Annotated in this window: 57 protein-coding genes and 1 riboswitch (2 of these 58 running past the window's edge); of the genes, 27 read left to right on the plus strand and 30 right to left on the minus strand. The window is 71.5% G+C overall.

The features are described from left to right. On the minus strand, positions 1–267 hold the 5' portion of the coding sequence (locus ABZ193_RS05075) for a lipid droplet-associated protein (RefSeq protein ID WP_020421451.1). The gene continues 342 nt to the left of window position 1, outside the view; 267 of the gene's 609 nt are visible here — the first part of the coding sequence; the start codon lies at positions 265–267; its stop codon lies beyond the left edge, outside the window. 135 nt (positions 268–402) lie between these two features. Here ABZ193_RS05075 and ABZ193_RS05080 point away from each other — a divergent pair, with 135 nt between their 5' ends. After that, positions 403–1,356 carry a 4-hydroxy-3-methylbut-2-enyl diphosphate reductase gene (locus ABZ193_RS05080; RefSeq protein WP_354708979.1) on the plus strand — a complete coding sequence of 318 codons (954 nt, stop codon included), beginning with the start codon at positions 403–405 and terminating at the stop codon, positions 1,354–1,356. 623 nt (positions 1,357–1,979) lie between these two features. Here ABZ193_RS05080 and ABZ193_RS05085 read toward each other — a convergent pair. Continuing rightward, the gene (locus tag ABZ193_RS05085) at positions 1,980–3,020 is read right to left on the minus strand and encodes a DUF6542 domain-containing protein (RefSeq protein WP_354708981.1); all 1,041 of its coding nucleotides are present in this window, start codon (positions 3,018–3,020) and stop codon (positions 1,980–1,982) included. A gap of 156 nt (positions 3,021–3,176) precedes the next feature. Beyond that, the gene (rmuC, locus tag ABZ193_RS05090) at positions 3,177–4,094 is read right to left on the minus strand and encodes a DNA recombination protein RmuC (RefSeq protein WP_020422321.1); all 918 of its coding nucleotides are present in this window, start codon (positions 4,092–4,094) and stop codon (positions 3,177–3,179) included. Positions 4,095–4,258: 164 nt separating this feature from the next. Between rmuC and ABZ193_RS05095 the strand changes: the two genes are divergently transcribed. After that, positions 4,259–5,410 (plus strand): exonuclease SbcCD subunit D, encoded by a 1,152-nt coding sequence (locus ABZ193_RS05095; protein ID WP_020422320.1) that lies wholly within the window; start codon positions 4,259–4,261, stop codon positions 5,408–5,410. Beyond that, on the plus strand, positions 5,407–8,370 hold the full coding sequence (locus ABZ193_RS05100) for an SMC family ATPase (RefSeq protein ID WP_354708982.1): 2,964 nt from the start codon (positions 5,407–5,409) through the stop codon (positions 8,368–8,370). Before ABZ193_RS05095 ends, ABZ193_RS05100 begins: the two co-directional genes overlap by 4 nt. 3 nt (positions 8,371–8,373) lie before the next feature. On the opposite strand, the gene ABZ193_RS05105 is transcribed toward ABZ193_RS05100, so the two are convergent. Together ABZ193_RS05105 and ABZ193_RS05110 are read right to left on the minus strand one after the other, a co-directional pair. Continuing rightward, positions 8,374–8,883, minus strand: a complete 510-nt coding sequence (locus tag ABZ193_RS05105; protein WP_354708983.1) for a methylated-DNA--[protein]-cysteine S-methyltransferase — start codon at positions 8,881–8,883, stop codon at positions 8,374–8,376. A 21-nt stretch (positions 8,884–8,904) separates the two neighbouring features. Beyond that, complete coding sequence (locus tag ABZ193_RS05110; protein WP_354708984.1) at positions 8,905–10,407, minus strand: AlkA N-terminal domain-containing protein; 1,503 nt, start codon at positions 10,405–10,407, stop codon at positions 8,905–8,907. 106 nt (positions 10,408–10,513) lie between these two features. Here ABZ193_RS05110 and ychF point away from each other — a divergent pair, with 106 nt between their 5' ends. The 8 genes from ychF (at position 10,514) to ABZ193_RS05150 (ending at position 17,525) form a co-directional block, all read left to right on the plus strand. Then, on the plus strand, positions 10,514–11,608 hold the full coding sequence (gene ychF / locus ABZ193_RS05115; protein ID WP_354708985.1) for a redox-regulated ATPase YchF: 1,095 nt from the start codon (positions 10,514–10,516) through the stop codon (positions 11,606–11,608). Positions 11,609–11,733: 125 nt separating this feature from the next. After that, positions 11,734–12,360 carry a helix-turn-helix domain-containing protein gene (locus ABZ193_RS05120; RefSeq protein ID WP_354708986.1) on the plus strand — a complete coding sequence of 209 codons (627 nt, stop codon included), beginning with the start codon at positions 11,734–11,736 and terminating at the stop codon, positions 12,358–12,360. Beyond that, on the plus strand, positions 12,357–13,103 hold the full coding sequence (locus ABZ193_RS05125; RefSeq protein ID WP_354708987.1) for a DUF2637 domain-containing protein: 747 nt from the start codon (positions 12,357–12,359) through the stop codon (positions 13,101–13,103). The genes ABZ193_RS05120 and ABZ193_RS05125 overlap by 4 nt, the downstream gene beginning before the upstream one ends. Then, on the plus strand, positions 13,100–15,208 hold the full coding sequence (locus ABZ193_RS05130) for a cell division protein FtsK (RefSeq protein ID WP_354708989.1): 2,109 nt from the start codon (positions 13,100–13,102) through the stop codon (positions 15,206–15,208). The genes ABZ193_RS05125 and ABZ193_RS05130 overlap by 4 nt, the downstream gene beginning before the upstream one ends. A gap of 222 nt (positions 15,209–15,430) precedes the next feature. Further along, complete coding sequence (locus tag ABZ193_RS05135; protein ID WP_354708990.1) at positions 15,431–15,586, plus strand: hypothetical protein; 156 nt, start codon at positions 15,431–15,433, stop codon at positions 15,584–15,586. 43 nt (positions 15,587–15,629) lie between these two features. Next, complete coding sequence (locus ABZ193_RS05140; protein ID WP_237337660.1) at positions 15,630–16,805, plus strand: helix-turn-helix transcriptional regulator; 1,176 nt, start codon at positions 15,630–15,632, stop codon at positions 16,803–16,805. Positions 16,806–16,899: 94 nt separating this feature from the next. After that, the gene (locus ABZ193_RS05145) at positions 16,900–17,199 is read left to right on the plus strand and encodes a hypothetical protein (RefSeq protein ID WP_237337659.1); all 300 of its coding nucleotides are present in this window, start codon (positions 16,900–16,902) and stop codon (positions 17,197–17,199) included. 17 nt (positions 17,200–17,216) lie between these two features. After that, positions 17,217–17,525, plus strand: coding sequence for a hypothetical protein (locus tag ABZ193_RS05150; RefSeq protein WP_237337658.1), 309 nt, complete (start codon positions 17,217–17,219; stop codon positions 17,523–17,525). A 2-nt stretch (positions 17,526–17,527) separates the two neighbouring features. Here ABZ193_RS05150 and ABZ193_RS05155 read toward each other — a convergent pair whose 3' ends face one another. The 8 genes from ABZ193_RS05155 to ABZ193_RS05190 all read right to left on the minus strand — a co-directional run bounded on the left by ABZ193_RS05155 (position 17,528) and on the right by ABZ193_RS05190 (position 21,549). Further along, complete coding sequence (locus ABZ193_RS05155; protein WP_237337657.1) at positions 17,528–18,280, minus strand: recombinase family protein; 753 nt, start codon at positions 18,278–18,280, stop codon at positions 17,528–17,530. A gap of 209 nt (positions 18,281–18,489) precedes the next feature. Continuing rightward, complete coding sequence (locus ABZ193_RS05160) at positions 18,490–18,681, minus strand: hypothetical protein (RefSeq protein ID WP_237337656.1); 192 nt, start codon at positions 18,679–18,681, stop codon at positions 18,490–18,492. Next, positions 18,678–19,523, minus strand: coding sequence for a hypothetical protein (locus ABZ193_RS05165; RefSeq protein WP_237337655.1), 846 nt, complete (start codon positions 19,521–19,523; stop codon positions 18,678–18,680). The genes ABZ193_RS05160 and ABZ193_RS05165 overlap by 4 nt, the downstream gene beginning before the upstream one ends. After that, entirely contained in the window at positions 19,516–19,713 is a 198-nt protein-coding gene (locus ABZ193_RS05170; RefSeq protein ID WP_237337654.1) for a hypothetical protein, read from the minus strand. The genes ABZ193_RS05165 and ABZ193_RS05170 overlap by 8 nt, the downstream gene beginning before the upstream one ends. Then, positions 19,710–19,991 (minus strand): hypothetical protein, encoded by a 282-nt coding sequence (locus ABZ193_RS05175; RefSeq protein WP_237337653.1) that lies wholly within the window; start codon positions 19,989–19,991, stop codon positions 19,710–19,712. The genes ABZ193_RS05170 and ABZ193_RS05175 overlap by 4 nt, the downstream gene beginning before the upstream one ends. Continuing rightward, on the minus strand, positions 19,972–20,136 hold the full coding sequence (locus ABZ193_RS05180; RefSeq protein WP_237337652.1) for a hypothetical protein: 165 nt from the start codon (positions 20,134–20,136) through the stop codon (positions 19,972–19,974). The genes ABZ193_RS05175 and ABZ193_RS05180 overlap by 20 nt, the downstream gene beginning before the upstream one ends. Continuing rightward, positions 20,133–21,221 (minus strand): helix-turn-helix domain-containing protein, encoded by a 1,089-nt coding sequence (locus tag ABZ193_RS05185; protein WP_237337651.1) that lies wholly within the window; start codon positions 21,219–21,221, stop codon positions 20,133–20,135. Before ABZ193_RS05185 ends, ABZ193_RS05180 begins: the two co-directional genes overlap by 4 nt. Before the next feature lie 100 nt (positions 21,222–21,321). Beyond that, complete coding sequence (locus ABZ193_RS05190; protein ID WP_237337650.1) at positions 21,322–21,549, minus strand: hypothetical protein; 228 nt, start codon at positions 21,547–21,549, stop codon at positions 21,322–21,324. A gap of 415 nt (positions 21,550–21,964) precedes the next feature. On the opposite strand from ABZ193_RS05190, the gene ABZ193_RS05195 reads away from it, so the two are divergent. After that, entirely contained in the window at positions 21,965–23,368 is a 1,404-nt protein-coding gene (locus tag ABZ193_RS05195; RefSeq protein WP_354708991.1) for a major capsid protein, read from the plus strand. A 51-nt stretch (positions 23,369–23,419) separates the two neighbouring features. Here ABZ193_RS05195 and ABZ193_RS05200 read toward each other — a convergent pair whose 3' ends face one another. The 3 genes from ABZ193_RS05200 to ABZ193_RS05210 form a co-directional block, all read right to left on the minus strand. After that, positions 23,420–24,811 (minus strand): recombinase family protein, encoded by a 1,392-nt coding sequence (locus tag ABZ193_RS05200; protein WP_354708992.1) that lies wholly within the window; start codon positions 24,809–24,811, stop codon positions 23,420–23,422. A gap of 60 nt (positions 24,812–24,871) precedes the next feature. Beyond that, positions 24,872–25,138: a Pr6Pr family membrane protein gene (locus ABZ193_RS05205; protein WP_354708993.1), complete on the minus strand. Its 267-nt coding sequence runs from the start codon at positions 25,136–25,138 to the stop codon at positions 24,872–24,874. A gap of 1,058 nt (positions 25,139–26,196) precedes the next feature. Beyond that, positions 26,197–26,517: a hypothetical protein gene (locus ABZ193_RS05210; RefSeq protein WP_308191146.1), complete on the minus strand. Its 321-nt coding sequence runs from the start codon at positions 26,515–26,517 to the stop codon at positions 26,197–26,199. On the opposite strand from ABZ193_RS05210, the gene ABZ193_RS05215 reads away from it, so the two are divergent. Beyond that, positions 26,495–27,001 carry a hypothetical protein gene (locus ABZ193_RS05215; protein ID WP_345072982.1) on the plus strand — a complete coding sequence of 169 codons (507 nt, stop codon included), beginning with the start codon at positions 26,495–26,497 and terminating at the stop codon, positions 26,999–27,001. The two genes, ABZ193_RS05210 and ABZ193_RS05215, sit on opposite strands and share 23 nt — an antisense overlap. Positions 27,002–27,242: 241 nt before the next feature. Here ABZ193_RS05215 and ABZ193_RS05220 read toward each other — a convergent pair whose 3' ends face one another. Both ABZ193_RS05220 and ABZ193_RS05225 read right to left on the minus strand, forming a co-directional pair. Then, positions 27,243–27,461, minus strand: coding sequence for a hypothetical protein (locus tag ABZ193_RS05220; RefSeq protein ID WP_020422310.1), 219 nt, complete (start codon positions 27,459–27,461; stop codon positions 27,243–27,245). A 64-nt stretch (positions 27,462–27,525) separates the two neighbouring features. Further along, entirely contained in the window at positions 27,526–27,816 is a 291-nt protein-coding gene (locus ABZ193_RS05225) for a 4a-hydroxytetrahydrobiopterin dehydratase (protein WP_020422309.1), read from the minus strand. A 33-nt stretch (positions 27,817–27,849) separates the two neighbouring features. Further along, positions 27,850–27,960: riboswitch (TPP riboswitch) on the plus strand. 22 nt (positions 27,961–27,982) lie between these two features. Here ABZ193_RS05225 and ABZ193_RS05230 point away from each other — a divergent pair. Genes ABZ193_RS05230 through ABZ193_RS05240 form a run of 3 tightly spaced genes read left to right on the plus strand, consistent with a single transcriptional unit; the run spans position 27,983 to position 31,631 of the window. Beyond that, positions 27,983–29,023 carry a thiamine ABC transporter substrate-binding protein gene (locus tag ABZ193_RS05230; protein WP_354708994.1) on the plus strand — a complete coding sequence of 347 codons (1,041 nt, stop codon included), beginning with the start codon at positions 27,983–27,985 and terminating at the stop codon, positions 29,021–29,023. Further along, complete coding sequence (locus ABZ193_RS05235; protein ID WP_237336068.1) at positions 29,020–30,621, plus strand: iron ABC transporter permease; 1,602 nt, start codon at positions 29,020–29,022, stop codon at positions 30,619–30,621. Before ABZ193_RS05230 ends, ABZ193_RS05235 begins: the two co-directional genes overlap by 4 nt. 2 nt (positions 30,622–30,623) lie before the next feature. Continuing rightward, positions 30,624–31,631 carry an ABC transporter ATP-binding protein gene (locus ABZ193_RS05240; RefSeq protein WP_354708995.1) on the plus strand — a complete coding sequence of 336 codons (1,008 nt, stop codon included), beginning with the start codon at positions 30,624–30,626 and terminating at the stop codon, positions 31,629–31,631. On the opposite strand, the gene ABZ193_RS05245 is transcribed toward ABZ193_RS05240, so the two are convergent. Genes ABZ193_RS05245 through ABZ193_RS05255 form a run of 3 tightly spaced genes read right to left on the minus strand, consistent with a single transcriptional unit; the run spans position 31,628 to position 34,550 of the window. Further along, the gene (locus tag ABZ193_RS05245; protein ID WP_354708997.1) at positions 31,628–32,494 is read right to left on the minus strand and encodes an ABC transporter permease subunit; all 867 of its coding nucleotides are present in this window, start codon (positions 32,492–32,494) and stop codon (positions 31,628–31,630) included. The genes ABZ193_RS05240 and ABZ193_RS05245 overlap by 4 nt on opposite strands. Next, complete coding sequence (locus ABZ193_RS05250; protein ID WP_354708999.1) at positions 32,491–33,495, minus strand: ABC transporter ATP-binding protein; 1,005 nt, start codon at positions 33,493–33,495, stop codon at positions 32,491–32,493. The genes ABZ193_RS05245 and ABZ193_RS05250 overlap by 4 nt, the downstream gene beginning before the upstream one ends. After that, positions 33,492–34,550, minus strand: a complete 1,059-nt coding sequence (locus ABZ193_RS05255) for a sigma-E factor regulatory protein RseB domain-containing protein (RefSeq protein ID WP_237336066.1) — start codon at positions 34,548–34,550, stop codon at positions 33,492–33,494. Before ABZ193_RS05255 ends, ABZ193_RS05250 begins: the two co-directional genes overlap by 4 nt. Positions 34,551–34,694: 144 nt before the next feature. Here ABZ193_RS05255 and ABZ193_RS05260 point away from each other — a divergent pair, with 144 nt between their 5' ends. The 3 genes from ABZ193_RS05260 to ABZ193_RS05270 are packed head-to-tail and all read left to right on the plus strand — an operon-like array spanning position 34,695 to position 37,110. Then, positions 34,695–35,399: a response regulator transcription factor gene (locus ABZ193_RS05260; RefSeq protein WP_020422302.1), complete on the plus strand. Its 705-nt coding sequence runs from the start codon at positions 34,695–34,697 to the stop codon at positions 35,397–35,399. A gap of 32 nt (positions 35,400–35,431) precedes the next feature. Next, complete coding sequence (locus ABZ193_RS05265) at positions 35,432–36,727, plus strand: ATP-binding protein (RefSeq protein WP_354709028.1); 1,296 nt, start codon at positions 35,432–35,434, stop codon at positions 36,725–36,727. Continuing rightward, positions 36,724–37,110, plus strand: a complete 387-nt coding sequence (locus ABZ193_RS05270; RefSeq protein ID WP_020422300.1) for an NUDIX domain-containing protein — start codon at positions 36,724–36,726, stop codon at positions 37,108–37,110. The genes ABZ193_RS05265 and ABZ193_RS05270 overlap by 4 nt, the downstream gene beginning before the upstream one ends. A gap of 1 nt (position 37,111) precedes the next feature. Here ABZ193_RS05270 and ABZ193_RS05275 read toward each other — a convergent pair whose 3' ends face one another. Together ABZ193_RS05275 and trpS are read right to left on the minus strand one after the other, a co-directional pair. Further along, positions 37,112–37,606 (minus strand): DinB family protein, encoded by a 495-nt coding sequence (locus ABZ193_RS05275; protein ID WP_354709000.1) that lies wholly within the window; start codon positions 37,604–37,606, stop codon positions 37,112–37,114. Positions 37,607–37,671: 65 nt separating this feature from the next. Further along, the gene (gene trpS, locus ABZ193_RS05280; RefSeq protein ID WP_354709002.1) at positions 37,672–38,637 is read right to left on the minus strand and encodes a tryptophan--tRNA ligase; all 966 of its coding nucleotides are present in this window, start codon (positions 38,635–38,637) and stop codon (positions 37,672–37,674) included. A 293-nt stretch (positions 38,638–38,930) separates the two neighbouring features. On the opposite strand from trpS, the gene ABZ193_RS05285 reads away from it, so the two are divergent. Beyond that, positions 38,931–39,230, plus strand: a complete 300-nt coding sequence (locus ABZ193_RS05285; RefSeq protein ID WP_020422297.1) for a YciI family protein — start codon at positions 38,931–38,933, stop codon at positions 39,228–39,230. On the opposite strand, the gene ABZ193_RS05290 is transcribed toward ABZ193_RS05285, so the two are convergent. After that, positions 39,227–39,388: a hypothetical protein gene (locus ABZ193_RS05290; RefSeq protein WP_157358800.1), complete on the minus strand. Its 162-nt coding sequence runs from the start codon at positions 39,386–39,388 to the stop codon at positions 39,227–39,229. The genes ABZ193_RS05285 and ABZ193_RS05290 overlap by 4 nt on opposite strands. 137 nt (positions 39,389–39,525) lie before the next feature. Between ABZ193_RS05290 and typA the strand changes: the two genes are divergently transcribed. Both typA and ABZ193_RS05300 read left to right on the plus strand, forming a co-directional pair. Further along, on the plus strand, positions 39,526–41,439 hold the full coding sequence (gene typA / locus ABZ193_RS05295) for a translational GTPase TypA (protein WP_085929378.1): 1,914 nt from the start codon (positions 39,526–39,528) through the stop codon (positions 41,437–41,439). Between the two features lie 231 nt (positions 41,440–41,670). Then, positions 41,671–43,362, plus strand: coding sequence for an ABC transporter family substrate-binding protein (locus ABZ193_RS05300; protein ID WP_237336154.1), 1,692 nt, complete (start codon positions 41,671–41,673; stop codon positions 43,360–43,362). Between the two features lie 271 nt (positions 43,363–43,633). Here the strand turns inward: ABZ193_RS05300 and ABZ193_RS05305 are convergent, their stop codons facing one another. From ABZ193_RS05305 to ABZ193_RS05325, 5 genes are all read right to left on the minus strand, one after another. Then, complete coding sequence (locus ABZ193_RS05305; protein WP_020422294.1) at positions 43,634–44,686, minus strand: oligopeptide/dipeptide ABC transporter ATP-binding protein; 1,053 nt, start codon at positions 44,684–44,686, stop codon at positions 43,634–43,636. Further along, on the minus strand, positions 44,683–45,768 hold the full coding sequence (locus ABZ193_RS05310) for an ABC transporter ATP-binding protein (RefSeq protein ID WP_020422293.1): 1,086 nt from the start codon (positions 45,766–45,768) through the stop codon (positions 44,683–44,685). The genes ABZ193_RS05305 and ABZ193_RS05310 overlap by 4 nt, the downstream gene beginning before the upstream one ends. Next, a complete protein-coding gene (locus tag ABZ193_RS05315) occupies positions 45,765–46,703 on the minus strand; it encodes an ABC transporter permease (protein ID WP_354709004.1) in 939 nt (312 codons plus the stop codon). The genes ABZ193_RS05310 and ABZ193_RS05315 overlap by 4 nt, the downstream gene beginning before the upstream one ends. Next, positions 46,696–47,676: an ABC transporter permease gene (locus tag ABZ193_RS05320; RefSeq protein WP_020422291.1), complete on the minus strand. Its 981-nt coding sequence runs from the start codon at positions 47,674–47,676 to the stop codon at positions 46,696–46,698. The genes ABZ193_RS05315 and ABZ193_RS05320 overlap by 8 nt, the downstream gene beginning before the upstream one ends. A 167-nt stretch (positions 47,677–47,843) precedes the next feature. Then, positions 47,844–49,595, minus strand: coding sequence for an ABC transporter family substrate-binding protein (locus ABZ193_RS05325; protein WP_020422290.1), 1,752 nt, complete (start codon positions 49,593–49,595; stop codon positions 47,844–47,846). A gap of 384 nt (positions 49,596–49,979) precedes the next feature. On the opposite strand from ABZ193_RS05325, the gene mshB reads away from it, so the two are divergent. The 3 genes from mshB to ABZ193_RS05340 are packed head-to-tail and all read left to right on the plus strand — an operon-like array spanning position 49,980 to position 51,885. Continuing rightward, positions 49,980–50,810, plus strand: coding sequence for an N-acetyl-1-D-myo-inositol-2-amino-2-deoxy-alpha-D-glucopyranoside deacetylase (gene mshB / locus ABZ193_RS05330; RefSeq protein WP_354709006.1), 831 nt, complete (start codon positions 49,980–49,982; stop codon positions 50,808–50,810). Further along, a complete protein-coding gene (locus ABZ193_RS05335; protein ID WP_020422288.1) occupies positions 50,811–51,182 on the plus strand; it encodes a hypothetical protein in 372 nt (123 codons plus the stop codon). Then, positions 51,175–51,885, plus strand: a complete 711-nt coding sequence (locus tag ABZ193_RS05340; protein WP_237336063.1) for a hypothetical protein — start codon at positions 51,175–51,177, stop codon at positions 51,883–51,885. Before ABZ193_RS05335 ends, ABZ193_RS05340 begins: the two co-directional genes overlap by 8 nt. A 3-nt stretch (positions 51,886–51,888) precedes the next feature. Here ABZ193_RS05340 and ABZ193_RS05345 read toward each other — a convergent pair whose 3' ends face one another. Further along, positions 51,889–52,668, minus strand: a complete 780-nt coding sequence (locus ABZ193_RS05345; RefSeq protein WP_027936494.1) for a site-2 protease family protein — start codon at positions 52,666–52,668, stop codon at positions 51,889–51,891. Between the two features lie 213 nt (positions 52,669–52,881). On the opposite strand from ABZ193_RS05345, the gene ABZ193_RS05350 reads away from it, so the two are divergent. Next, the gene (locus ABZ193_RS05350) at positions 52,882–53,205 is read left to right on the plus strand and encodes a WhiB family transcriptional regulator (RefSeq protein WP_026153473.1); all 324 of its coding nucleotides are present in this window, start codon (positions 52,882–52,884) and stop codon (positions 53,203–53,205) included. A gap of 135 nt (positions 53,206–53,340) precedes the next feature. Then, positions 53,341–55,188: the 5' portion of a hypothetical protein gene (locus tag ABZ193_RS05355; protein WP_354709009.1), read on the plus strand. It continues 90 nt past the right edge of the window; only the first 1,848 of its 1,938 coding nucleotides appear in the window; its start codon is at positions 53,341–53,343; its stop codon lies beyond the right edge, outside the window.

Genomic DNA, 55,188 nt, shown 5'->3' on the forward strand with positions numbered 1-55,188 from the left:
CTGTTCGGTCGGCTGGTCGGCGGGCAGGTCCTCGTCGAAGGTGGCCCAGCTCGGGGCGTCCTCGACGGGGCGCAGCGAGGCGAGGGCGTCGTCGCCGCGGATGGCCAGCTCGGTGACGTGCTGCTGCATCCGCATGGAGAACTGGAGCACGCCGGAGATCACCGTGACGGGCAGGCCGAGCAGGGTCTTCGGCAGGTCGCGGGCGCGTTCGGCGGCGGTGACGGCCAGGCCCGCCGCGACGCGGAGGGGAAGCGGGAGTGGCTTCATGGGTACAGCGTGCCGCACCTTGACGGTTCAGCCCAACCGGCGCGGCGTGGCGACGTGACGGGATGCACACAATTCGGGCGAGGGGTGCCCGGTGGGGGCGGGGTTCGCCTGCCGGGCGGCCCGTACCCTGGACGTATGACTGCTGTCTCCGAGCCCGTCAAGCGTGTGTTGCTGGCCAAGCCGCGTGGCTACTGCGCCGGCGTCGACCGCGCCGTGGTCGCCGTGGAGAAGGCCCTGGAGCTGTACGGGCCGCCGGTGTACGTGCGCAAGGAGATCGTGCACAACCGGCACGTGGTCGAGTCGCTGCGGGAGCGCGGGGTCATCTTCGTCGAGGAGACGTCGGAGGTGCCCGAGGGCGAGCTCGTCGTGTTCTCGGCGCACGGGGTGTCGCCGGCCGTGCGCGCGGAGGCGGAGGAGCGCAACCTGCGCACCATCGACGCGACGTGCCCGCTGGTGACGAAGGTGCACAAAGAGGTCAACCGGTTCGCGCGTGAGGACTACGACATCCTGCTGATCGGCCACGAGGGCCACGAGGAGGTCGAGGGCACCGTCGGCGAGGCGCCGACGCACGTGCAGCTGGTGGACACGGCCGAGGACGCGGCGAAGGTCGAGGTGCGGGACCCGTCGAAGGTCGTGTGGCTGTCGCAGACCACGCTGAGCGTCGACGAGACGATGGAGCGCGTCGACCAGCTGAAGGGCCGCTTCCCGAACCTGGCGGACCCGCCCAGCGACGACATTTGTTATGCGACGTCCAACCGGCAGACCGCGGTGAAGGCGATGGCGGCGGAGTGCGACCTCGTGCTGGTGGTCGGGTCGAAGAACTCGTCGAACTCCCAGCGGCTCGTGGAGGTCGCGAAGCAGGCCGGCGCCAGGGACGCGCACCTGATCGACTTCGCCCGCGAGGTCGACGAGAAGTGGCTGGAAGGCGTGACGACGGTCGGCGTGACGAGTGGCGCGTCGGTGCCGGACGTGCTGGTGATGGACCTGCTGGCGTGGCTGTCCGAGCGCGGCTGGGGCGAGGTGCAGGAAGTGACGACCGCGAACGAGAAGATCGCCTTCGCGCTCCCCCGAGAGCTGCGAAGCGTCTGACCACGCCGGCCGGTGGTGTCGGTCGGATTCGGCGGGCGGCGGTTGGTCGGTTCCGGGACAAGCCCTGTCCTGGAACTGCCTCTTGCCCCGCGCCCGCAACCCTGAACCGCCGAGGTTGTTGAAGGCGGCTAGGTCCCTGCCCAGCTCGGCGCGCTGCGTCTGGCCGAACTCTGCGCACCGGTTGCTCCGGACTGACTTCACAGCGCTGCGGCACCGGTTTCACAGCCCCGACGCCAATCCCGCTGAAGTCCGCGCTAGTCCCGCTGCAGCCCACGCTTGTCCCCGCTGCAGCCTCGACGTCCGTCGGCTCCACGGCCCAGGCGCTCGTCCTACCGGAGCCCGGCGCGGTCGCCTCAACGTCAGCACGCCGTGATCTGGCGCTTCGCAGGAGCCCGGCCCCCTGGGTCAGTCGGCCGATTGCGGTCTCGGGTCTGGAGCCCGGCGCGCTGCCGCAGCCGCCAGCCGCGCGCTCCGATTTCAGGTGCCGTCTCCGTAGCCCGGTTCCTTGCTTTAGCCCGCGCGCTCCGGTTTCACGAGTGGTCGTGTCTTGAGCCCGGCCCGCTGCCTCAGCAGACAGACCGCATTCTCCGGCGTCGTCGTTCCTGAGCCGGCAGACCGCCCGCTCAGGCGTCGTCGTTCCAGGGGCGGCGGCGTGGGGGGTTTCCGCGGCGGCCTTCGGAGGCTCGGCGCGGGTCCAGACGTGGGTCGCCGCCTCGTGGCGGGACCCGGCGGGGGCGGTCGGCAGCCGGGCCGCCGGTGCGTGGTTCGCCGCCGCGGCGGTCGGCTTCCTCCGGCGGCACACCGCGCTGCCGCGGGCGCCGTCCCGGAGGCGGCGTCTTGCCGCCGCGGGCCTCACGGCGCGGGTCGTCCCGGAGGCCGGGGTCCCGGCGCGGGTCGTCCTCCGCCGGACGTCGCGCGCCACCGTCCGCACCGCGCCGACCGCGCCGAGGCGCGTCGTCCGCGGCGCGACGCGGGTCGTCGTCGACCGGGCGGCGCCCGGGACGTCGCCCCGCCACACCACGCCCGGCCGCGACCGCACCCGCGGCAGCGCCGTCACCGCCCGGACGGTCCTCCGAGCCGGCACGGTCCTCCGCCGGACGACGCCGACGCGGCGCGTCACCCCGCGGCGCACCGCCACGAGCCTCCCCGCCGGGACGCTTCGGGTCCGTGGGCCGCTTGCCGTCGCCGGCTTTCGGCTTCGCGTTCGGGTCGCGCTCGCGGTAGATCCGGACGATGCCCAGCACCAGGGTGCAGCCGGTCGTGATCGCCATCGTCGGGAAACCGTTGATCAGCGGCGTGCCGACCGCCAGCACCTTCGTCAGCATGTCGCTGTTGTCCGGCAACCCGGAGACCAGCAGCACGACCCCGGGCACGGTGATCCCCAGAATCAGCGGGGGCTGCACCATCGGCCCGAACAGACTGCGCCGTTGGACACCGCACACCGCGCCCACCGCGCCGACGAAGTACGCGCCCTGGAACAGCCAGCCGAGCTTGTTCTGCGTCTGCATGTCGATGACCGCGCCGATCACCGCCAGCCCGAAGGCGAGGAGCACGGCACCCCACCACGGCATGCCCCGGCGTTCACCGACGATGGGACGCTGATCCCACGGCACGGGGATGTCGTCGGCGTCGGAATCGCTCCGGCGATCGGGAATGGCGGTCACGAGGCAACACCGTAACCTGTAGCCGGCCCCACTGGCTCCCCATCCCGGCGAGGATGCGGTTCAGACCACTGGCGCGCCCCCGCGGGAACCCGTCGTGATCAGGGGTTTCGGCTCGTCCGGCCGTGTTGGCAACGTGCCGGTAACGCGAATTTTTCGCTAGCTCGCGGCTATCTCGTCCCCCCTTCGGATGGGCGCCACCTCGGTCGGGCTCGCGGCCGCGTCCGACAGTGGCGCCACGGCTGCCCGGAACCCTTCGAGCGCCTCCATCTCCCGCCGGCGCGCCGACAGGAACCGCTGCAGGTGGGTGCTGCTGAGGTTGAGAGCCTCGACCGCGTTGCCCGCCGCCCGGTGCGCCGCGGCCGCGCCGGCCCGGACCCGCTCGATGTCGTCCACCACGGCCCGGTCGCTCGCGGCGAACAGCGCGGCCGACGCCACCACCGCGAACCCGGTCGGTCCGCACAGGAACACCCGCCGGTCGAGCATCCAGCGCAGCAGTTCGGGATCGGTGTCCAGCGCCGCCACCACAGCCGCGTCGGACGGCACGAACATCACCGTGCCGTAGATCGCGTCGGCCCAGCGCTGGTACCCCTTGCCCGCGAGCTCTGCGGCCCGGGAGCGGAGGTTGCGGACGTGGACCCGCAACGCGTCCATCCGCTCGTCCGGATCGTCGGTCTCGACCGCTTCCGCCCAGCAGGCCAGGCTCGCCTTCGCGTCGACCGGCACGGCCCGGTCGCCACCGACCCGCAGCACCATGTCCGGTTTGGCCGATCCGCCGCCACCCAGGTCCGTCTGCAGTGTGTAGTGCAGCCCCTCGCGCAACCCCAGCGCCCGCGCGGTCTCCGCCAGTACCTGCTCGCCCAGCTCGCCCCTGCCGGTGATCGAGGCGAAGGCCACTTCGTACCTGCGCAGCGCGGCCTGCTGCTGATCCACGCGTGACCGCTCGGCTTCGACCTGGCGGGCCGCCGCGTCCGCGCGGCGCATGCTGTCGCCGTAGAGCCGCCACAGCAGGGCGACCGCCACGACCAGGACCAAAGCGATCGCGACGGCTGCCGTGCTGATCACGGTGGAGGCCACTGCCGCCCTCCTTTCTTGATCGTCGAGAACGTGACCGCATCATGACGGAGGGCACCGACAAAAACGGGGCCCGGCCGCGCGGATCCACTCCGAACACACGTTCGGGTGAAGCATCGCGGTGTGTCTGCGGGATTCTGTCGGACCCCCCTCCTAACTTGGGCCACGTGAGACTCCTGCACACCTCCGACTGGCACGTCGGACGCACCTTCCACGGGCTGGACCTGCTCGCCGAGCAGGACGCCGTGCTCGCGCACCTCGCGGACGTGGTGGCCGCCGAGGGGGTGGACGTCGTCCTCGTGTCGGGCGACATCTACGACCGCGCCGTGCCGTCCGCCGAGGCGGTGCAGGTCGCCAACCGCGCCCTGAGCCGCCTGCGGCACGCCGGCGCGCACATCGTCCTGACCTCCGGCAACCACGACTCGGCCCCGCGGCTGGGCGCGTTCGGCGAGTTCGCCGCCGCGGGCGGTCTGCACCTGCGGACCACGATCGACCGGATCGCCGACCCGGTCCTGCTCGACGACGAGCACGGGCCGGTCGCGCTCTACGGCATCCCTTACCTGGAGCCGGAACCGGCGCGGCACGCGCTCGGCGTTACGGGCGCTCGCGGGCACACGGGCGTGCTCACCGAAGCGATGCGCCGCATCCGCGCCGATCTCGCGGATCGCGCGCCGGGAACCCGCTCGGTCGTGCTCGCGCACGCGTTCGTGACCGGCGGCGCGCCGACCGAATCGGAGCGGTCCATCGCGATCGGCGGTGTGGAACAGGTTCCCGGCGCGGTCTTCGACGGCGCTGACTACGTCGCGTTGGGACACTTGCACGGCCCGCAGACGCTCGCCGAGCACCTGCGGTACTCGGGCAGCCCGGTCGCCTACTCGTTCTCCGAGGCGCAGCAACGGAAATCTGTGTGGATCGTGGACCTCGACGCGTCCGGCCTCGCCGGCGTGCGGCGGCACGAGCTGCCGGTTCCGCGCCGGCTCGCGAAGATCACCGGCAGGCTCGCGGACCTGCTCGCCGACCCGGCGCACGACGAGCTGGCCGAGTGCTACCTGTCGGTCACGCTCACCGACCCCGTCCGTCCGGTGGACGCGATGCGGTTGCTGCGGGAGCGGTTCCCGCACGCCGTGCACCTGGAGTGGCAGCCGGAGAACGGGAAGACGTCCGCGGCGTTGCGGTACGCCGCGGCGGTGCGGGGCCGGTCGGACGAGGAGATCGCGCACGGTTTCCTCGACGACTGCCGTGGCGCGCCGCCGAACGAGCGTGAAGCCGCGCTGCTCCGGACGGCCCTGGAGAAGGCGGACAGGGAGGACGCGGCATGAGACTTCACCGGCTGGAGGTGGCGGCCTTCGGACCGTACCGGTCCCGCGAGGTCGTCGACTTCGACGCGCTCGGCGCCGACGGGCTCTTCCTGCTGCACGGCGACACCGGCGCGGGCAAGACGACGCTGCTGGACGCGGTGGCGTTCGCATTGTTCGGCACGGTTCCCGGTGCGCGCGGTCAGGTCAAGCGCCTGCGCTGCGACCTGGCGGATCCGGACGAGCCGACCGAGGTCGTGCTTGAACTGACCGTGCAGGGGCAGCGGCTGCGGTTGCAGCGCAGCCCCGAGTACCAGCGTCCGAAGCGGCGTGGCGAGGGAACGACAACGCAGCAGGCGAAGGCGGTGCTCCGGTGGGTCGGTCCGCCGCCCGCCGGCCAGCCCCCCGAGGGCCTGACGCGGATCGACGAGGTCGGCCGCACGGTCCAGCGCCTGCTCGGGATGAGCGCGGAGCAGTTCTTCCAGGTCGTGCTGTTGCCGCAGGGCGAGTTCGCCCGCTTCCTGCGCGCGGACACCGACGAGCGCGAGAAGCTGCTGGAGCGGCTTTTCGGCACGAAGCGGTTCGCCGAGGTCGAGGGCTGGTTCCGGGAGCGGCGGGCGGACCGGCGGCGCGAACTCGACCAGCAGCGCCAGGACCTGCGCGAGTGGACGGCGCGGTTCGCCCAGGTGGCCGGGGAGGACGTGCCTGAAGAGGACGTCGCGGGCTGGGTCGCGCGCACCGGCGAGCGGATCCGCTCCAGTGTGGAGCAGGCCCGCGAGGACGAAAAACGTGCCAGGGCGGCGCGCGAATCGGCTGACGAGCTGCTGGCCGAGCGGCTGTCGGCGGCGGAACGCGTGCGCCGGGTCCGGGAGGCGCACCGGCGGCTCGCGGCACTGGCGGAGCAGGAAGAGGACCGGAAGCGCTGGGCCGCCGAGCTCGAGGCGGCGAGGCGCGCGGCGGCAGTGGTGGGTGTCGCGGCACAGGCGGACCGGTGCGCGACGCAGCTGGACGAAGCCCGCGTCGCCGAGGAGCAGAAGGCAGCCGCCCTCGTGGCGACCGGCTTCACGGACGCGCAGGCGGACACTGCGGAGTTGCGCAAGCTGTCCGGGAAGCTGCGCGAGGAGGCCGGTGCGCTCGCCGGGCTGGTGGCCGAGGCCGAGCAGCAGGTGCGCGATCGACGGGACATCGAGCGCCATGCCGAGGCCGCGAGCGAGGCCAGGGCCCGCGTCCAGGTGCTCGGCGAGAAGCTGGCGGGCATCCCGGAGCGCGTGCGGGACCTGCGGGGGCGGCTCGACGTCGCGATCGACGCCGAGGCGAAGCTCGGTGAGGTCCGCAAGCGCGAGTCCGAACTAGTGGCCGCGGTCCGGGATGCGGAACGCCTGCCCGCGGCCGAGCGCGCCGTCGCGGATGCCGGAGCGGCGGCGCGCGAGGCCATCGACCAGCACCAGGAGGCGCGTGAACGGTTCCTCGAGCTGCGGAGGTGGCGGCTCGACGGGATGGCGGCCGAGCTCGCGTCCCGGTTGACGTCCGACTCGCCGTGCCCGGTGTGTGGTTCCTCTGACCACCCGGCTCCGGCCATGGCGGCGCCCGAAGCTGTTTCACCGGAGCAGGAGCAGGCGGCCGAAGAGGCGGAGAGCCAGGCGGAGCGGCGCCGGAAGGCGGCGGAGGCGGCCAAGCACGACGCCGAAACGAAGCTCGCGGCGTTGCGTGAGCGTCTGCGGGGCCGGGACGGAGCACAGCTGACCGCGGAACTTTCCTTGCTGCGCAGGGAGATCGCGGGTCTCGACGCGCTGGCGAAACAGCGGGCGCCGCTCGCGAAGCAGGTGCAGGCGGCCGAGACCGAGCAACGGGAACTGGAAGAGAAGCGCGCGGCCGAACTGCAGGCGGCCACGGCCGCCGAGACCCAGCACCGGGCGCTGACCGAGCGCGTCGCCGAACGCGCCCGGCGCCTGGAGGAGGCGCGCGGTGAGCACCCCGACGTCGCCGCCCGGCGCGCGCACCTGACGGGAATCGTGCGAGCGCTGGACGCCCTCGCCGAGGCGCGGTCCGCGGCTGCGAGCGCCGCTGAGCAGCTCGAGCGTCAGCGCGCCGAGGTCCGCGAAGCGTTGTGGCGAGCCGGTTTCGAGACCGTGGAGGAGATGCGGGCTGCCGCGCGTGACGAGGCGACGGTCCGTGATCTGGAGAAGCGGCTGGCCGACGCGGGTGCGGCGGAGGCGGCGGCGCGGGCCACGCTGAACGAGCCCGAGCTGTTCGGGGTCGGGCCGGACGACGAGGTGGACGTCGAGTCGGCGAGGGCGAAGGCCCAGGCGGCGCGGGAACGAGCCGAGGCCGCGGTGGCTGTGCTGCGGTCGGCGACCGCCCAAGCCGACGCCCTGGGCACGCTGGCCGAGCGGCTGGCGGCCGCGACCGAGCGGCTGCGGCCGCTGGAAGAGGAGTTCGCCGAGCTCGACGCGCTGACCGACGTGGTCAACGGGCGCGGGCAAAACGCGCGGAAGATGTCGCTGCGGTCGTACGTGCTGGCGGCCCGGCTGGAAGAGGTGGCCATCGCCGCGACGGCGCGGTTGCAGACGATGAGCCAGGGCCGCTACTCGTTCGTGCATTCCGACGCGGCCGGATCGCACGGCACGAGGGGCGGCCTGGGACTGGACGTGCTGGACGACTTCTCCGGCACGGTCCGTCCGGCGAAGACGCTGTCCGGCGGGGAGTCGTTCCTCGCGTCACTCGCGCTGGCCCTCGGGCTGGCCGACGTGGTCGCGGCGGAGACCGGCGGCTCGCTGCTGGACACGTTGTTCGTGGACGAGGGCTTCGGGACGCTCGACTCCGAAACCCTCGACGTAGTGATGAACATCCTCGACGAGTTGCGGGCCGGAGGCCGGGTGGTCGGCCTAGTGTCCCACGTGGAGGAGCTGCGGCAGCGGATCCCGACCCGGTTGCGGGTGCGCAAGTCCCGCACCGGGTCGAGTTTGGAGCTGCAGATGGCGTGAACTTCAGGAGCGGTACGGGGTTTCGTGGTCGAGCAGCCAGCGCTTGACGTCCACGCCCCAGCGGAAGCCGCCCAGCGCGCCACCGATGCGGAGCACCCGGTGGCAGGGCACGAACAGCGCCGCGGCGTTGCGGGCGCAGGCCGACGCTGCGGCGCGGATGGCGGCGGGGCGGCCGGCGAGGGCGGCGTACTCGGTGTAGGTGACGGGCTTGCCGGCGGGCACCGTGCGCAGTACCTCCCACGCGTGCTGCAGGAACTCGCCGGACCGCTGGCGCACGGGGATGTCGTCGATCGCGTCCAGTTCACCCTCGTGGTAGCGGCGGACCGCGGTGCTGACCGCGCCGAGGTCGCGCTTCTCGCGGAGTTCGGACGGGCGCAGTGAGGGGGAGATCTGGGGAGTCAGTTCGCCGAGGTCGGCGGTCCAGCCGGAGGCCAGGACGGCGCCGTCGCTCGCGACGATGGCGGTGAACGGTCCGATCCGGGTGTCGGTCGTGGACCAGTGGGCGATGCTCATGTCGGTTCTCCTTGACGGGGTTCAGGCTTGGCTCGAGCGCCACAGGTACATGCCGGCGTAGGACCGCCAAGGCCGCCACGCCTGGGCGCGTTCGGTGAGTGCGGGGATGTCGTCGGCGATGCCGAGGGCGGCCGCGCCCTTGCGGAGGACGAGGTCGCCGGTGAGCAGCACGTCGGGAGCGCCGAGGACGCGCATCAGCACGTAGTCGGCGGTCCACGGGCCGATGCCGGTGAGGGCGAGGAGTTCGGCTCGCAGCTCGGCGGGGTCACGTCCGACGTGCACGTCGACGTCTCCGGACGCGAGTGCGGCGGCGGCGCCGAGGATGGCGTCGATCCGGCGCTTCGGGCCGCGGAGGACCTCGTGGCCTCGCTCGGCCACCGCCTCGGCGGTGGGGAACAGCAGGAGGTCGGGCTGCCACGGGACCGGCTCGCCGAGCGCGGCGGTGAGCCGGCCGGCGGCGGTGCGCGCGGCGGCGACCGAGACCTGCTGGCCGAGCATGGCGCGCAGCACCAGCTCGAAGCCGTCGGCGGCGCCGGGGACGCGGATGCCCGGGGTCGCGGCGACCGCCGGGGCCAGTGCCGGGTCGGCGGCGAGCACGCGCGCGACGGCCTCGGGGTCCGCGTCCAGGTCCAGCAGGCGCCGAGCCCGGGTGACGGCCGCGCCGAGGTCGCGGACGTCGGCGAGCTGGAGGTTGCAGCGCACGTGCCCGTCCTGCGGCGTCAGCGCCACCGTCGCGGCGCCGTGCGGGAGCCGGAGGGTGCGGGCGTAGCTGTGCTCGTCGACGGACTCCACACCGGGCACGGCCCGGGCGGCGAAGAAGCCGAGGAGCCCGGCGGCGTCGAACGGCGGCCGGAACGGCAGTCGCAGGGACAGCCTGGTCCCGGCCGTGCCCGCTTCGGGCTCGGCGGCGCCGGCGCGGCGGCGTGCTGCTGCGGCGGCCGTGCGCAGCTGCGACGGGGTGCGGGCGAAGACCTCGCGGATGGTGTCGTTGAACTGCCGCACGCTGGCGAAGCCGGCCGCGAACGCGACGTCGGCCAGCGGCAGCTCGGACAGCTCGATGAGCAGCCGCGCCGAGTGGGCCCGGTGCGCGCGGGCCAGTGCCAGCGGTCCCGCGCCGAGTTCGGCGGTGAGGACCCGGCCGAGCTGCCGCTCGGAGTAGCCGAGGCGGCGGGCCAGGCCGGGCACGCCCTCGCGCTCGACGACGCCGTCGGCGATCAGCCGCATGGCCCGTGCGGCCAGGTCGGCGCGCACGTTCCACTCGGGTGAGCCGGGCACGGCGTCGGGCAGGCAGCGGCGGCAGGCGCGGAAGCCGGCGGCCTGCGCCGCGGCGGCGGTCGGGTAGAACCGCACGTTCTCCTGCCGCGGCGTGAGCGCCGGGCAGGACGGCCGGCAGTAGATGCCGGTCGTGCGCACGGCCGTGATGAACTGGCCGTCGAAGCGGGCGTCGCGCGAGGCGACGGCGCGGTAGCACCGCTCGTTGTCGCGCCAGAGCGCCTGCTCGGCCGGTGCGGCGATCGCTGTCATGGGTTCGATCCTGCCAGCAGGTCAGGCGCCTGACTGGCGGAATTCCGACATGGCCGTGAACGGGCGGCCGGGCCGGGTGGTGGGCCCGCCCCGTAGACTTCGGGCCGTGAGTCTGACCCTCGGTATCGTCGGCCTGCCCAACGTCGGCAAGTCGACCTTGTTCAACGCGCTGACCCGCAACGACGTGCTCGCCGCGAACTACCCGTTCGCCACGATCGAGCCGAACGTCGGCGTCGTGCCGCTGCCCGACGAGCGTCTGGACAAGCTCGCCGAGATGTTCAGCTCCGCCCGCACCGTGCCGGCCACGGTGTCCTTTGTGGACATCGCAGGCATCGTCAAGGGCGCGTCCGAGGGCGCCGGCCTCGGCAACAAGTTCCTCGCGAACATCCGTGAAGCCAACGCGATCTGCCAGGTCATCCGCGTGTTCGACGACCCGGACGTGGTGCACGTCGACGGCCGGGTGGACCCGTCGTCGGACATCGAGACGATCAACACCGAGCTGATCCTCGCCGACCTGCAAACGCTGGAGAAGGCGCTGCCGCGGCTGGAGAAGGAAGCCCGGACGAAGAAGGAGAACCGGCCCGCGCTGGAAGCCGCGCAGAAGGCGAAGGACATCCTCGACAGCGGACGGACTTTGTTCTCCGCGCAGAAGGAGGTCGACACCGCGCTGCTGCGTGAGCTGAGCCTGCTCACCCTGAAGCCGTTCCTGTACGTCTTCAACGCGGACGAGGGTGTGCTGACCGACCAGGCGAAGCGCGAGGAGCTGACGAAGCTGGTCGCCCCCGCCGACGCCGTGTTCCTGGACGCGAAGGTCGAGGCCGAGCTGCTCGAACTCGACGACGAGGAGTCGGTGCGCGAGCTGCTGGAGTCGGTCGGCCAGACCGAGCCCGGCCTGCACGCGCTGGCCCGCGCCGGGTTCCACACGCTCGGGCTGCAGACCTACCTCACGGCGGGCCCGAAGGAGTCCCGCGCGTGGACGATCCCGCAGGGCGCCACCGCGCCCCAGGCCGCGGGCGTCATCCACACGGACTTCGAGCGGGGCTTCATCAAGGCGGAGGTCGTGTCCTACGACGACCTCGTCGAAGCCGGCTCGATGGCCGCCGCGCGCTCCGCGGGCAAGGTCCGGATGGAAGGCAAGGACTACATCATGGCCGACGGCGACGTGGTCGAGTTCCGCTTCGCACCAACGTCTAAGCACTAGCCAAGCGGACCTCGACACGAGTCGGCCCCGGCGGGTGGTTGCGTCACCACGCACGGGGCCTAGGCCGGAAGCGAGGTCCGACCCATGCGTGACACTACCCCCTGCCCTGGTGGGGGCGTTGCCCTGTGAGCATCGAGGCGATCTCCTGGGCGCTGAACCGCGCACCCATCCCGACCTGCCGCAAGGACGCGTCCAGCCTCGCCGTGGTGTTGATCGGCTTGGCGAACCACGCCGATCCCTGGGGGCGCAACGCGTTCCCGTCCGCCGCGACGCTGACGCGGTACACGCGGCTGAGTGAGAGCACCGTCCGGCGCAGCCTGGACCGGCTGGAGGCCCTGGGGCTGATCACCCCGTCCGACCCCGCGATTGTCGCCGCCCACATCAAGCGGGCCGACCGGCGCCCGCAGGGATGGGACCTCCAGTTGTCGCTGGGGGGTGTGGATAACCCCCCGAGCGGGGTGTCAGCACGCCACCCCGCTGACCTGGACGGGGTGTCATCCGCGCCGAACGGGGTGTCATCCGCAGGGGAACGGGGTGTCACCACGACACCCGAACCGTCCTATAACCCTTCCAGGAACCGTCCCGCGCGCGAGCGCGCGCCCGAAACGGCGCGCTCGCCGCTGCCGCCGGTGTGCGGCCAGTGCGACGCCCGCGAGTCGGACCCGGTGAGCGCCCGCGTGGTGTGGGACGCCGACGACCGGTGCACGCCGTGCCCGCGTTGCCACCCCAGCCGGATCGGGGGTGCCCGATGACGCGCGCTTGGATCAACTGGGGCGGCCTGGCTGTGGTGGCGCTGGCGGCGGCCGTGCTGTCGTTCGCGTCCCTGCGGCACCTGGCGATCGTGTGCGGCACGCCGACGGGCCTGGCGTGGCTGCTGCCGGTGTGCATCGACGCTGCCGCCGTCGTCGCCACGCGGCTGTGGCTGTCAGGCGAGACGCCCGCCGAAGCGCGCCGGTTCGCCCGGGCGCTGGCGCTGGCGATGATCGTCCTGTCCGTCGCGGGCAACGGTGCGGATCACGCGCTTGCCGCGTACGGCATCCTCCCGCCGTGGTGGGCGGTGGTGGCTGTGGCGTCCGTTCCGCCCGCCGTTCTGGGCGCGGTGGCGCACCTGTCGGCACTGGTGACCGGTCGTCCCGCCGACGCCGTTCCGGAGGTCCCGGCGGCCGTACCGGCGCCGGTCGAGGTCCCCGTACCGGAACCCGTCGCCGAGGTGCCGCCGACCGTGGCCGCGCCGGAGCCGGTTCCGGCCCCTGAACCTGCCCGTACCGGTCGTGACCAGCGGCCCCGCCGTCCCCGTCCCGTTCCGGCGGGTCACACGGACGCGGAGCTGATGACGCGGCTGCGCGCCCTCGCCGACGAGCTTGGCGGGCCTCCGTCGGTCGGTCGGACCCGTACCGCGTTGGGCGTCGGTACCGGCCGTGCACAGCGGCTGCTGGCCGCCCTGAACGAACCCGTGCGCCTTGTCTCGACCGGCACGGACGGGGGTGCGCGATGAGCCAGAACGCGGTGGAGCTGGCCCCTGAGGTGCTGACGGGGGAGCTGCTGACCGAAGAGGAGTACCGCCGGTCCAAGGCACGCCGCCTGACGGAGACGGCCCGGTCCCGGCTGCCGGTCCAGTGGCAGACGCCCGAGTCCAGGCGCCAGGTCGCGGGAGCGCTTGCCGGCCAGTTTGCCCTGGCGCCTGTGCGCTATCCCCGCGCGGTGGGCCGGGGCCTGGTGATCGCCGTCCGTGCATGGTGGGGCTGGGTCCGGGTGAGCGACTTCTACGAGGCCGCCAAGGCGGGGGACAAGCTGGCGGACAAGTGGCTGGAGATCGCGGCCCTGCGGCGTCGGCGGGCCATCATCACGCTGGTGACGCTGGGCGTGCTCGGGCTGGGCTCCGGTGTCGTCGGCCTGGCCGTTGGGTCCGCCCCGGTGCTGCTGGCCGGAGGGGCGGCCTCCGCTGCCCTCGCGATCGCCGGACGCCGCAAGGACGGCGCCGGGGGCCGCAAGGCGGTCGTGGGCGCCCGGACGCTGGCGTGGGCGATGGACGGGGATCACCTGGTCGAGGCGTTCCGCGCGGCCAAGGTCATCGGCAAGGACGACGGGTTGCAGTTCGTCCGGCTGCCCAAGCGTGACGGCTCCGGGTGGTACGTGGTGGTGGACCTGCCCGCGTCGCGCCGCGCGTCGCAGGCTGTGGCGCACCGGGAAGACCTCGCAAGCGCCCTCGCCGTGGACGAGTCGCGCCTGATCCTGGAGCGGGTACGCGGGGACGACGGCCACGCCGGACGGCTGGCGCTGTGGGTGGGCGACAGCGACCCGTACGCCGCGCCACCGGTGGAATCGCCGCTCGCCAAGGCGGAGAGCTGGGACCTGTGGCGACCCCCGCCGTTCGGCACCACTGCGCGTGGGACGGCGGTGGCGCTGCCGGTGGTGTGGACGTCGCTGCTGGTCGGCGCGATCCCCCGCATGGGCAAGACGTACGTGATGCGGCTGCCGCTGACGGCCGCCGCGCTGGACCCACACGTGCGGTTGATCGTCGCCGACGGCAAGGGCGGCAAGGATCACCGGCCGTACGAGCTGGTGGCGCACCGGTACATCCGCGACGCCCGGGCCGATTCGGTGGTGCGGCTGATCGCGGTGCTGGAGGAAGCCGCCGCCGACGTGGAGGACCGGTTCTCTCGGCTGGCCGACATGGACGACGAGGTGTGCCCGGAATCCAAGGTCACGCCCGAGATCACCCGCAACCCTCGCTACGGGATGCCGCTGACCGTGATCGGCATCGACGAGATCCAGAACTACCTGGAAGACGACACCCCGTTGGACCCCGGCAACCCCAAGGGCAAGAAGCGGGGCCAGCGGGTGCTGGAGCTGCTGACGTTCATCGCCAAGACCGGACCCGCCGCCGGGTATTCGCTGGTGCTGGCGACGCAGAAGCCGGACAGTGCGGTGATCCCGGACAAGCTACGCGGGCAGTTGGGGACCCGGTTCGCGCTCAAGGTCATGACGTGGCAGGCGTCCGAAACCATCCTCGGCGCGGGCACCTACAAGGCGGGTATGGACGCCTCCAAGCTGCTCACCAGCCACAAGGGTGTGGGGCTGCTGCGCGGTGCGGACGGCGAAACCGACCTCGACGCGGGCGAGGCCGTCACCGTGAAAACCCACCTGCTGCCGATCAAGGACATCCGCGCGGCGTGTGAGCGCGGCCGGGCGCTGCGCGAGGACGCCGGAACTCTGACCGGTGACGCAGCCGAGGACCACGCGGTGGGCGACCTCCCGGCGCACGTGGCGGCCCGCATCGAAGAGGCTGCCCGGATGGAACCGGCCACTGTTCCCGCGTCCGTGGACATCGTGGACGCCGAGGTGGTGGACGACGACCTGCCGGAGCCGCTGGGTGCCCTGGTCGACGCGATCGACGACGACGAGGGCGGTGTGGTGGCGACGGCCGATCTCGCCGAGCGGATCGGCTGGGAGGCCAAGGATCTCGGGCAGGCGCTCCGCCGACTGGGCGTGCCCGCGCCGACCCCGCCGCGCCAGCGCATCAATGGCTCACCGCACCCCGTCGCGGTGGTGAACCTCGCCGACATCCGGGCCGCCGTAGTGGCCCACTACGGCGGCTGAGGTCCGCACAGGGTCCGCACATCGGTGTGCGACCCGCCCCCGGGGTTGTGCGGAGCCGTGGAGCGCCCCGAAACGAGCGCTGAGCTGCCCAGACAGCCGCGATCGGGATCACCCGATGACCTTGTGCCGACCGGCCCGGATCGGTCCGCACAGGCCCGCACAGACCCCGTTTTCCGACTCCCCGGCGTCCGCCGGGAGGTCCGCACAACCACTGGAGGAGCAATGTCCCCGAGCACGGTCAACCACAGCCGCGAGTTCCGGCCCCTGCGGTGGCTGGGGTGGGCGGCGATCGCATGCCTGGTGTCGTTCGTGATCGGCCTCGCCGCCGCCGAGTCGGCCACCCCGCCCCCCGACAGCCCGGCTACCTGCGCTCCCTGACGATCACCAGAAACCCCCCGGCCGAGGGGCTTACCCTGGTGCCGTGGCCTCGACCGGGAACACGCTCCGGCAGATCCGCCACGCGCGGGGGAAGTCCCTCGCCGTGGTGGCGGGCCTCGCTGGGATCTCGCCGTCGTACCTGTCCCGCCTGGAGTCCGGCGAACGCGCCCTGGACCGCCGGTCGCTGATCGTGGCGCTGGCGAACGCGCTGGAGGTCGCGCCCAGCGAGATCACCGGCGCCGCGATCGCCACCCCGCGTGAGGCCGAAGAGGACCGTGCGCTGTCGGAGGTTCGGCTGGCGCTGCTCGCCGTCAGCCTGAACGAGCCGCGCGGCGAGGTCCAGCCGGTCGAACAACTTCGCGCCCGGGTCGCCGGGATCGTCGCCGCGACCAATGACGCGCAGGCCGACACCGTCGGCGCCGCGCTGCCCGCGCTGATCCGGGACCTGCACACCACCCGCAACGCGCACCGCCACGAACGCGAGGTGCTGCACCTGCTGACGCTGGCGCACATGCAGGGCACCCAGGCGTGGCTGGCGATGGTCGGCGCCCCGATGGACCTCGCGTGGCAGGCCGCGACGCTCGCCCGGCAGGCCGCCGAGGAACTGGACGAACCGGCGCCACTGGCGATCGCGGCCTACGGGACGTCGATGGGCCTGCTGGCCGCTGGCGCGTTCGACCTCGCCGCGCAGACCCTCACCGCCGTGGAACTGCCACTGGTGACACCGGAGGATCTGCAACTGGCCGGCTCTCTCGCGCTGGCGTCATCGTTGGTCGCGTCCGCGCAGAAGGACGCTGCCGAACGCGCAGCCGCGCTGGAGCACGCCGCCGAACTGGCCGAGCGCACCGGCGAAACCAACGTCATGGGGTTCGGCTTCGGACCGTCCAACGTGGGCGTGTGGCGGATGCAAGGCGCATTGGAGGCGGGAGACCACGCCGAGGCCGCCAGGATCGCCGAGACCGTCAACCCCGACGCCCTCACCGTCCGCGCCCGGCAGGCTGTGTACTGGCGCGACAGGGGCCGTGCGCTGGCCCGCCTGCCGCGTCAGCGGGACACCGCCGTGATGATGCTGCGCCGGGCCGAGGCGATCTCGCCGGAGCACGTCCGGCGGCACCCGTTCACGCTGTCCGTTGTGGCGGAGCTGGTCGCCAAGGCCAAGCGGGACGCAGTCGGCCGGGAACTGCGGGGCCTCGCCTACCGGGCTGGTCTGCCCGTGTAGTCCGTTCGTGTGTTTGCCACGCAGGCAACATCCGTGCCCGCTCCGGCGCCAGGCTGACGATCATGAGCCTGACGAACCGCGAGCGGACCGCCCGATGACGGTGCGGCTGATGATCGGCCGACCGCTGCCCGGCGTGGTCGGCGAGTCCAGGCGTGTGGTGCACCTGTTCCCCGGCACCGGCCGGTACCCCGACACCCTGACGGCCTACTGCGGCGAGGCGTTCTGGTCGGGGGACCTGGAGTGGCTGGACGGCCCGGCCGGAATGCCGTGCACGGTGTGCCTTCTCCGCTTGCGTCGTTCGCAGGCTGCCGACCCCCGGCCGGTGCGGGCTGCCTCCCCCGAGATCCCCGACGCCCCGCACCGGCTGGGCCTCCAACCCCCTACCGGGGGGTGAACCGCTACTGTCCGGCCGTGGCGAACGACGACTACAAGCTGTTCCGTGTGACGGTCCGCCCGCCGCCCTGGGATGAGGAGCCCGTGCGGCACATCGTCGAGGCCCGCAACGCCCAGGAAGCGGCCAAACCGTTCCCGCGCAACAGCGTCATCAACGTGGAGCGCTACAGCGGCGTGAAGCAGCCGACGATCCGCGTGGAGCCGGAACCCAGCCGGGCCGGACGGGTCATCGTGTGGTCGGCCCAGCAGCTCTGGCGCGGCACCAAGGCGGCCGGTCGCGGCGCCCGGGTGGCTTGGCGCTGGGCGTCGAACAAGGACGCGCGCTGACCTCAGGCTGACAGCGCGGCGGCCTCTGGCCCCATCTCGCGCACGAGGATGTTCCGCACGGTCATCGCCGACCACTGCGCGGCCTTGCGCGGCCGGAACCCTTCCTCCTGGAGCCGTGCGGCTATCTCCGGGTAGGACATGCGCGCCTGCCGCATCTCCACCATGCGGCGGATGACGCGCTGTTCCTGGGGCACCCGGACAGCGTCGCGGTTCTTGCCCGTGCCCTCGCCCCGGTACCCGTAGGCGTAGCTGCCCGTGGCCTTGCGTCCGGACGCGGCCTTGGCCTTGATCCCGTCTCGCAGCCGCTTCACGGTCGTCCGGCGGTCCAGCTCGGCGAACACGCCTGCCATCTGGCGCATGGCGGTCCGCATCGGGTCGTCCGGGTCGTCCCGCAGCACCTCGCCGGTGTCGGCCGTGAACACGTGCGCCCCGTGCTGCCACGCCAGGCCCAGGATTGCCTCCTGAACGGTCAGAGCACGCGCCAGGCGGTCCAGCCGGGCCACCACAAGGCCCTCGGCTTCCGGAGCGCGCCGTGCGCCACTCAGGCCCGGATGCCGGAGCTTTTGGAGCGCTTCCGTCAGGCCGGGCCGGTCCACAGCGTCCTTGGCGCCGGACACCGCCGGGTCCTCGCACCACGCCACGACCTTGTGGCCGTTGGCAGCGCACCACTCCTGGATGGCCTTGCGCTGGACGTCGAGGCCGAACCCGTCGAGCTGCTTAGCAGTGGACACGCGGAGGTAGGCGACGAGCTTCATTCGGGCACCATATCACTCTGACCTGCGGTTTAAATGAACTGGGCTAATTGTTTACGAGTGGCCGGATTGGCGGATGCACACGGAATGCACGCCTGCCATGTCCCGCCAGTGCGGGGGTAAACCGCATCGGCGCTGGTCAGGTGCGGACCGGAGGGCGCTTTCGGTGTGGTGGGGGCCTGTCGCGCCCTCCGGTCACGACGTTCGCGCGGTCACCCCATGTCGGGGGGTGAACTGTCCGCGAGCAGCCCCAGCAGGTCGTCCAGGTCCGTGTCCGTGGCGATCACCGCGAGCAGTTGCTGTACCTCGGTGTCGATGACCCGCCGCGCCACGATCGGGCACCCGGGTGCGTCGAGGTCCCGCACCAACTCGGTGCGCTCGGGCTGCGGGTCGGGGGAGGTCATGCCGCGATCCCGCTCCAGTTCGGACGGAGGAACGCGTTCAGGTCGGGTCCGGTGGGGTTGCCGTTGGCGTTGGTGAGCCGCGCCTCCACGTAGATGCGGTACCGGCCCAGGTTGTTCGCCCACAGGGCGCTCTGGGCGGTGTCGAGGCTCAGATACCAGCTTCCCGCCCCGGTGCCGGAGGCGATGGTGCCGGTCTGGATGGTTTCGGACCCGCCGGGGGTGAGGAAGGCGCCGACGCTCAGCCGGAGGTCCATGCTGTAGTTCAAGCCCATCAAGATCTGGCCCATAGCCTCGACGATGGGGCCGTGGGCGTACACCTCCGCGAACGCCACGAGCTGCCACGCGGTCGTGGTGGTGGCGATCGTGTACGGCCGGGTGGTGTCGGACATCGAGTACAGGCACACGGACGTCCACGGCCACGCCAGGCCCCCGTTCAAGCCTTCCTCGAAGATGGGCTTGCCGTTGCGGTCGTACATGCGGACCCGCTGCCGGAGGGGGCCGCCGGGTCGCCAGTTCGCATCCCAGTCGGCGACCTGGAACGCGATGCTGCCGCTGGGGTCGTCGCGGCGGATGCTGAACCCCCGCTGGGGCTTGCCCAATACGGGGTCCTGCTCCACGTCGTCCAGCTCCCCGATGCGCACGTAGTACGAGCGGTCGCCCGTGGTGGCGTCGGTGTAGTTGCCACGCCAGCGCACCACCCCGTCGTCGATGATCGCGTTTCGCAGCGGGTTCGACCGTGCGGCGGCGTCCACGATGCGCTTGGTTTCCGCAATGACGTCCACGATGGTGCTGGGCCGGGGGGTGTTCTGCTGCGGCTGCGCGTAGGGGTTGATCTCAACCATCGGTCGGCTCCTGAGGGAAGTAGGCGGTCCACTCGGTGCCGCAGTTCGGGCACAGGTAGGCGAACGTCAGCGCGGGCGTGTCCTCGACCACAGCGGCGGGGTAGACGACCTCGCGGCACATCACCAGCGAGCGGCACACCATGCCGTACTGCTCGGGGTAGTCGGGCTCGGGCATCTCGGGGGCGGTCACTGGCCGGCTGCCTTCCGGGCGCGCTTGGCGGCCGTGCGCTTGGCCTTGTCCGCCTTGCGCTTGGCGCGGGCCTTCCGCCGCTGGAGGTCCAGCTTGCGGCCGTGCACGCACATCGGGTCGTGGCGCACCGCGAACACCACGCCGGGACCGTCGTCGTCGCTGGTGTGCGGCTCCACGGTGCTGACGCAATCCGGGCACTGCGCCTGAGCCACGGCCTCCTGGTAGCTCATCAGGCCAGGGAACGGCGCGAGGACGAGTTCACGGGTGGACTTCGGCATGATGGTCTCCTGTCTGTGCGGTGATCTGCCGGGCCTGCTCGGCAAGGGCCGGAAGCGCTTCGGGGTAGTGGGCGGTGATCTCGGCGAGGGCGGCGAGGCCGGTGCGGACGGTCTCGGCGATGTCGGCGCGGACGCGGGCGGTCATGATGCGACCAGTCCGAGGTCGTGGAGCGCTCGACGTGCGTCCCGATCGCCCTTGTTGGCGCGTCGAGCGAGGCGTGCCAACGGCTCGGGCTTGGCGTAACGCCGGTGGTAGGCGGGCGCCAGCCTCTTGTGTGCCTCAGCCGCCCAACCATCCGTGTTCCGGATCTCCGTCCACTCCGGCCCGGAAAGGCCGTCCTCGGCGTCCTCAGCCCTCTTTTCGATCGGGTACGGCACGGTGTCCGAGCGGTGCTCCCGGTCGGTCGCCCTCTCGTCCTCAGCGTCTTTTGTCGGGGACGGCACGGACCGTGAGGGGGGCGCGTCAGCCTCGGCGTCGGCCAGCTCGTCCGCCCAGTCGTAGGCGTCCGGCGGGGTGTCCTGCTCGACCTCGCTCCCCGCCTCGCCCGTCGGCTGTCCGCCGCTCGCGGTGGACGAGGCCGCGCGGCCGGTGGAGCGCGTTCCCCCCAGCGGGGGGCGGAGGGGGGAGAAGGACTGGTCCTTGGACTGGTAAGGACTGGTATCCCCGTCGCAAGAACCGGAACGTTCGGTCGTAGGAACCGGAACGTTCGGTCGCAGGGACCGGAACGACGCAGTCGTACGGCCTTCACCAAGTCCATGTTCCGGTTCCTGCGACCGGAACGCCGTGGAAGCGTGGCCCCGAGGTTCCGGTTCCTGCGACCGGAACGTGTTCACCTGGTGGTCCGTTGCACGCTTCCTCCGCGCGGCTGTCATGCGTTCCAGGGCGGCTTCCCGCTCTGCATTGACCTTGGCGTCGTGAGCGGCGCGCTCCTCCGGAGGGCGCTTGAGATGGAGCCGCAACGTCCAGTTGGTGACTCCGTCGCCCTTGGTTCCGTTCCGCACGATCAGCCCGGCCTGCTCAAGCGTCTTGAGGGCGTTGCGGACAGGCTTGTCCGACAGTCCGGTGCGCCAGGTGATTTCGGAGACAGCCGGGTAGGCGTTGGTCCCGTCCGCATCCGCCGCATCGGCAAGCGCTGCGAGCACGAGGCGTGCGGTGGTGTGGTTCTTACCGGCGTCGGTCTTGGGCATCGGAGCCTCGCGGAACACCCACTCGACGGCCTGGTAGCTCACGATGCACCCCCGGAAGGGGTAGAATCTCCGGTAGGAAACGGCCTCCCAGCAAGGGTTTCCGTGGCCGCCCCGTTGCCCCCGGGGCGGCTTTCCCTTGTCTTCACCGGATTTCACCCCCCGTCGAGGGGGAAAGCAGGGCCGCCAGGCGGGCGCGCTGCTCGTCGGTCAGCGGCGGCCACGTCGCCAGGGCATCGGTGATGTGCCGCTGGAGGATCGCCGTGCGGAGTTCACGCTGGAGATCCTCCGCCTCCGGTCGGTTCCACCGCTTGGCGTTCGCCACGCGGGCGCGCAGGTGATGGATCGTGCTGCTATCACCACGGACGGTCAAGGAGACCGCACCTCCTTCACGGGCCGGTGTCCCGGCCCAGTCGGTGCGCGGTGGATTCTCCTTGTTCAGTCGTTCCGGTGCGCTTGTTTTACTTCGGACGGTCTTGATCCTTCCGGAACAAGAGAACGGTCAGCAACCGTCCTTCCCCGGGTATCCCTTGTGGCACAACATGTTTACCCCATATCGGGGGGTAAACCTGGTGCGTGACCAGGGAAAACGCGATCGCGGCCGTAGTGTGATCTGTGCAGCACGACAGATAGCCGGGGGCGTGCTGGTCGCGTCCATCGCGCGTAGGGCCGACAGTGGGTGCGTGCGCGCAGGGCCTAGCCCGGCTCACCTCGAACGGACAGACACAGCGCCGGAGGCCTAGCCCGGCTGGGGAGTCCACGGAACCCCTACCAAGGAGGCACACCCAATGCGGGTGACGACTATCAAGCAGGCTGACGAGGTGCTGGCAAACCTCGCTCGATCGGCGGCTAAGTACCGAGGGCAGTACACCGAGGAGGCCGTGCGGACGCTGGAGCAGTTGGCGGCCACCAAACAGGAGGTGCTCGCCCAGAAGGCACACCTGGAGGCCGCCCAGACGCCCATCCGCGCGGAGGTGATCATCCCTGGCCAGGGCGCCGTCAAGACCCAGGACGCCCTCGTGGAACACGTGGCGGACGCCCTCCAGCGCACGGCAACAGGGATGTCTGGCGCCCCGGCGCCGAGCAGAAATGTGCTGATGCGGGTGAACACCACCTATCCGGAAGCGCGGATGCTCCAGACCAGCGTGCCCTCCGCAGGCATCATGCCGAGGATCGACGCGACGCGCTCCCTGGACGCGCTGACGGCCGCTGGTGGCCTCTGTGCGCCCCTGGAGACGATCTACGACATTCCGGTGGTGGGCGTGGCCGATCGGCCCGTCAGGGACGCGCTGAACCGGTTCCAGGCTGAGCACGGTGGTATCGAGTTCCGCCGCGCGATCGATGCCAGCAGCCTGACGGCTGGCGTGTGGACCGTTGACGACGACGTGGCCGCCGACGCACCCGACGGCGCGCGCAAGACCGTCCAGCAGTTCGACTGCCCGCCCGTGGAGACGGTGGCGGTGCGCGCGATCTACTCCGTGCTGGAGTTGGCGAACTTCATGGCCCGGTTCGACCGGGAGTACGCCCAGGCTGCGGTGGAGACCAGCCTGATCGCGGCTGCCCGCGTCGCCGAGAACGAACTGCTGGCTGACATCCTGGCCGGGTCCACGCTGGTGACCGTCCCGAAGCGGCTGGGCGCGGCGCGGGACATTCTGGCCGGTCTCGATCAGGCCGTGAGCTACTACCGCAGTCGCCGCCGTCTGGCGGTCCAGCCGCCGCTGACGTGGATCGCGCCCGTGTGGCTGCGGGATGAGATCCGTGCCGACATCGTCCGCCAGCAGGCCAGCGCCGACACTGCGCAGGCCCTCGCGGAGGCCGATGCGGAGATCGAGCGGTGGTTCGCGGTCCGGCACGTCACGCCGGTGTGGCACCTGGACGGCCTGCCCCAGCAGACCGTGGGCGCCCTGACCATCCCCGCGCAGACGTTCCCCGCCGCGTTTGCCGGCCAGCCCCTCCCCGCGTGGCCGACATCGGTGGACACGGCCCTGTTCCGGACTGGCGACTGGCTGTACCTCGACGGTGGGCGCCTGGATCTCGGCGTCGTGCGGGACAGCGAGCTGAACGCCCGGAACCGGTTCCAGACGTTCGTGGAGACGTTCGAGGCCGCCGCGTTCGTCGGTGTGGAGTCCCTGCGCGTGGTGTTCCAGAACCTCGCGCCGACCGGCGAGGCCCAGGCCCCGATCGCTGTGTAGGCCCCGCACAAACGGCCGTCAGGGGTCTTCTCCCGCCCCTGGCGGCCGTTCTCACGCGGCCAGAGACTTCCGCCACAGCATCACCACGGAGGCCTCATCGAACGTGCGGCGCCCGCGTGGCGCTGGAAGCAAGAACACCATCGCCAGCATGTCGATGACGTTCCGGCGGATCATCAGCGGTGAAGCCTCGAACGCCGCTACTGGGTCAGCAGCGAGCAGCAGCGATGCCGCGCCGGTGTTAGCCGACAGGCGCGCCAAAGCGGCCTCGGCTCCTGCGAGTTCGGCCTGAACCTTGGCCGTTGCGACCTGGTACCGGCGGCCATCGATCAGGCCGCTGTCGTAGTCCTCGCCGATGCGGTCCAGGCGGGCTCGCAGCCGGGCCACTTCCTCCTGTGCCTCTGTGGCTTCACCGGACTCTCCCAGGGGCAGCAGGTCGGCGAGGTCCGGGGCGCCCAGCCGCGCCCGGATGTGGTCCGTCACGAACGTATCGATGCCTCGCTGTGCCCGGGTGATGCACCCGCTTGGACAGCGGTACCGGTTGCCCGACCACGACACCACCGGCGACTCGCACACGCCGCACCGGTACAACCCGGCGCCGAGGTGCTTCCGGTCGGTGCCGTAGCCGTTCGTCTTCCGCCGAGGATCGGCCAGCCGAGCCTGGACTACCGCGAACGTGTCGTCGGGCACGATCGCCTCCCAGGTCCCGCGCTTGCCGATTTCGCGGCCCTGATACACCGCGCGTCCGGCGTAGCGGGGGTTCGTGAGCATCGTGCGGACGCTGGACGGGTTCCACGCCTGGCCGCGCCGCGTCGGCACGCCGCTCTCGGTAAGCCATGCCGCCAGCGAGCGCAGGGAATCCCCTGCCGCGAACCGGTCGAACACCTTGCGGACGATCTTGGCTTCCTCGCTGATCAGCTCACCGGACACGGTGTAGCCGGTGAGCCGCACTCCGAGGGGCGGTTTCCCCATCTCAGCCCGCTGGGCTGCCGCACGTCGCTGCCGGGCCGCCTTGCGCTGGACCTCGCTCCGGGCAACGCTCGCCTTGATCCGGGCGAAGAGCTGGCCCGCGTCCGTGGAGAGATCCGCTTCGCCGTTGGCGGTGACCAGCAGCAAGCCGCGTTCCTCGGCGGCCTCGATCCAGTCTTCGAGCTGGCGGGGCTGCCGCGTCAGCCGGTCCAGGTCCCAGCACACCAGCGCGTCGAACTGCCCCGCCTGGTACGCCTCCACCAACCGGTCGTATCCCGGGCGCGCGCGACGCCTGTCGGACGCGCTCACCGAGTTGTCGACGAACTCAGCGACGATCTGCCAGCCGCGCTGCTCGGCGATCCGCTGGCAGTCCTCCCGCTGCCGCTGGATCGCCAACTGCTCGCCGGTCGCGTCGAGGGAAATCCGCAGGTAGATCGCGCAGCGGATCGGTGATCTGGGGCCGGTGGTTGTCTCCACCCGTATATGGTTGCATGATGTTGTAGTCAGGTGGAGTTCCGCTTCAACGTCTGACCCGGCCTACGGCGCCGATCGCTCCGGCGGGGCCGACACCCGGTGGTCGGGGGTCGGCGTGTCTCGCAGGAGGGCCGGCATCCGGGCGTCGGCGAGTTTGAACAGTGCCGCGAACGCCAGGGCGAGCACCACGACGAGCACCGCGTTGCGGAGGGCTGCTCCGAGGCCCAGTTCCGTCACGTCCAGGAACGGGTACGGGTACCAGTCGGTGAAGGCGCCCTGCGTGAAGATGTGGACGAGCCATGCCAAGGGCCACACGAAGGCGTCGACCACGAGATCCGTGGGCGCGGCCCGAAGAGCAGCCAGCCGCGATCGTCGCCCACGGGGAGATGTAGTGGAAGCCGATGGTCGCGGCCAGGGCGGCTCCGGTGAGGTGCACCTGGGGCGCCAGCACGATCGCGATCACCAGTCCGGTGATGAGGATCCCCAGTAGCGCGTCCAGCCGCACCACGCGCCAGACCGGGCCGTCGAAGGTGGGGCGCCACACGAGCACCAGCGCGGCGGCGAGCACGAGCAGGTTGCTCTCGATGGTGAAGTAGCTGAAGAGCCGCCACAGGCGGACCCCGAGGCGGAGCGCCTCCCCGGTCTGCCGGAGTTCGCGTCGGCGCCGCCGGTGAATATCAGCGCCAGCTGGACGGCGAGCGAGGCGATCACGACGAGCCCGTGCCAGCAGCGGGACACAGTCCGGGACGTTCGAGCCGCGGGAATCAGGTGACCGAAAGTAGCTCGTGGGTCCACGGAGCGCGAGCTCATGGCGCCGGGCCGCGGTCTCCGGGCGCGGCGGGGTGGGGTGGGGCGGCGCGAGGGCCGTGGGGCTGGTGGGCGGTGCGCGGGCTGGCGGGCCGGTGAGCCGTTGGGGGTGTCAGGGGCTGGTGGGCGGTGCGCGGGCCGGCGGGCCGGTGAGCCGTGGGCGATGTGTCGGCTGGCGGGCTGGTGGGCTGTGGGGGTTCCAGGGGTTGGTGGATGGTGCGCCGGCTGACGGGCCAGTGGGCCGTGGGGGTGTCAGGGGCTGGTGGATGGTGTGCCGGCTGACGGGCCGGCGGGCTGTCGGGGTGTCAGGGGCTGGTGGGCGGTGCGCCGGCTGGCGGGCCGGTGGGCTGCGGGGGTGTCAGGGGCTGGTGGGCGGTGCGCCGGCTGGTGGGCGGTGCGCGCGCCGCAGGGCGGGTGGACCATGAGCGGTGGGGCGTGCTGAGGTGGCAGGGCGCCTGCTCAGGGCACAGCGGAGCCCGCCGCCGGCGGCTGGGCGACACCGAAAGAACGAGAGAACGCCCAGGCCGGGGAAGCCTGGGCGTTCTCTCGTGAACTGCGGGCGTCGAGCCCGTAACCGCCGATCAGCAGGTCACGTTCACCGAGCCGCTCGACTCGAACGACACGTGCACGTGGTCGTAGTGGTTGGCCGTGGCGTCGCCGCGGTCTTCCATCGTCGACCAGCCGCTGCCGTCGTTGTAGCGCTGCCTCCAGATCACGTACTTGACGTTGAACTCGGACTGGTTGGCCAGCAGGTAGTCGGCGATGGCGTTGCCCGTGGACGTGTCCACCATGAAGTCCAGCGCGAGGCCACTGGGGTGGTCGCTCGTGCCGGAGCGGCCCGCTCGGCCGCCGATGTCGTCCACGCCGAACTTCGCGGCGATGTGGTTGCCCACCTTCGCCACGTGCGGCAACGTGCCCTCGAGCACCGACGAGCAGGCGTTCGCCGCCTTGGTCGTCGTCTTCGGGGTCGTCTTCGTGGACTTCGGCGTCGACTTCGAAGTGGTCGACGGCGGGGGCGCCACCGGCGGCGTCGTCGTCACCGGCGGGGGAGGCGGTGGCGGCGTCGTCGTGCTGCTCGACGTGCTCGTCGGGGCCGAGGTCGTCGGCAGCGGCTTCATCTGCGCCGCCATGCTGGCCGTGTCCTGCCTGCTGAAGTTGCCGGTCAGCCAGACCGCGAAGCCCAGCACGAACGCCGCGGCCAGGCCGATCGCCAGGGGGACTCTCAGCGATTTCGCTTTGGATCTATGTCGACCCACCATTCGGAAGATCACCATTTTCGGGGAGGGGACTTTTCGGCCGTTCGGGGGATGGCCGCCCGTGACATTACGAATAGGACACGGAAAAGTCACCAACGAGTGGTCATGGACACAGATCAACTGCGCGTGAAAAAGGCCCGCCGGGGTACCGGCGGGCCTTTGACCTGCTGGAACTCAGCCCAGCGCGGCGAGCACGAGAACGGCGAGCAGGGTGATCACGGTGGCCAGAGCGGTGACCCAGGCGCGCTGGGCCGGCGACAGGGCGGGCGTGGTGTTCATGGCGGCGAACCTCGGGGTGAGCAGGGACTTCCGCGCGTGACAGCGCCCACGACACCCCTGTCGTTACAGACCGGCGGCCGACGTGACCGAAATCACTCCTGTGGTCCCCGATGTCGCGCCGTGTACCAGAACACGGCCCCCGCCGCGGCGATCATCAACCCGAACGCCAGCGTCCCGACCACCACCGCGCGCGTCTCGCCGGGCGGTTCGACGGCGGTGGACGTGACCGCCGAAGCGGTCCCTGCGAGCACTCCCAGCAACAAGGCGACGGCGGCCCCCACGGCGGCCAGTCGCGTGACAACCTTCCTCATGGTGCGTTCCCTCCACCAGGGGCAACGCACGGGACCGGCCGCGAAGTTGCCGGTCCGGCCTAGATCACAGCGCGTCGATCGTGCCGTCGATCTGTTCGGCGAGCGACACGTCCTTCGCGGTGATCCCGCCCGCCGAATGGGTGCTGCACCGGAACGTCACGGTGCGCCACCGGATGTCCATGTCCGGGTGGTGGTTCACGCCCTCGGCGATCTCGGCGACGCGATTGACCACTGCGATGGCCTGCGGAAAGTCGGCGAGTTCGGCCGTGCGCTCCAGCGCGTCGCCCGCGCGCTGCCAGTACGGCAGCTTGTTGAGGGCCTCGGAGATCTCGGTTTCGCTCAGTAGTTCCGCCATGTGCTCCATGGTGGTACGGCGGCGGGTACGCTGCACGGTTGCCACGGGAGTCCGGGTCCACCGGGCTGAGAGGCGGGTTCGCCCCGCGACCGTTCGCACCTGATCCGGATCATGCCGGCGCAGGGAGGGCCCCGACCTTTCTCGCCGGAACGAGCGAGGAGTGGTCATGAGATTCCGCACGGGCGTCCTGGTCGGCCTTGTCGCCGCCCTGACCGCGGGCTGCACGCTGGCCGGCAACGACGCGGAGGACGGCCCGGCCACGGTCACGCTCGTCACCCACGACTCGTTCGCCGCGCCGCAGCAGGTGCTCGACGCCTTCCGGCAGCAGACCGGCATCACGATCAACGTCGTGAAGAAGGGCGACGCGGGCGCGCTCACCAACACCCTGGTGCTCACGAAGGCCAACCCGATCGGCGACGCGGCGTTCGGCGTCGACTCGACCTTCGCCTCGCGCGCGCTCACCGAAGGCGTCTTCGCGCCCTACACCAGCCCCGAGGCCGACCGCGGCCCGCAGCGCTACGCCGTGGACTCCGAGCATCGCCTGTCCGCCGTCGACGTGGGCGACGTCTGCGTCAACATCGACACCACCTGGTTCGCCGAGCGCGGCATCCCGGAGCCCGCGACCTACGACGACCTGATCAAGCCCGAGTACAAGGACCTGCTGGTCGTGGAGAACCCGGCCACCAGCTCGCCCGGACTGGCGTTCCTGCTCGGCACCATCGCCCGCTACGGCGAGCAGAACTGGCAGGCCTACTGGACCCAGCTGAAGGACAACGGGATGCGCGCCGTCGCCGGCTGGGAGGAGGCCTACGGCCAGGACTTCTCCGGCTCCTCCGGCAAGGGGCCGCGTCCGATCGTGGTGTCCTACGCGTCCTCGCCCGCGGCGGAGATCGGCGAGGACGGCAAGCCGCGCACGAAGGCGCTGCTGGACACCTGCTTCCGCCAGGTCGAGTACGCCGGTGTGCTGGCCGGCTCGCCCAACGCGGCCAACGCGCAGAAGGTGATCGACTTCCTGCTGTCCCAGCAGTTCCAGGCGACGGTGGCGGAGAACATGTACGTCTACCCGGCGCGGGAGGGCGTGGCGTTGCCCACGGCGTGGACGACGGCCGCCCCGCTGCCGCCGAACCCGGCGAGCCTGCCCGCCGAGACGGTGCAGGCCGGGCGCGAGCGGTGGATCGAGCAGTGGCGCTCCTTGCTCGGCCAGTGAGCCGTGCCGGGCTCGGGCTGGCGGCACTGGCCGTGCTGCCGCTCGGGTTCCTGGTCGTCTTCTTCGCCTGGCCGGTCGGCGCGATCCTGCGGCTGGGCTTCGTCGACGGCGAGGTGCTCGCCGCGCTGGCCGAGGGCGAGACGTGGCGGCTGGCCTGGTTCACGGTCGCGCAGGCCGCCGGTTCGACCCTGATCGCCGTGGTCGCCGGCCTGCCGGTCGCGTTCCTGCTGGCGCGCGTGCGGCTGCCCGGGGTGGCGGTCGTCCGGACGCTGGTGCTCGTCCCGTTCGTGCTGCCCACCGTGGTGGTGGGCCTCGCGTTCCGGGCGCTGTGGACCGACGGCGGCTGGCTGTCCATCGTGCTGGCCAACGCGTTCTTCAACGTCGCCGTCGTCGGCCGCACGGTCGCCGGGCTGTGGGCGTTGCTGGACTCGCGGGCCGAGGACGCCGCCCGCGCGCTGGGCGCGTCCCGCTGGCGCGCGTTCCGCTCGGTGACGCTGCCCGCGCTGATGCCGGCGATCACGTCCGCGGCCGCCGTCGTGTTCCTGTTCTGCGCCACCAGTTTCGGCGTGGTGCTGATCCTCGGCGGCGCGCGGTACCGCACGCTGGAGACCGAGATCTACCTGCGCACCGAGAACCTGCTCGACCTGACCGGCGCGGCGGCGCTGTCGCTGGTGCAGATCGCCGCCGTGCTGGGCGCGCTGCTGCTCGGCGCGGCCGCTCGCCGCCGCCGGGAGAGCGCGTTGCGGCTGCGGTCGCGCCGGGAGACCGCGCGCCGCCCGGTCGGCGGGGAGTGGGCCGTGGTCGGCGCCGCGGTCGTCGTGCTCGGCCTGCTGCTGACCCCGATCGTCGCATTGCTGGTGCGCTCGGTGTCCACCGCGGACGGCTGGAGCCTGGCCGGTTACCGGGCGCTGTCCAGCACCGGCAACGACGGCACGCTCCAGGTGTCCGGCTGGGACGCGGCGCTGAACTCGCTGCGCACCGCGACCGACGCGACGGTGCTGGCGATGGTCATCGGCGTGTCGGCGTCGGTGCTGCTGGTCGCGTTGCGCCGGTCGCCGGGACGGCTCGCGCGCGGCGTCGGCGAGTCGATGGACGCCGCGCTGATGCTGCCGCTCGGCGTGTCCGCTGTGACCGTCGGGTTCGGCTACCTCATCACGCTCGACGCGCTGCCCGGCGACCTGCGCCGGTCGCCGCTGCTGGTGCCGCTCGCGCAGGCGCTGGTGGTGATTCCGCTGGTGATCCGCACGGTGCTGCCCGTGGTGCGGTCGATCGACGACCGCCTGCGCCAGGCCGCGGCCACCCTCGGCGCGAGCCCGGCGCGGGTGTGGCGCGAGATCGACGTGCCGCTGGCGTTCCGCGCCGTCGTCGCCGCTGCCGGGTTCGGCTACGTCGTCGCGCTCGGCGAGTTCGGCGCGACGAGCTTCCTGGCGCGCCCGCAGACGCCGACCCTGCCGGTCGCGATCGCGGCGCTGATCGCGCGGCCGGGCCAGCTCAACAACCAGATGGCGTACGCGGCGTGCGCGCTGCTCATGCTGGTCACCGCGGCCGCGGTGATCGTGATCGACCGGCTCGCGTCCGGCCGGGTGGGGGAGTTCTAGCCATGGCGTTGACCGTGTCCGGCCTGACCGTGCGGTACGGCCCGTTCACCGCTGTTTCGGGCGTGGACCTGGAGATCGCCGACGGCGAGGTGCTCGCGCTGCTCGGCCCGTCCGGCTCCGGGAAGTCGACGCTGCTGCGCGCGATCACCGGCCTGGAGCCGATCACCGCGGGCAGCGTGCGCTGGGACGGCGCCGACCTGGCCCGCGTGCCGGTGCACAAGCGCGGGTTCGGGCTGGTGTTCCAGGACGGCCAGCTGTTCCCGCACCGGGACGTGGCCGGGAACATCGCGTTCGGCCCGCGGATGCACGGGATGCCGCCGGCCGCGCGCGCGGAACGCGTGAGCCGGCTGCTCGACCTCGTCGGCCTGGCCGGCTACCAGAAGCGGCGGGTGACCGAGCTGTCCGGCGGTGAGGCGCAACGGGTGGCGCTGGCCCGCGCGCTCGCGCCGGAGCCCCGCCTGCTGCTGCTCGACGAGCCGCTGTCCGGTTTGGACGCCGGGTTGCGCGAGCAGCTGGCCGTCGACCTGGCCGAGATGCTGCGCAGCGCGAAGATCACCGCGCTGCTCGTCACGCACGACCAGGAGGAGGCGTTCACGCTCGCCGACCGCGTCGCCGTGCTGCAGGCCGGGAAGATCCGGCAGGCCGGGGCGGTGCGCGAGGTGTGGCGGCGGCCCGCGGACGAGAACGTCGCGCGCTTCCTCGGCGTCACCACGGTCGTCGACGGCGAGGCGGCGGACGGGATCGTGCGCTGCCCGTTCGGCGAGGTCGCCATCCCGGACGCTGCGGACGGGCCGGTCCGGCTCGGCCTGCGCCCCACCGGGCTGCGGCTCGCGAGCGCCGGGATCACCGGCGAGGTGCTGAGCAAGGTGCACCGCCGCGACAACGTCCGCCTGTCCGTGCGCACGAGCGCAGGCACGGTGGACGCGGTCGCGGCGGTCTCCGCCGACGTCAACCCGGGCGACGAGATCAGCATCGCCCCCGACCCGGACGGCGTCGCCCTGATCGGCTAACCGTCCTTCGTGGACAGCCGCGCGTAGGCCAGGGACAGGCCGATCACGACGTAGCACGCGGCGCGGATCGCGCCCTCGCCGAGCTGGTCGGCCGGGATCGGATCGCGCAGGATGTCCGCGATCGCGGTCCAGGACTGCGGCAGCAGGAACGGGTGCAGCCAGTCCACCGCCGACAGCAGGAGCAGCACCGTCGACACCACGACGCCGGCCAGCATCGACACCACGACGACCATCGGGTGCTCGGTGCACGCCGAGATCGCCAGCGCGATCGCCCCGACCGCCCACAGCTGCAGCGTCACCCACACCGCCGCCAGCGCGACCCGGCCCAAGGCGTCCACAAAGGACAGGGTGTTGCCGGACAGCGTGAACAGCGATCCGGTCCCGTTGATCACCAGCCCGGTCACCATCGCGACCACGGCCATCAGCAGCGCCGCGGCCAGCGTGAAGGACGCGACCCCGAGCGCCTTCATCAGCAGCAGCCTGCCGCGGCTCACCGGCGCGAGCAGCAGCCCGCGCAGCGTGCCCACGGCCGATTCACCGGCCAGCGCGTCGCCCGCCGACATCGCCGTGACCAGCGGCAGCATCAGGTTCAGCGTCAGCCCGAGCGTGGCCAGCGGCAGGACCAGCGCGTTCCCGGCTGCGGACGCCAGCAGCGCGTTGTCGCCCTCACCACCGCTGGGCCTGCCGCCGCTGTCGCCCGCGATCGTCAGCCCGATCCCGACGATCACCGGGATCAGCGCGAGCAGGCCCAGCACGATCAGCGTGCGCGGGCGGCGGAAGATCCACCGCAGCTCGGCGCGGTAGAGCCGGTGGAACGGCACACTCCACCGTTCCACCGGCGCCGCGTCCAGTGTCGCCGTCATGACGCCCCTTCGTCCACATCCGGCAGGCCCCCGGTTTCGGAATCCCGTTGCGTCAGCCGCGCGAACAGGTCCTCCAGCCCGGTGCGGGCCCGCTTCGCCTCGTGCACGGACACCCCGGCCCGCACCAGCGTCTCGATCACCTGCGGCGCGGTCGCCGCGCTCAGGTCCGCCCGCACGCCCTCCGGCGTGAGCCGGCCGGGGATGCGGTTGTCGCGCAGGGCGGTGAGCGCCTTGTCACCGTCCGGAGTGGACACGACCAGCGACGGCGTGCCGGACTCCAGCAGCTCGTCCAGCTCGCCCTGCGCCACCACCGTGCCGTCGTGCAGGACCGCCACGTGCGTGCAGGTCGCCTCGACCTCGGCGAGCAGGTGCGAGGACACCAGCACGGTGACGCCCTCGGCGTGCAGCTCGCCGATGATGTCGCGGATCTCCCGCGTGCCCGCCGGGTCCAGGCCGTTCGTCGGCTCGTCCAGCACGACCATCCGCCGCGGCACGAGCAGGGCGGAGGCGAGCCCCAGCCGCTGCTTCATGCCCAGCGAGTACCCCCGGTAGCGCCGGTGCGCGGCGTGCCCGAGCCCGACCCGCTCCAGCGCGTTCTCGACCGCGCGGGGGATCGCCGCCGACGACAGCCGCGGCTCGGCGGCCGCGACGCGGCGCAGGTTCTCCCGCCCGGACAGGAACGGGTGGAAGCCCGGCCCCTCGACCAGCGCGCCGACATCCGGCAGCGCTCGCGGCGCGCCGTCGGGCATCCGGTGACCGAGCAGCTCCACCTCGCCCTCGGTCGGGCGGACCAGGCCGAGCAGCATCCGGATCGTGGTGGTCTTGCCCGACCCGTTCGGCCCGAGCATGCCCAGCACCGCGCCCTCCGGCACGTCCAGATCGACCTGGTCCACCGCGACCGCGGTCCGGTACACCTTGCGCAGCCCCCTGGTCCGCGCGGCGAGTGCCGGACCCGCGGTGGGCGCTTCGACCGAAGCGCCCACCGGCAGTGTCTCCGTCATTTCGCTCCCAGAGCCTCGATCAGCACCTGCTCCGGCACCGCGCCGACGGCGAAGCGGCCGTCGTCGGTGACCAGCGCGGTGCCGACCTTCGTGGTGATCACGTAGCCGGTGCCGAACGCGCCGCTGACCGGCTTGCCGAACTGCGCCAGCAGGGCCTTCGGGTCCACGTTCTGCCCCCGCTCGCCCTGCTGCGGCGCCAGCGCCTCGGCCGGGAACGAACCGGTCAGGACGCTGTCCCAGCCGTCACCGCTGACCTGCACCGCGTCCTCGACGGCCCGCTGGTCCGGGTGCTCGGCAGGCGCCTGCTCCTCGGTCACCTTCGCGCCTTGCGGCGGGGTGAACTGGAACTCGCTCGCCGGCTGCGGCGCGAACGCGATGTCGCTGAACGCCACCTGGAACGCGGGGTCCGACGTGCCGTAGGTCATCACGGCCAGGCGCAGCGGCACGCGCTTCTCGGCGTCGACCGCGACGCGCACCTCGCGCAACAGCGTGCGCTCGGTCGGCTTCGGCGTCAGCACCAGCTCGTACGCCGCGCGTCCGGCGACGCGGGCGGTGCCCTCGACCGTCACGGTGCTGCTCTCGCGGACCTTCGCGAGCACCTGCGTCGTCGCCGTCGCCGGGTCGCTGAGCTGGTACTCCTCCGGCTTCTGCAGCGCCTCCGGCGGCACCGTGACCTTCGTGGCCTCGTTCGACGCCGAGTTGTACGTCCACACGGTCGCCCCGTTGCGGACGACGGTGTGCTCGCTGGCCCCCTGCTCGATCGCGAGCTTGCTGTTGCCCGCGCCGTCGTTGTAGACGCGGGCCGCGTCGATGTCCAGGCTCGCGCCCCCCGGCAGGGTCGAGACCGGCAGGCCCAGGTTGTTGTCCACCTCGACCGTGCCCGCCAGCGCCGGCGTCTTGGTGGTGGCCACCGACTGCACCAGCTCCTCCGCGCTGATCGGCGGCAGCTCGGGCGCCTCGCCCGCGGCCGCGGGCATCGCGAGCCAGGCGAGCCCGGCGGCGCCGAGCGCGGACCCGGTGACCGCGGCGGTGATGGCCTTCGTCTTCGGCTGCATCTCTTCTCCCTGTGTCAACCGAGCACCAGTGTGCTCTTTCCCCGCCGCTGACACTCCTCGATCCGCCCTGAGATGGCCCTGAGATGCTGAGAGACCGCTGAGAGCGCGCGCCCGAGCTGGAAAAACCGGGCATGCTAGACAACCGTGAACCCTCGGATCCTCGTGGTGGACGACGAGCCCGGTGTGCGCAAGGCGCTGCACCGCGGGCTGCGCGCGGAGGGCATGGACGTCGTCACCGCCCCCGACGGCCCGAGCGGCCTGCGCCTCGCGCAGACCGGGTCGTTCGACGTGCTGTTGCTGGACATCATGCTCCCCGGCCTGTCCGGGTACCGGGTGCTGCAGGCGCTGCGCGCGCAGGGCATCACCACGCCGGTGCTGATGGTGTCGGCCAAGGACGGCGAGGTCGACCAGGCCGACGGGCTCGACCTGGGCGCCGACGGCTACCTGGTCAAGCCGTTCTCGTTCGTCGTGCTGGTCGCGCAGATCCGCGCTGTGCTGCGGCGCGCCTCCAGCGAGGGGACGCGCGGGCCGCTGCGGATCGGCGGTCTCGTCGTCGACCGCGCCACCCGCGAGGTGCACTGGCACGACGACCCGGTCGCGTTGAGCCCGCGCGAGTTCAGCCTGCTCGAAGTGCTGGTCGGGCGGGCCGGGACGGTCGTCACCAAGGACGAGCTGCTGCGTGCGGTCTGGGGTGACGAGCAGGCCGCGACCCGCAACGTCGTCGAGGTCTACGTGGGGTACGTGCGCCGCAAGCTCGACGCGGTCGGGGCGGGCGCGCTGGTGCGGACCGTCCGCGGCCACGGCTACCTGGCCTCCGACGCCGCGCTGGACGAGGTCCTGCCCGGGTGAGCTTCCTCCGCCGGTGGTGGGAACGCCGGTCCATGCAGTTCCGGATCACGGCGCCGGCCGCCGCGGTCACGCTCGCGTTCCTGCTCGGCCTCGCCATCGTGGCGGGGCGCGGCCTCGGTCCGCTGCGCGACTCCTCCGTCGACACCGAGCTGTCCGAGGCGCTCGCTCCCGCCGCCGCGGCCGTGTCCGCGGGGCAGCTGCCGGTGCCGCCGGACGGCGTGACTCTGCGCGTGCTCGACACCGCGGGCGCGCCGGTCGACGGCGGTCCGGTGGCCTCGCTCGGGCCGGGTGACGTGCGCGCGCTCAAGGCGGGGCAGTCGGTGACCGTGGACCGGATGCGGTGGCTGGGCGCGGTGGTGACCGCGCCGGACGGGCAGCTGCGGCTGGTCGCGGCCGGGACCGGGCTGGTGGGCCAGCGCGCGGCCGTGCACAAGGCGGCGACCTGGTTGCTGTGGGCGGCCGGGATCGGCGCGGTGCTGGCCGCGATCGCGACCTGGCTCGTGGTGCGGTTCGCGTTGCGGCGGGTGAGCCGTCTGCGCCGCACAGTCCGCGCGCTGCCGCCGGGGGAGCGGGTGCCGCTGCCCGAGGCCGACGACGAGGTGCGTGCGCTGGCGGCGGACTTCAACGCGCTGCTCGCGCGGCAGGAGGAGGCGGCGCAGCGGCTGCGGCGGTTCACCGGCGACGCCGCGCACGAACTGCGCTCGCCGGTCGCGTCGATCCGCGTGCAGGCCGAGGTCGCCGTCGCGAACCCCGATCCGGAGCTGGCGCAGGAGACGCTGGCCGACATCCTCGCCGAAGCCGAGCGGCTGTCCGCGCTGCTGGACGGGCTGCTGACACTGGCGCGGTCGGACGCCGGGGAGTTGCCGCCCGCCGAAGCGGTCGAACTGCTCACCGAGGCGCGCGCGGCCGCGGACCGGCTGCCGCCCGGATCGCCCGCCGTGCGCGTCACCGGGGTGGTCGGGCAGGCGTGGGCGCACGCGGCGCACTCCGAAGTCGAGCTGGTGCTGAACAACCTGCTGCGCAACGCCTGCCGGTACGCGTCATCGCAGATCGTGGTGTCGGTGCTGCCCGGCCATTCCACGGTGCGGCTGGTCGTGGACGACGACGGGCCGGGCATCCCGCCCGAGCACCGCGACCGCGTGTTCGACCGGTTCTACCGGGTGGGCGACGACCGCGCCCGCACCTCCGGCGGCACCGGCCTCGGGCTGGCGATGGTCGCCGAAGCGGTGCGGCGGCGCGGCGGGCGGGTGTCCGTCGGCGAATCCCCCGACGGCGGTGCCCGCTTCCAGATCGTCTGGCGATCGGCCGGTAACGTCTCCACCTCGTGAAGGTGATCGTGGGAGCGGCCATCGTGCGGGGCCGGTCCCTGCTCGCCCAGCAGCGCGCGTACCCGCGCGAGGTGGCCGGGCTGTGGGAACTGCCCGGCGGCCGCGTCGAACCCGGGGAGTCCGAAGTGGACGCCCTGCGGCGGGAGTGCCGCGAGGAGCTCGGGGTGGATGTCGTGGTCGGCTCGCGCGTCGGGCCGGACGTGCCGCTGCGGGCCGGGCTGGTGCTGCGGGTGTTCGCCGCCGCGCTGACCGACGAGCGCGCCCGGCCGGAGGCGCTGGACCACAAGGCGCTGCGCTGGCTCGACGCGGACGGCCTGGACGGCGTCGAGTGGCTGCCCGCGGACCTGGAACTGCTCCCCGACCTGCGGCGGTTGCTGACCTGAGTCAGCGTCCCGTTGCGCCGTCGATCAGTTCACGCAGGATGTCGGCGTGCCCGGCGTGGCGCCCCGTCTCCTCGATCAAGTGGGTGAGGGTCCAGCGCAGGGACGGCGCCGCGCCACGCCGCCCGCCCGGTCGCGGTCCGGGCGCGGACAGGTCCGGGCAGGCGGCGATCACGTCATTGGCGCGGGCCGTGGTGTCCTGGTAGGCGAGGACGACGTCGTCGGCGCTCTCGTCCGGTTCCGGGTGGAAGGTGGCCGCCCAGTCGCGAACCGGCTCGCCGAGCAGCCAGTGCCGTTCGACGTGGGTGAGGTGCTTGACGAGGCCGAGCAGGTTCGTGCCCGACGGCACGCCGGGGGTGCGGACCTGCGGTTCCGGGACGCCCTGCGCCTTCGCGACCACTGCGCCGCGCAGGTAGTCGAGGAAGCCCACGAGCACATCCCGTTCCGCGGGCCCGGTCCTCGGCGGGCGAGCGTCGCGGCGGCGCTTGGTGGACGGCATGGCCGCCACCCTGGCACGGGCTCTCCCCGGCGGGCACGGAAATTTGCCGGATCAGCAAGCCCGGGTCACATGCCCGCGCCGACGAGCCGCATCGCCGAAGTCAGGCGGTGCTCGCCGCGTTCGGCGGCCCGGCTCGCGCCCTCCTTGCGGATCCGCGTCAGCTCCGCCGGGTCCGCCAGCAGCTCCAGCGTCCGCTCCCGGATCGGGCGCAGCGTCTCGACCACCGCCTCCGCCACGGCCTCCTTCAGCGCCCCGTACGAGGAGAACTCCGCCGCTACGTCCGCGGGCCGCTCGCCCCGGCAGCCGGCCAGGATCTCCAGCAGGTTCGCGACCCCGGGACGCTCCTCCGGCGCGTACTCGACCGCGGTGAACCCGTCGGTGACCGCGCGCCGCACCTTGCGGCGGATCAGGTCCGGCTCGTCCAGCACGAACACCACCCCGGCCGCGTCCCGCGCGGACTTCGACATCTTCCGCGCCGGGTCGCTCAGGTCCCGCACCCGCGCGCCCGTCGGTGGCAGCACCGGCCGCGGCACCGTGAACACCTCGCCGTAGGTGCCGTTGAACCGCCGGGCCAGCGCCCGCGCCAGCTCCACGTGCTGGTTCTGGTCCTCACCGACCGGCACCTCCGCCGCGCCCTGCAGCAGGATGTCGGCGGCCATCAGCACCGGGTAGGTCAGCAGGCTCAGCCGCACCCCGGGCTGGCCGCTGCCCTTCTCCTTGAACTGGATCATCCGCGCGGCCTCGCCGTAGCTGCACGTGCATTCCAGGATCCAGGTCAGCGCGCCCAGCTCGCGGGACAGGTCCGACTGCACGAACACCCGCTCGGCGGGGATCCCGGCCGCCACCAGGATGGCCAGCATCTCGCTGGTCCGGCCGCGCAGCTTCCCCGGGTTGTGCGTGGTCGTCATGGCGTGCAGGTCGGACACGAAGTACAGGTCGTCCGGCCCGCCGTCGGTCACCCAGCGCTGGATCGCACCCAGGTGGTTGCCGAGGTGGGTGTGGCCGGACGGGGTGATCCCGGAAATTCGCATCGGTTGCTTCCTCGGGTCGGTGGCCACCCCCGCCACGGCCCCGGGAACGACGAAGGCCGCCTGCGTGGGCGGCCTTGTCGTGGGTTTCAGCGCACGTCGGAGGGACCGCCTGCGGGCGGCCACCAGAAGTTCACGATCGTACGCACACCGGCAGCGTAGCAGCGCCCGAAAGTAATATCCACATTGCCTTCCGGAAAGCAATTCTTTGGAATGTCGAACCGCTGTTGCACAGATTACTGGCAAATGGCTGAGAATTGTTTCCCGGGGGTCCTCGCCGGGGCTACCGTGAAGGTATGTACATCGTGCTGATCGACTACACGGCCCCGGTGGAGGAAGTCGACTACTACCTGGCCGACCACGCGAAATGGCTGGACCGGCACTTCCGGTCGGGCGAGTTCCTGACGGCCGGGCGGCGCACGCCGCATTCCGGTTGCGTCATCATCACGCGGCCGATGCCGCGGGTGAAATTGGAGGCGATTCTGGCTTCCGACCCGTTCCGCCTGCGCCGGCTCGCGCGACACGAAATCGTCGAATTCGGCGCCACCCGCACCGCGCCGGAACTCCGGCTGGTGAACGAGGCGCTCGCCGTCTAGGCCGCCTTCTTGATGTCCGCCTTCGCCCGCTGGAGTGCGAGGACCGGGCACTTCTTGCAGCGGGGCTTCGAGCGGCAGCACTTCTTCTTGACCTTGCCCGCCTTCATGAGCTTGCGCACGACCTTGCGCGGGTCCGCGTCCTTCTTGCCCAAAACCACCACTCCACGACTCGGGGGTGTCCTCAGGTTAGGTGAGCCTAAGTGATCATCCACCGTGGCACTGGTCACAATGTGGTACCGGGTATCCTGAACGGGATCGCGTATGCCAAAGCGGGCCCGCGATTCATCCCTTCGAAATGTTCAGGAGCCCTCGCGTGCCCACAGCTACCGCCGAGAAGGTCCGCACCGACCTCCGCAACGTCGCCATCGTCGCGCACGTCGACCACGGGAAGACCACCCTGGTCGACGCCATGCTGCGGCAGTCCGGCGCCTTCGGCGAACGTGCCGAGCTCGTCGACCGCGTGATGGACTCGGGCGAGCTGGAACGTGAGAAGGGCATCACGATCCTCGCCAAGAACACCGCCATCCGCCGCCAGACCGCCGACGGCCCGGTCACCATCAACGTGATCGACACCCCCGGCCACGCCGACTTCGGCGGCGAGGTCGAGCGCGGCCTGTCCATGGTCGACGGCGTCCTGCTGCTGGTCGACGCCAGCGAGGGGCCGCTGCCGCAGACCCGGTTCGTGCTGCGCAAGACCCTGCAGGCGGGCCTGCCGGTCGTGCTGGTGGTCAACAAGGTCGACCGCCCGGACGCCCGCATCGCCGAGGTCGTCGAGGAGACCCACGACCTGCTGCTCGACCTGGCCGGCGACATCGAGGACGCCGACCTGGACGCGGTCCTCGACCTGCCGGTGATCTACGCCTCCGCGCGGGCGGGCAAGGCGAGCCTGGAGCAGCCCGCCGACGGCGCGCTGCCGGACAGCGAGAACCTCGACCCCCTGTTCGACGTCCTGCTGCGCCACGTGCCGCCGCCCAAGGCCGACCCGGACAGCCCGCTGCAGGCGCTGGTCACCAACCTCGACGCGTCGAACTTCCTCGGCCGCATCGCGCTCATCCGCATCCACGCGGGCAAGCTCCGCAAGGGCCAGACCGTCGCGTGGCTGCGCGAGGACGGCTCGGTGCAGAACGTCCGGATCTCGGAGCTGCTGGTCACCGAGGCGCTGGAGCGGGTGCCCGCGCAGGAGGCCTCGGCCGGTGACCTGGTCGCCATCGCCGGCATCCCGGACATCACGATCGGCGACACGCTGGCCGACGTCGAGAACCCGGTGGCGCTGCCCCGGATCACCGTCGACGAGCCGGCCATCTCGATGACCATCGGCGTGAACACCTCGCCGCTGGCCGGCCGCAACGGCGGCGACAAGGTCACCGCGCGCCTGGTCAAGGCGCGGCTGGACCAGGAGCTGATCGGCAACGTGTCGATCCGCGTCCTGCCCACCGAGCGCCCGGACACCTGGGAGGTCCAGGGCCGTGGCGAGCTGGCGCTGGCGATCCTGGTCGAGCAGATGCGCCGCGAGGGCTTCGAGCTGACCGTCGGCAAGCCGCAGGTGGTCACCAAGACCATCGACGGCAAGCTGCACGAGCCGTTCGAGCGGCTCACGCTGGACATCCCCGAGGAGCACCTCGGCGCGGTCACCCAGCTGCTCGCCGCCCGCAAGGGCCGCATGGAGGACATGAGCGGGCACGGCACCGGCCGCATCAAGCTGGAGTTCGTGCTGCCCGCGCGCGGCCTGATCGGGTTCCGCACCGACTTCCTGACCGAGACGCGCGGCACCGGCATCGCGAACCACGTGTTCGAGGGCTACCACCCGTGGGCGGGCGAGATCCGCACCCGGCACAGCGGTTCGCTGGTCGCCGACCGGTCCGGACCGGTCACCTCCTACGCGATGATCCAGCTCGCCGACCGCGGCACGTTCTTCGTCGAGCCGGGCGCCGAGGTGTACGAGGGCATGGTCGTGGGCGAGAACCCGCGCGCCGAGGACCTCGACATCAACATCACCAAGGAGAAGAAGCTCACCAACATGCGCTCCTCCACCGGCGACGAGCTGGAGCGCCTCGCGCGCCCGCGCAAGCTGGGCCTGGAGGAGGCGCTGGAGTTCTGCGCCGCCGACGAGTGCGTCGAGGTCGCGCCGAACGCGGTGCGGGTGCGGAAGGTGACGCTGGAGATCACGCAGCGGGCCAAGGAGCGTTCGCGCGCCAAGTCGCGCGGCTGAGTTCGCCGGGCCGGGGGACGTCCATCGCGGTGGGCGTCCCCCGTTCCGTTTCCGGGGGGAACCACGACACGCTCAGCAACGTCAACCTTTCGGCGGTACCTGATCCGGTGACAGCGAGTCCCGGCCGGTCTGGCAATCTCGGTACCGCGGCTACAGGCCTTGTGACACCATCATGGGCTCATCAGGGGAGGCAGCGTGCGGGGAAGCGGTAAAGCGGCGGCACTGGTCACGGTGCTGCTGACCGCACTGGCCGCCTGCACCAGCACCCCGCCGCCGCCGGTCGTGACGTCGCCGGTGGCCCAGTCTTCGAGCCCCGCGGCGCCGACTGCGTCGCAGATCGTGATCGGCGTGGACGACATCGCGGGCGGTTACAACCCGCACAACCTGGCCGACCAGTCCACGATCACCACGGCGCTGTCGCAGATGCTGCTGCCGTCGGTGTTCCGGCCCGACGCCAACGGCGAGAACCAGCTCGACACCACGCTGATGCGCTCGGCCGAGGTCACCTCGACCGACCCGTTCACGGTCACCTACCTGATCCGGCAGGACGCCTCGTGGTCCGACGGCGCGCCGATCGCGGTGGAGGACTTCGTCTACCTCGCCGAGGCCATGCGCGACCAGCCCGGTGTCGTGCAGCCCGCCGGGTACCGCCTGATCAGCAACATCCAGCCCAGCGAGGGCGGCAAGGGCGTCCAGGTGACGTTCTCCGAGCCGTACCCGGGCTGGCAGACGCTGTTTTCGAACCTGCTGCCGCAGCACCTGCTGAAGGACGCGCCGGGCGGCTGGCAGGGCGCGCTGCAGGACAGCTTCCCGGCCTACGGCGGGCCGTTCTCGATCAAGACGCGGGACAACGCGCGCGGCGAGATCATCCTGGAGCGCAACGAGCGCTACTGGGACAAGCCGGCCGCGGTCGACCAGATCGTGCTGCGCCGGTCCGACGCCACCGGCCTGGCCGGCGCGCTGCGCAGCGGCAACGACCAGTTCGTCATGTCCCGCACCGACAGCGCCGGCCTGAACCAGTTCCAGGTGCTCGGGCCGAGCGTCCAGCTGGCCACGGTGGCCAGCCCGCGGGTGGCCGAGGTGCTGTTGCGCCCGGCGAACGGTCCGCTGGTGGACGACCAGGTGCGCGAGGCCGTGTCGGCGATCATCGACCGGAACAAGCTGATCGACGAGGGCACCGGGGGCGGTCCGTCGGCCGCCCTGCGGGCCGACGCGCAGGTGCGGTGGCCCTCGCAGGCCGGTTACGCGCCGACGATCCCCGCCGGTTACGGCGTGCCGGACCCGGCGAAGGCGGAGTCGCTGCTGACCGCGGCGGGTTACGTCAAGGAGGCCGGGATCTGGCGCAAGGACGGCAGGGCGCTCACGCTGGTCGTCGCGTCGCCGGGGCAGCAGGAGCCCTACGCGAGCATCGCGAAGGAGCTGAGCAACCAGCTCATCGCGGCCGGCATCCAGGTGAACACGCTGAACGCCCAGCCGCGGGACCTGTTCGCCAACCTGCTGGCGTTGCCGGTGAGTCAGGGCTCGACCGCCCCGACGGGCAACTCCGGCGCGGTGGGGGTCGACATCGCGGTGGTGCCACTCCCGGTGGGCGGCGACGCGGCGACGGTGCTGGCGTCGACGTTCGGCTGCCGCCCCGGGCAGTCCACGCCGTCGGCGAACGTGGCCGTGATACCCGCGAACCCGGCCGCCGTCTGCGACGAGAACCTGCAGACGACGATCGAAGAGGCGCTGACCGGGGAGAAACCCCTGGCGGACGCGCTGGCCGAGCTGGAGCCGAAGCTGTGGGCGCAGCACACGGTGCTGCCGTTGTTCCAGCTGGCCGACACGCTCGCCACGGGTCAGGGCATCTCCGGGATGACCGCGGGCCCGCCGCTGCTGGGCCCCTTCAGCGAAGCCGTGAACTGGACCCGCAGCCCCCGCTGACCCCGCAACGACGAAGGCCCCCGGGCGGAACCGGGGGCCTTCTTCTCGCACGAAACAGACCACAACCGCCACCCGGCAACGCCACGCACCAACCCCTTCGAGCCACCCCTCTCCCGCAACCCGATCCCCAGCCAAATCGGTTGCCGAGCCGCCGGGTCAAGGCACGCTTTCCCGCCTTGACCCGGCGGCTCGGCGACCGAACACTGAAAGATCGGGTTCGGGAGGGACTCTCTCGATCGGGGCGTAGCGAAGCGAAGCCGGCGATTGAGAATCAGATCAACTGCCGCGCCCGCGCGTAGTGGCAAGCCGCCGGGTGGCCCTGCCCCCGGTCGACGAGCAACGGCTCCTCGTCGATGCACTTCGAGCGCTCCGCATCCGTCAGCTCGTTCGCGAACTTCGGGCACCGCGTGCGGAACCGGCAGCCGCTCGGCGGGTTCGCCGGGCTCGGCACGTCACCGGTGATCACGATGCGCTCCCGCGAGCGCTCCTTGCGCGGGTCGGGCACCGGGATCGCCGAGATCAGCGCCTGCGTGTATGGGTGCGCCGGGTTCTCGAACAGCTCCTCCGACGGCGCCGTCTCGACGATCTTGCCCAGGTACATCACCGCGATGCGGTTGGCGATGTGCCGGACCACGGACAGGTCGTGCGACACGAACAGGTACGACAGCCCGAACTCCGACTGCAGGTCCTGCAGCAGGTTCAGCACACCGGCCTGGATGGACACGTCCAGCGCCGACACCGGCTCGTCCAGCACCAGCAGCTTCGGCTGCAGCGCGAGTGCCCGCGCGATGCCGATGCGCTGCCGCTGGCCGCCGGAGAACTCGTGCGGGTACCGGTTGCCGTGCTCGGGCCGCAGGCCGACCGTGGCGAGCAGCTCGCGCACCCGCTCCCGGCCGCCCTTTTCGTACAGGTTGTGGATCCGCAGCGGCTCCGCGATGATCTCGTTGACCGGCATGCGCGGATCGACCGAGGCGTACGGGTCCTGGAACACGATCTGCATCTGCCTGCGCAGGGACTGCATCTGCTTGCGCTGCAGCTTGCTCAGCTCGGTGCCCTCGAAGAACACCTCGCCCGCGGTGGCCGGCTGCAGGTTCAGCACCACCCGCGCGGTGGTCGACTTGCCGCACCCCGACTCGCCGACCAGCGCGAGCGTCTCCCGCTCGTAGATGTCGAACGACACCCCGGACACGGCCTGGACCTCGCCGATCTGACGCCGGATCAGCCCGCCGCTGCGCACCGGGAAGTGCTTGACGACGTTGCGGGCCGACAGCACGGGGGTCCGCTGGTCCTGCTCGGGCAGCACGCCGGCTGCGCTCTCGCTCATTCGGTCTTCTCCCCGGGGGTCACCGCGGCCACCGCGTCGACGTCGTCGACCGAGGTGGGGTTGAACAGATCAGTGGCTTCGCGGCCGGCCAGCTCGTCGCTGAAGTGGCAGGCCGCCTTGTGCAGACCGTCGGTGGTCGGCGCGAGCACCGGCTCCTCCCGGTCGCAGATGTCCTGCGCCATCGGGCAGCGCGGGCTGAACGGGCAGCCCGGCGGCATGTTGACCACCGAGGGCGGCGAACCCGCGATCGGGGTGAGCCGGTCGGTCTTGATGTCCAGCCGCGGCAGGCTGCCGAGCAGGCCCAGCGTGTAGGGCATGCGCGGGGTGTAGAAGATGTCGTCGACCGTGCCGGCCTCGACCACCTTGCCCGCGTACATGACCTGCACCCGGTCGGCCTGCCCCGCGATGACACCGAGGTCGTGGGTGATCAGCACCATCGCGGCGCCGGTCTCCTGCTTCGCCGCCTGCAGCGCGTCCAGCACCTGCGCCTGCACGGTCACGTCCAGCGCGGTCGTCGGCTCGTCGGCGATGATCACCTCGGGCCGGTTGGCGATCGCGATCGCGATCACCACGCGCTGCCGCATACCGCCGGAGAGCTGGTGCGGGTACTCCGTGGCCCGCTGCTGCGGGTTCGGGATGCGCACCAGGTCCAGCAGCTCCACGGCCTGCTTGCGGGCCACGTCCTTGCGCACGTCGTGGTGCGCGGTGATGGCCTCGGCGATCTGGTCGCCCACCGGGTAGACCGGGTTCAGCGACGTCATCGGGTCCTGGAACACCATCGCGATGCCGCTGCCGCGGACCCGCGTCATCTCCTTCTCGGACAGCTCCAGCAGGTTGCGGCCCTTGAAGTTGATCGTGCCCCTGACGCGCGCCGAGCGGGGCAGCAGGCCCATGATCGCCAGCGAGGTCACCGACTTGCCGGAACCGGATTCACCGACGACGCCCAGCACCTCACCGCGGCCGAGCTGGTAGCTCACACCGCGGACGGCCTGCACCAGGCCGTCGTCGCTGGGGAACTGGACGGTGAGGTCCTCCACCGAGAGGACGGGGTCGGCCGTCGTCTGGGAGTCGAACGAGGTCATGCGCGCACCTTCGTCTGCTGGGGGTCGAACGCGTCGCGGAGCCCGTCCCCGATGAAGTTGATCGTCAGCGCGATCAGGATGATGAACAGGCCCGGGAAGTAGAACAGCCACGGGCGGGTGTCGACCGCCGTCTGCGCGCTGCTCACCAGCAGGCCGAGCGAGGTGTCCGGCGGCCGCACGCCGAAGCCGAGGAACGACAGCGCGGTCTCCAGCAGGATGCCGATGGACACCAGGATCGTCGCGTTCACGATCACCGAGCCGAGCGCGTTGGGCACCAGGTGCCGGAAGATGATCCGGCCGTCACCGGCGCCGAGCGCGCGGGCCGCCTCGATGAACTCCTTCTCCCGCAGCGACAGCACCACGCCGCGTGCGACGCGGGACACGTAGGCCCAGTACAGGCCGGCGATGACGACCGCGATCAACCACCAGCTGCCGCCCGCGTTGTGGCCGAGCACGGCGGCGACGGCCAGCAGCGGCAGGGTCAGCACGAGGTCGGCGATGCGCATCAGGACGGTGTCGATCCAGCCGCGGTAGTAGCCGGCGACCGCGCCCCAGATCGTGCCGACGACCGTGGAGAAGATCGCGACCAGCACGGAGATCTGCAGGGAGATCTGGGTGCCGCGGAGCACCTGGGCCAGCATGTCCTTGCCGACCGCGTCGGTGCCGAACGGGTGCGCCAGCGACGGCGCCTCGGAGTTGTCCGGCGTGATGTCCTCGGGCCCGTACTTCCAGAGCCAGCCGCCGACGTAGGCCAGCAGCACGATCACGATCAGCAGGATCAGGCTCGCCACGGCCAGCCGGTGTTGCATGAAGCGGCGCAGGACCAGCTGGAACTGGCCGCGCTCCTGGACGGTGAACTCGCGCTCGACGGTGCCCTTGGGGCTGTCCTGCAGCTGGGCCGTCGCGGTGGATTCGGTGGTCGAAGGCTCAGGCATGGCGGATCCTCGGGTCGAGCACGCCGTACAGCAGGTCGGCGACAAGGTTGAACAGGATGACGAAGGTCGCCGAGATCAGCAGCCAGGCCTCGACGGCGTACACGTCGCTCTGGGCGATGGCGTCGAGCAGGAAGGTACCCGCGCCCTGCCACTGGAACACCTTCTCGGTCACGACGGCGCCGGAGATGATGGACGCGAGGTCCAGCGCGGTGACGGTGGTCAGCGGGATGAGGGCGTTGCGCAGCGCGTGCCGCCGCATCACGACGCCGCGGGACAGGCCCTTGGCGCGGGCGAGCCGCACGTAGTCGCTGTTGAGCACCTCGAGCATCGACCCGCGCTGGAAGCGGCTCCAGGAGGCGTAGGAGATCAGCGCCAGCGAGATGGTCGGCAGGATCATGTGCCCCAGCACGTCCGTGAAGTGCGCCCAGAAGCCGCCCTTCACGTAGATCGAACTCGCGCCGATCGTGTAGAAGACCTGGTCGCCGACGGCGTTGTTGATGTTGATGCCGGCCTGCTTCAGGAGCACCGCGAGCCAGAACGCGGGCATCGACAGGAAGAGGAAGCCGAAGAAGGTGGCCGTGTAGTCCAGCTTGGAGTACTGCTTCACGGCGCTGACGGCGCCGACGACGATCGCCAGGATCAACGCGATGACCATCGCGAGGAAGATCAGGCGGAACGTGACGCCGAAGCGGGAGATGACCTCGGAGCCGATGTCCATCGTCGAGTTGACGGACGGGCCGAAGTCGCCGCGGAAGATGCCGGTGATCCAGTTCCAGTACCGCTCCATCAGCGGCTGGTCCAGGTGCAGCCGGTGGGTCTCGGCGGCGATGGTCTGTGGTGGCGGTGGCGGATTTCGGGTGATGAGGTTGCTGAGCGGGTTGGCCGACAGCGACACCATCACGAAGACGACGAACGTCGACAAGATGAGGATCGGCACCGACACGAGCAGCCGGCGCAATGCGAAGGCGAGCATGGAGGTCTTCCTGCTGAAGTTCGACCAGCACGCCGCTCGTGACGGCGGAACCGGGCGGCGCGACCTGTCTAGTTGTGGTGGTTTTGTGCGGTTAGGGGGTGGGGGAGACCGGCGTCGCCGGTCTCCCCCACCGAATTACTTCTCAGTAATGTACTCCGGTCAGGGGGTCAGCCCTTCCGGATGCCCCATTCCTGCATGTTGTAGACCGGCCCGTCGAGGGTCGAGTTGTTGCGGATGTTGGCGATGTTGTCGTACGACGCGATGAAGGTCGGCTTCTGGTACAGCGGAAGCACGTACGCGTCGTCGGCCATGATCTGGTCGGCCTGGTTGAGCAGCTCCGCCGCCTTGGCCTGGTCGGTCTCGGCGTTGGCCTGCGCGATCAGGTTGTCGACCTGCGGGTTGGAGTACTCGCCGTAGTTGCTCTCCGAACCGGTGGTCCAGTTCTGCTGAGCACCGGAGAACGGGAACGGCGAGGCGACCCACGCGAACACGATGATGTCGAAGTCACCGTTGCTGGTGGTGTCACCGAGGTCGTCGGTGGGGATGATGTCCACCTTGACGCCCAGCTGGCTGGCGGCCTGCTGGAACAGCTCGCACTCGTTCTGGCGGATCTGGTTGCCCACGGTGTAGCGCATCCGCAGGGTCGGCACCGCCGCGCCGCTCGGGTCGATCAGCTGGTCGCCCTGCAGCTTGTAGCCGGCCTCGGTGAGGATCTGCTTCGCCTTGTTGATGTCACCCGTGCCCTGGCCGGTGGACGAGATGACGTCCTTGTAGCCCTCCTGGCCCGGCATGAAGTTGTGGTTCTGCAGCGGCTTCACCTTGTCGGTGAACTGGCCGACGGTCTTGTTGATGATGCCCTGGACGTCGACCGCGGTGTAGAGCGCCTGGCGCAGCGCCTTGTTGGCCAGCGCCGGGTTCTTCAGGTTGAAGTCGAAGTGCTCCCAGGTCAGGCCGAGGCCGATGTAGGAGGACACGTTCGGGATGTTGCGCACCTGGTTGACCAGGTCGACCTGCGGCTGCGGGTAGATGACCTGGACCTCGTTGTTCTGCAGGGCCGTCGGCTCCTGCGAGGCGTCGGTGATGATCCGGAAGATCACGCGCGACAGCTTCGGCTTGGCGCCCCACCACGCGGGGTTCGGCACCATGGTGACCGACACGTTGTTCTGGAAGTTGTCGATCTTCCACGGACCGCCGGACCAGGTCGGGACGGTCTCGCCGAACCACTTGTACGACTCGGCCAGGCCGGCCGGGGTGTTCAGGTCACCGTGCTGGGCGGCCAGGTGCGCGGGGTACATCGCACCGGTCGAGCTCCACAGGACCTTCCAGTCGGTGAACGGGTTGGTGAAGGTCACCGTGACCGTCTTGCCGCCGTCCGAGCCCACGACCGAGGCGATCCGGTCGTAACCGGAGGTGCTGGCGGGGGCGCAGTCCGGGCAGTCCTTGCCGTTCTGGACCTTCCAGTTGTAGATGAAGTCGTCCGCCGTGATCGGCGTGCCGTCGGACCACACGGCCTTCGGGTTGATCTTGTAGACCACCGTCTGCGGGTTCGTGCTGGTGATGTCGGCCGAGGTCACGAAGTCCGTCGCCAGCGTCGGCTTGAGGTCCGGCGTCGTGTAGAAGGTGTAGGGCAGGATGCCCTTGGTCACCATGCCGGTCTCGAAGACGTTGCCCTCACCGGACGTGACGTTCCAGTTCGGGATGTTCTTCTCGATCGCGAAGGTGACGTCACCGCCGTCCTGCAGCTGGTCAGCGGCGGCCGAGTTGCACGCGTTGGCGTTGGCGTCGCACTCGGCGAAGGCCTGGCCGGTCTGCACACCGCTGTTGTCACCACCGCCGCCGCCACACGCGGCGAGGACCAGCGCGGCGGTCGCGGCGAGCGCGCCGATTCTGGCGGCACGTGACTTGGTCTTCCCTAACATTCATTCTCCTTGCTCGACGCCGTCGTGGGTAGCGAGGCGGCCTCGTCCTGTGGCGGCGAACTGTCGAGGTGATCGAGTTTGCCCACCGTAGTCGTGCAACCTAGGCAGCGGAACAGCCGAGACGGCCACTCAGCGTGAGATTGTGATGGAACAGTGACGCGCGGTCCCTCACTCGAACGGGGGACGAGTATCGCCGTTCGTGGCCGCCGGTCCTGCCCACCGGATCTCGGTGCACGGGCACCCCTTCTTGGATTTCCCCTGCTACGGCGCGGTGCGTAGCTCGGGGGAGAATAACCGACGCGTCCCACTTTGTGGACCCCACGAAAGGACTAGTCATACGCCTGTGACAGGAACGCCACACAATCTTCTAATTAACCTGAAGTCGTGACCGCTACCTCCGCACGCAGGCTCCTGCTCGTCCACGCCCACCCAGACGACGAGAGCATCACCACCGGCGGGACCATCGCCCGCTACGCCGCCGAAGGGGTCGAAACGACCCTCGTGACCTGCACACTCGGCGAGGAGGGGGAGATCATCCCCAAGGCGCTCGACCAGCTCGGCGCGTGGGCGGCGGACCAGCTCGGGGGCTACCGAGCGGGGGAACTGGCGTCCGCCGTCCGGGCGCTCGGGTTGACCCGTCAGTGTTATCTGGGAGGTATCGGGCGCTGGCGTGATTCGGGCATGGCGGGCACGCCCTCGGCCGACCACCCGCGGGCGTTTTCCGGAGGAGATCCACATGAGCAGGCCGCCCAGTTGCGCGCCGTTCTGGACGAGACCCGGCCCCATGTGGTGGTGACCTACAACGACTTCGGTGGGTATGGGCACCCGGACCACATCCGGGCACACGCTGTAACCATGCTCGCCGTCGAGGACGCCCCCTACGTGCGGCGGGTCTTCCACATCGCCGCGTCCCGCGACGCCCTCGCCCGCGGGGTGGCGCGCCTGCGCGAGGAGCCCGGCATGCCGTGGCGGCTGCCCGCCGACGGCGAGCTCCCGGTCACCCCGGACGAGGAGATCACCACCGCGATCGACGTGCGCGACCACCTCGACGCCAAGATCGCGGCGCTGGCCGCCCACGAGACGCAGATCAGCGTGCAGCCCCCGGCGTTCGCGTTGTCCAACGGCATCGCGCAGCCCATCGACGAGGTCGAGCACTATGTACTCGTGCGCGGCCCGGCGGAGGGCGCGGAGCGCGACCTGTTCGGAGGGCTGTAGGTGTCCAGGCTGCTGCTGGTGCTGCTGGTGCTCGACGCGGCGCTGCTGGCGGTGCTCGAGTTGTTCTTCCTGCCGCTGTACGTCGGCGGGACCATCCCGTTCCCGGTGACCGTGCTCGTCGCGGCGCTCACCACCCCGCTGCTCGTGCGGCTGGCCGGGCGGCTGGTGGCGCCGCGGGCGGCGTTTGCGCCGCTCGTCGCGTGGGTATTGGTCATAGTGATCGTCGGGCTGTTCGGGCCCGGCGGGGATCTCGTGCTGCTGCAGGACTGGCGAGCGTTGCTGCTCATCGCCGGCGGGGCACTGCCGGCGGCCATGAGCCTCGGTGGCGCGCTCGCCGTACCGCCGAAGAAGGGTGCTGCCAGCCGTGGGTGAAGCGATTTCCGATCGTCAGGTCGTCGGCGTGCTGCGCCCGGTCGTGCGCGCGTCCGGCCCGGTGCTGCACGCGCTGCGCACGCCGGGACGGCTGGAGGGCCTGGCTTCGGTGCGGGTGCCCGGTTCGGCCGCGTGGGAGGCGACCGACCGCGACGGCCACATCGACTGGTGGGTCAACCGCCTCGGCAGGCTGACGTCTCTGGTCACCTCGATCCCCGGCCTCGGCGGCGCGCTCGCCGACCGGTTGCCGGTGCAGGACGCGCTGGGCACGGCGGCGCAGGCGCTGCTGCTGACCGCCATCGCGGAGGAGTACGGCGTCCGCGACGTCGGCGAGAAGGTCCGGCTGGTCGCCTGGGTGCTCTTCCAGCGCGACATCGATCCGGCGCTCGCCGCGGGCAAGAACGAGGAGTTCGACGCCGCCGACGAGGACGCCGAGACCGCGAAGCTGGCCGGCGAGTTCTCCCAGGCCGAGCACCGGCCGCGCCGCATCACGCTGAAGTCGGCGGGCAAGACGCTGTGGCGCATGGGCCGCTCGCTGCTGGCCATCACCGACGAGCTGGAGAAGCGGCCGCACGGCCGGTTCTACCACCGGGCCGTCGGGATGCTGCCGGTGGTCGGCCTGGTCGGCGACTACCTCGGCGAGCGCAGCGGGCTGAAGCGGGTCGTGCGCCGCGCGGACGAGTGGCTCGCCCGCGCGGCCTGAACCTCAGTGGCGCCAGAACAGGAAGGTGTACTGGCCGACCGCCGCCGCGACGTCGTCGCCGCCGACCGCTCCGTAGATGAACGTGACGAGGTCCCAGAACGCGTCGCCGACCGCGGGCACCGCGAACAGCAGGGCGAACAGGACCAGCGGCGCCCACGGCCGCGCCTTCGCGCCGAACTCGCGCGCCTCCGGTGACAGGTACGGCTCGATCGCGCCGTAGCCGTCGAGCCCGGGCACCGGCAGGATGTTCAGCACGAACGTCGCGATCTGCAGCAGCGCCAGGAACGACAGGCCCGCCAGCAGGCCGATCGGCATCGGCACCAGCATCACGACCACGGTCAGCACGATGCCGATCAGCAGGTTGGACAGCGGCCCGGCGAGCGACACCCAGGACGCGACGCCGCGGGTGCGCAGCGCCCAGCGGTTGATCCACACCGCGCCACCGGGCAGCGGGATGCCGCCGATGAGCAGGAAGACGAGCGGCAGCACGATCGACAGCACCGGATCGGTGTAGTGCCGGACGTCCATCGACAGGTAGCCCTTGGAGGCCACCTCGTAGTCGCCGCCCTTGAAGGCGACGAAGGCGTGCCCGAACTCGTGCAGCGTGAGTGAGAGCACCCAGCCGGCGATCACGAGGATGAAGACGCCGGCTACCACCATCGGGTCTTGGTCGGAAGTGAGCAGTGTGCTCGCGTCACCGAACGCGGCCAGTAGGCCACCCACTACGGTGAGTGCGAGAATGCCGAAGAAGACAGGACTTGGTCGGACCGCGGATCGTTGCACGGGGTCCAGTCTGTCGCATCCTGGCGAGTTGATGTTCGGCGTGTCCGCTTGCGCGACGGGGCAGAAGCATCCCCCAACCTCGCTACTCCGCTTGACCTAGCCTCATTACACGGGTGTAATCACAGTGCTGTTATTCGTTGCTGCAAGGGGGCGACGGTGACGGCGATGCAAGACCGCCAGCCTGGGGAGTGCGTGGAAGCAGAGGAGGCGGACGTGCGGTTGGAATCCGACGGAAGGGATTGGGGGAACGTCGTGGAGTGGCGAGAAGGCCCGGAGGTGGAGCTGGGCGAGCTCGTCGACCTCTTCGACAACGACGAGCCCCCCGAGTGGCAGGACCGCGCACTGTGCGCGCAGACCGATCCAGAGGCGTTCTTCCCGGAGAAGGGCGGCTCGACCCGTGAGGCGAAGCGGATTTGCCAGGGCTGCGAAGTGAAGGGCGAATGCCTGGAGTACGCGCTGGCCCACGACGAGCGCTTCGGCATCTGGGGCGGTCTGTCCGAACGGGAGCGTCGGAAGCTCAAAAAGCGGGCTGTGTAAGGAAATTTAACGCCTGCTTCACAACGAGGTGACAGGTCTCCGCGTGCTCGTGCGGGTGCGTGGAGTCACGGTCGGCTCAGCTAGGCTGGCGCGGCAGAAGATCCTCACCGATCGCCGCCGCCCACTGGAGAAGCCTTGCCCGACAACGTGAACGTCCCGGACAGGACCTCGAAGGTGGCCAGGATCGCCCCGGTGGCGGGCGTTTTCGTGGTGCTCGCCGCGCTGGGGCTGTCGGTGAACGCGGGACGATTGGGGTTCGACCTCGCCGGCGGACGGCTCCTCGAAGCCGGTTCGCTGAGCGAGGTCTGGTCGGCTTACCTCGCGGGCTGGCACGCCGTGAACGGTGGCACCGCGAGCGCCGCGCCGGCCGCGCTGGCCGTGCTCGGCACCTTCGGTGCGGTGTTCACGCCGCACGGGTTCGTGTCGTTGTTGATGATCGCCGACGCTCCGCTCGCCGGGGTGTCGGCGTTCTTCGCGACGCGGCGCTTGCCGGTGCAGCCCTGGGTGCGCGCGGTGATCGCCGCCGCCTACGGGCTGCTGCCCGCCGCGACCGCCGCGGTGTCCCAGGGCCGGCTCGACGTCGTGGCCGCCCACATCCTGCTGCCGCCGGTGATCGCAGGCATCGCGGGCGTGCTCGCCGATCCGGGGCAGCGGTGGCTGCACTCGTCGTCGCTGTGCGCGCTCGGCCTGGCGTTGCTGGGCGCGTTCTCGCCGCTGGCGCATCTGCTCGCGCTGGCCGGGCTGCTCGTCGGGTTCGTCGTGCTGCCCTCGCCGGCGCCGCTGCTCAAGCGGGCCGCGTCGGTGGTCATCGTCGTGCTGGTGCCGCTGGCGTTGCTGATGCCGTGGCCGACCGTGCTGGTGAACCACCCGGCGCTGGTGCTGCACGGGCTGAGCGGGCCGGGGGATCCGGTGACCGCGGTCGACCTGGCCGGGCTGGACCCGGGCGGCGCCGGGGCGTGGCCGGTCGGGCTCGCGTTGCTGCTGGCGGCCGTGATCGCGTTCGCGGTGCGGCCGGGCCGGGCCGCCCGTGCCGGGCTCGCCGTGGTGGTGCTCGGCGTCGCCGGGCTGCTGGTCGTGCGGCTGGTGGAAGTGGCGCCGCTGCAGGGCGGGCCGGTGTCGCCGGGTTTCGCCGGGGTGCCGCTGCTGGTCATCGGGGCCGGGCTGCTGTGGATCGTGCTGTCGGCTTGCCGTGGCGCGGTCGGAAAGCCCTTTCTCGCCGGTGGCGGGGTGCTGCTGGTGGCGCTGGCCGTCGGGGTCGTCGTGGCGGGCAGCGGCGGGCCGCTGCACTCCGGTGGCGGGCCTGCGCTGGCGCAGGACCAGGCCGACGAGCTGGCCCGCACCGGCCGCTCGGTGCTGGTCCTGGACGCCGGGGACGCGCCCGCGCTGCAGACGGGCGGCCGGATGCCGCGGTTCGGGGACGAGCAGCTGGCGGTGAGCGCGGCGACGCCCGCCCGGCTGGCCGGGTGGCAGGACGCGCTGACCGACCCCGAGCCGGGCCGGACCAGGGCCGCGTTGTCCGGCGCCGCGGCGTCTGGGGCGCTGTTCGTGGTGCTGCCCGCGGGTGCCGATCCGCGCCCGATCGTCACGATGGCCGGTGACCTGGCGTCGTCGGTGGCGCCGACGTCCGACGGGCGGCCGGTGCTGCGGCTGCTCGAGCCGGGCGGGCAGGTCGTGTTGATCCCGCCCGGGGTGGCGCGCCAGGCGGTGACGTCGCAGGCGCCGACGAGCACGCTCGGGGTGACGCCGGTGGACGCGCAGCTGCCGGACGTGCGGGTGCGGGTGTCGGAGGGCGTGCCGGGGCGGCTGCTGGTGCTGGCCGCCGAGCACGAGGACGGGTGGCGCGCGCAGGTGGACGGCAAGCCGGTGCCGGTCGTGCCGGCGTGGGGGCACCAGGTGGCGGTCGCGGTGCCGACCAGCCAGGCCGAGGTGACGCTCGAGCACCCGTCGACGCTGCGGGACGTGCTGCTGCTGGTCCAGATCGCG

Origin of the sequence: Amycolatopsis sp. NPDC006125 (assembly GCF_040614195.1) — a bacterium.
In the GTDB taxonomy this organism is placed as follows: Bacteria; Actinomycetota; Actinomycetes; order Mycobacteriales; family Pseudonocardiaceae; genus Amycolatopsis_E; species Amycolatopsis_E tucumanensis.

Bases quoted from the DNA above. Each gene is read 5' to 3' on its own strand.
- ABZ193_RS05320 (WP_020422291.1), bottom strand. From the start codon at position 47,676: ATGCTCGCCTTCGCATTGCGCCGGCTGCTCGTGTCGGTGCCGATCCTC.
- ABZ193_RS05145 (WP_237337659.1), top strand. From the start codon at position 16,900: ATGACGGTGCGGCTGATGATCGGCCGACCGCTGCCCGGCGTGGTCGGC.
- ABZ193_RS05195 (WP_354708991.1), top strand. From the start codon at position 21,965: ATGCGGGTGACGACTATCAAGCAGGCTGACGAGGTGCTGGCAAACCTC.
- ABZ193_RS05230 (WP_354708994.1), top strand. From the start codon at position 27,983: ATGAGATTCCGCACGGGCGTCCTGGTCGGCCTTGTCGCCGCCCTGACC.
- ABZ193_RS05285 (WP_020422297.1), top strand. From the start codon at position 38,931: ATGTACATCGTGCTGATCGACTACACGGCCCCGGTGGAGGAAGTCGAC.
- ABZ193_RS05160 (WP_237337656.1), bottom strand. From the start codon at position 18,681: ATGACCTCCCCCGACCCGCAGCCCGAGCGCACCGAGTTGGTGCGGGAC.
- ABZ193_RS05175 (WP_237337653.1), bottom strand. From the start codon at position 19,991: ATGCCGAAGTCCACCCGTGAACTCGTCCTCGCGCCGTTCCCTGGCCTG.
- ABZ193_RS05220 (WP_020422310.1), bottom strand. From the start codon at position 27,461: ATGAGGAAGGTTGTCACGCGACTGGCCGCCGTGGGGGCCGCCGTCGCC.
- ABZ193_RS05135 (WP_354708990.1), top strand. From the start codon at position 15,431: ATGTCCCCGAGCACGGTCAACCACAGCCGCGAGTTCCGGCCCCTGCGG.
- ABZ193_RS05245 (WP_354708997.1), bottom strand. From the start codon at position 32,494: ATGACGGCGACACTGGACGCGGCGCCGGTGGAACGGTGGAGTGTGCCG.
- ABZ193_RS05305 (WP_020422294.1), bottom strand. From the start codon at position 44,686: ATGAGCGAGAGCGCAGCCGGCGTGCTGCCCGAGCAGGACCAGCGGACC.
- ABZ193_RS05310 (WP_020422293.1), bottom strand. From the start codon at position 45,768: ATGACCTCGTTCGACTCCCAGACGACGGCCGACCCCGTCCTCTCGGTG.
- ABZ193_RS05225 (WP_020422309.1), bottom strand. From the start codon at position 27,816: ATGGCGGAACTACTGAGCGAAACCGAGATCTCCGAGGCCCTCAACAAG.
- ABZ193_RS05180 (WP_237337652.1), bottom strand. From the start codon at position 20,136: ATGACCGCCCGCGTCCGCGCCGACATCGCCGAGACCGTCCGCACCGGC.
- ABZ193_RS05110 (WP_354708984.1), bottom strand. From the start codon at position 10,407: ATGACAGCGATCGCCGCACCGGCCGAGCAGGCGCTCTGGCGCGACAAC.
- ABZ193_RS05325 (WP_020422290.1), bottom strand. From the start codon at position 49,595: ATGTTAGGGAAGACCAAGTCACGTGCCGCCAGAATCGGCGCGCTCGCC.
- ABZ193_RS05240 (WP_354708995.1), top strand. From the start codon at position 30,624: ATGGCGTTGACCGTGTCCGGCCTGACCGTGCGGTACGGCCCGTTCACC.
- trpS (WP_354709002.1), bottom strand. From the start codon at position 38,637: ATGCGAATTTCCGGGATCACCCCGTCCGGCCACACCCACCTCGGCAAC.
- ABZ193_RS05250 (WP_354708999.1), bottom strand. From the start codon at position 33,495: ATGACGGAGACACTGCCGGTGGGCGCTTCGGTCGAAGCGCCCACCGCG.
- ABZ193_RS05165 (WP_237337655.1), bottom strand. From the start codon at position 19,523: ATGGTTGAGATCAACCCCTACGCGCAGCCGCAGCAGAACACCCCCCGG.
- typA (WP_085929378.1), top strand. From the start codon at position 39,526: ATGTTCAGGAGCCCTCGCGTGCCCACAGCTACCGCCGAGAAGGTCCGC.
- ABZ193_RS05255 (WP_237336066.1), bottom strand. From the start codon at position 34,550: ATGCAGCCGAAGACGAAGGCCATCACCGCCGCGGTCACCGGGTCCGCG.
- ABZ193_RS05125 (WP_354708987.1), top strand. From the start codon at position 12,357: ATGACGCGCGCTTGGATCAACTGGGGCGGCCTGGCTGTGGTGGCGCTG.
- ABZ193_RS05100 (WP_354708982.1), top strand. From the start codon at position 5,407: ATGAGACTTCACCGGCTGGAGGTGGCGGCCTTCGGACCGTACCGGTCC.
- ABZ193_RS05315 (WP_354709004.1), bottom strand. From the start codon at position 46,703: ATGCCTGAGCCTTCGACCACCGAATCCACCGCGACGGCCCAGCTGCAG.
- ABZ193_RS05130 (WP_354708989.1), top strand. From the start codon at position 13,100: ATGAGCCAGAACGCGGTGGAGCTGGCCCCTGAGGTGCTGACGGGGGAG.
- ABZ193_RS05275 (WP_354709000.1), bottom strand. From the start codon at position 37,606: ATGCCGTCCACCAAGCGCCGCCGCGACGCTCGCCCGCCGAGGACCGGG.
- ABZ193_RS05080 (WP_354708979.1), top strand. From the start codon at position 403: ATGACTGCTGTCTCCGAGCCCGTCAAGCGTGTGTTGCTGGCCAAGCCG.
- ABZ193_RS05215 (WP_345072982.1), top strand. From the start codon at position 26,495: ATGTGGTTGCCCACCTTCGCCACGTGCGGCAACGTGCCCTCGAGCACC.
- ABZ193_RS05265 (WP_354709028.1), top strand. From the start codon at position 35,432: ATGCAGTTCCGGATCACGGCGCCGGCCGCCGCGGTCACGCTCGCGTTC.
- ABZ193_RS05105 (WP_354708983.1), bottom strand. From the start codon at position 8,883: ATGAGCATCGCCCACTGGTCCACGACCGACACCCGGATCGGACCGTTC.
- ABZ193_RS05155 (WP_237337657.1), bottom strand. From the start codon at position 18,280: ATGAAGCTCGTCGCCTACCTCCGCGTGTCCACTGCTAAGCAGCTCGAC.